The 55,300-nt window shown below is 71.7% G+C and carries 59 protein-coding genes, 1 rRNA gene and 1 riboswitch (1 of these 61 cut by a window edge); of the genes, 36 read left to right on the forward strand and 24 right to left on the reverse strand.

Going from position 1 to position 55,300, the window contains the following annotated elements:
- From rrf to ACH4VX_RS31855, 11 genes are all read left to right on the forward strand, one after another.
- Positions 1-95, forward strand: a 5S ribosomal RNA gene (rrf, locus tag ACH4VX_RS31805); the annotation flags it as partial.
- Positions 96-204: 109 nt separating this feature from the next.
- Positions 205-813 carry a CDP-alcohol phosphatidyltransferase family protein gene (locus tag ACH4VX_RS31810; protein WP_030833765.1) on the forward strand — a complete coding sequence of 203 codons (609 nt, stop codon included), beginning with the start codon at positions 205-207 and terminating at the stop codon, positions 811-813.
- A 115-nt stretch (positions 814-928) separates the two neighbouring features.
- Positions 929-3,424 (forward strand): sugar phosphate nucleotidyltransferase, encoded by a 2,496-nt coding sequence (locus tag ACH4VX_RS31815; protein WP_398372300.1) that lies wholly within the window; start codon positions 929-931, stop codon positions 3,422-3,424.
- Between the two features lie 118 nt (positions 3,425-3,542).
- Complete coding sequence (locus tag ACH4VX_RS31820; protein WP_398372301.1) at positions 3,543-4,445, forward strand: DUF881 domain-containing protein; 903 nt, start codon at positions 3,543-3,545, stop codon at positions 4,443-4,445.
- Entirely contained in the window at positions 4,442-4,774 is a 333-nt protein-coding gene (locus ACH4VX_RS31825) for a small basic family protein (RefSeq protein ID WP_003988855.1), read from the forward strand. The genes ACH4VX_RS31820 and ACH4VX_RS31825 overlap by 4 nt, the downstream gene beginning before the upstream one ends.
- A gap of 5 nt (positions 4,775-4,779) precedes the next feature.
- A complete protein-coding gene (locus tag ACH4VX_RS31830) occupies positions 4,780-5,679 on the forward strand; it encodes a DUF881 domain-containing protein (RefSeq protein ID WP_398372303.1) in 900 nt (299 codons plus the stop codon).
- A 61-nt stretch (positions 5,680-5,740) separates the two neighbouring features.
- A complete protein-coding gene (locus ACH4VX_RS31835) occupies positions 5,741-6,673 on the forward strand; it encodes an FHA domain-containing protein (protein ID WP_398372305.1) in 933 nt (310 codons plus the stop codon).
- A 38-nt stretch (positions 6,674-6,711) separates the two neighbouring features.
- The gene (locus tag ACH4VX_RS31840; RefSeq protein WP_398372307.1) at positions 6,712-7,452 is read left to right on the forward strand and encodes a MerR family transcriptional regulator; all 741 of its coding nucleotides are present in this window, start codon (positions 6,712-6,714) and stop codon (positions 7,450-7,452) included.
- An 84-nt stretch (positions 7,453-7,536) separates the two neighbouring features.
- Complete coding sequence (locus ACH4VX_RS31845) at positions 7,537-8,010, forward strand: bifunctional nuclease family protein (RefSeq protein WP_004934251.1); 474 nt, start codon at positions 7,537-7,539, stop codon at positions 8,008-8,010.
- A 194-nt stretch (positions 8,011-8,204) separates the two neighbouring features.
- Complete coding sequence (locus ACH4VX_RS31850; protein WP_398372309.1) at positions 8,205-8,888, forward strand: MerR family transcriptional regulator; 684 nt, start codon at positions 8,205-8,207, stop codon at positions 8,886-8,888.
- Between the two features lie 49 nt (positions 8,889-8,937).
- The gene (locus ACH4VX_RS31855) at positions 8,938-10,323 is read left to right on the forward strand and encodes a DNA polymerase IV (RefSeq protein WP_398372311.1); all 1,386 of its coding nucleotides are present in this window, start codon (positions 8,938-8,940) and stop codon (positions 10,321-10,323) included.
- A 10-nt stretch (positions 10,324-10,333) separates the two neighbouring features.
- On the opposite strand, the gene ACH4VX_RS31860 is transcribed toward ACH4VX_RS31855, so the two are convergent.
- Positions 10,334-10,708: a PRC-barrel domain-containing protein gene (locus tag ACH4VX_RS31860; protein WP_398372313.1), complete on the reverse strand. Its 375-nt coding sequence runs from the start codon at positions 10,706-10,708 to the stop codon at positions 10,334-10,336.
- A gap of 114 nt (positions 10,709-10,822) precedes the next feature.
- A riboswitch (glycine riboswitch) is annotated at positions 10,823-10,918 on the forward strand.
- 174 nt (positions 10,919-11,092) lie between these two features.
- On the opposite strand from ACH4VX_RS31860, the gene gcvP reads away from it, so the two are divergent.
- Positions 11,093-13,978: an aminomethyl-transferring glycine dehydrogenase gene (gcvP, locus tag ACH4VX_RS31865; protein WP_398372315.1), complete on the forward strand. Its 2,886-nt coding sequence runs from the start codon at positions 11,093-11,095 to the stop codon at positions 13,976-13,978.
- 52 nt (positions 13,979-14,030) lie between these two features.
- Here gcvP and ACH4VX_RS31870 read toward each other — a convergent pair whose 3' ends face one another.
- The 7 genes from ACH4VX_RS31870 to ACH4VX_RS31900 form a co-directional block, all read right to left on the reverse strand.
- Positions 14,031-15,116, reverse strand: coding sequence for an ABC transporter ATP-binding protein (locus ACH4VX_RS31870; protein ID WP_398372317.1), 1,086 nt, complete (start codon positions 15,114-15,116; stop codon positions 14,031-14,033).
- A 4-nt stretch (positions 15,117-15,120) separates the two neighbouring features.
- Complete coding sequence (gene modB / locus ACH4VX_RS31875; protein ID WP_398372319.1) at positions 15,121-15,948, reverse strand: molybdate ABC transporter permease subunit; 828 nt, start codon at positions 15,946-15,948, stop codon at positions 15,121-15,123.
- Entirely contained in the window at positions 15,945-16,745 is an 801-nt protein-coding gene (gene modA / locus ACH4VX_RS31880) for a molybdate ABC transporter substrate-binding protein (RefSeq protein ID WP_398372321.1), read from the reverse strand. Before modA ends, modB begins: the two co-directional genes overlap by 4 nt.
- A 165-nt stretch (positions 16,746-16,910) precedes the next feature.
- The gene (locus tag ACH4VX_RS31885) at positions 16,911-17,306 is read right to left on the reverse strand and encodes a molybdopterin-binding protein (protein ID WP_398372322.1); all 396 of its coding nucleotides are present in this window, start codon (positions 17,304-17,306) and stop codon (positions 16,911-16,913) included.
- 31 nt (positions 17,307-17,337) lie between these two features.
- The gene (locus tag ACH4VX_RS31890; RefSeq protein WP_398372324.1) at positions 17,338-18,372 is read right to left on the reverse strand and encodes a LacI family DNA-binding transcriptional regulator; all 1,035 of its coding nucleotides are present in this window, start codon (positions 18,370-18,372) and stop codon (positions 17,338-17,340) included.
- Positions 18,373-18,606: 234 nt separating this feature from the next.
- Complete coding sequence (locus ACH4VX_RS31895) at positions 18,607-18,807, reverse strand: DUF5999 family protein (protein WP_073934577.1); 201 nt, start codon at positions 18,805-18,807, stop codon at positions 18,607-18,609.
- Between the two features lie 315 nt (positions 18,808-19,122).
- Positions 19,123-19,707, reverse strand: a complete 585-nt coding sequence (locus ACH4VX_RS31900) for a hypothetical protein (RefSeq protein ID WP_398372325.1) — start codon at positions 19,705-19,707, stop codon at positions 19,123-19,125.
- Between the two features lie 557 nt (positions 19,708-20,264).
- Here ACH4VX_RS31900 and ACH4VX_RS31905 point away from each other — a divergent pair.
- The gene (locus tag ACH4VX_RS31905) at positions 20,265-21,782 is read left to right on the forward strand and encodes a glutamate-cysteine ligase family protein (protein WP_398372327.1); all 1,518 of its coding nucleotides are present in this window, start codon (positions 20,265-20,267) and stop codon (positions 21,780-21,782) included.
- A 79-nt stretch (positions 21,783-21,861) separates the two neighbouring features.
- Positions 21,862-22,662: a CPBP family intramembrane glutamic endopeptidase gene (locus ACH4VX_RS31910; RefSeq protein ID WP_398372329.1), complete on the forward strand. Its 801-nt coding sequence runs from the start codon at positions 21,862-21,864 to the stop codon at positions 22,660-22,662.
- Positions 22,663-22,716: 54 nt separating this feature from the next.
- Here ACH4VX_RS31910 and ACH4VX_RS31915 read toward each other — a convergent pair whose 3' ends face one another.
- Positions 22,717-23,526, reverse strand: a complete 810-nt coding sequence (locus ACH4VX_RS31915) for a PhzF family phenazine biosynthesis protein (protein WP_398372331.1) — start codon at positions 23,524-23,526, stop codon at positions 22,717-22,719.
- A gap of 162 nt (positions 23,527-23,688) precedes the next feature.
- Here ACH4VX_RS31915 and ACH4VX_RS31920 point away from each other — a divergent pair, with 162 nt between their 5' ends.
- The 4 genes from ACH4VX_RS31920 (at position 23,689) to ACH4VX_RS31935 (ending at position 27,264) form a co-directional block, all read left to right on the forward strand.
- Complete coding sequence (locus ACH4VX_RS31920; RefSeq protein ID WP_398372333.1) at positions 23,689-24,321, forward strand: PadR family transcriptional regulator; 633 nt, start codon at positions 23,689-23,691, stop codon at positions 24,319-24,321.
- 179 nt (positions 24,322-24,500) lie between these two features.
- Positions 24,501-25,034 (forward strand): Clp protease N-terminal domain-containing protein, encoded by a 534-nt coding sequence (locus ACH4VX_RS31925; RefSeq protein WP_398372335.1) that lies wholly within the window; start codon positions 24,501-24,503, stop codon positions 25,032-25,034.
- Positions 25,035-25,080: 46 nt separating this feature from the next.
- A complete protein-coding gene (locus tag ACH4VX_RS31930; protein ID WP_398372336.1) occupies positions 25,081-26,082 on the forward strand; it encodes an EamA family transporter in 1,002 nt (333 codons plus the stop codon).
- A 225-nt stretch (positions 26,083-26,307) separates the two neighbouring features.
- Positions 26,308-27,264, forward strand: a complete 957-nt coding sequence (locus tag ACH4VX_RS31935; protein WP_398372338.1) for a DMT family transporter — start codon at positions 26,308-26,310, stop codon at positions 27,262-27,264.
- A 36-nt stretch (positions 27,265-27,300) separates the two neighbouring features.
- Here the strand turns inward: ACH4VX_RS31935 and ACH4VX_RS31940 are convergent, their stop codons facing one another.
- A complete protein-coding gene (locus ACH4VX_RS31940; RefSeq protein WP_398372340.1) occupies positions 27,301-27,933 on the reverse strand; it encodes an FMN-binding negative transcriptional regulator in 633 nt (210 codons plus the stop codon).
- Positions 27,933-28,613 carry a pyridoxamine 5'-phosphate oxidase family protein gene (locus ACH4VX_RS31945; protein WP_398372341.1) on the reverse strand — a complete coding sequence of 227 codons (681 nt, stop codon included), beginning with the start codon at positions 28,611-28,613 and terminating at the stop codon, positions 27,933-27,935. Before ACH4VX_RS31945 ends, ACH4VX_RS31940 begins: the two co-directional genes overlap by 1 nt.
- Before the next feature lie 35 nt (positions 28,614-28,648).
- Here ACH4VX_RS31945 and ACH4VX_RS31950 point away from each other — a divergent pair, with 35 nt between their 5' ends.
- A complete protein-coding gene (locus ACH4VX_RS31950) occupies positions 28,649-29,986 on the forward strand; it encodes an aminotransferase class I/II-fold pyridoxal phosphate-dependent enzyme (protein ID WP_398372343.1) in 1,338 nt (445 codons plus the stop codon).
- A gap of 318 nt (positions 29,987-30,304) precedes the next feature.
- Here ACH4VX_RS31950 and ACH4VX_RS31955 read toward each other — a convergent pair whose 3' ends face one another.
- Complete coding sequence (locus tag ACH4VX_RS31955; protein WP_398372345.1) at positions 30,305-31,252, reverse strand: DMT family transporter; 948 nt, start codon at positions 31,250-31,252, stop codon at positions 30,305-30,307.
- Positions 31,253-31,327: 75 nt separating this feature from the next.
- Here ACH4VX_RS31955 and ACH4VX_RS31960 point away from each other — a divergent pair, with 75 nt between their 5' ends.
- Positions 31,328-32,272, forward strand: coding sequence for a LysR family transcriptional regulator (locus tag ACH4VX_RS31960; protein ID WP_398372346.1), 945 nt, complete (start codon positions 31,328-31,330; stop codon positions 32,270-32,272).
- On the opposite strand, the gene ACH4VX_RS31965 is transcribed toward ACH4VX_RS31960, so the two are convergent.
- Together ACH4VX_RS31965 and ACH4VX_RS31970 are read right to left on the reverse strand one after the other, a co-directional pair.
- Positions 32,247-32,717 carry a pyridoxamine 5'-phosphate oxidase family protein gene (locus ACH4VX_RS31965; protein WP_398372348.1) on the reverse strand — a complete coding sequence of 157 codons (471 nt, stop codon included), beginning with the start codon at positions 32,715-32,717 and terminating at the stop codon, positions 32,247-32,249. The two genes, ACH4VX_RS31960 and ACH4VX_RS31965, sit on opposite strands and share 26 nt — an antisense overlap.
- A gap of 41 nt (positions 32,718-32,758) precedes the next feature.
- Positions 32,759-33,265 (reverse strand): Rieske (2Fe-2S) protein, encoded by a 507-nt coding sequence (locus ACH4VX_RS31970; protein ID WP_398372350.1) that lies wholly within the window; start codon positions 33,263-33,265, stop codon positions 32,759-32,761.
- A gap of 195 nt (positions 33,266-33,460) precedes the next feature.
- On the opposite strand from ACH4VX_RS31970, the gene ACH4VX_RS31975 reads away from it, so the two are divergent.
- Positions 33,461-34,225, forward strand: coding sequence for a HipA family kinase (locus ACH4VX_RS31975; RefSeq protein ID WP_398372351.1), 765 nt, complete (start codon positions 33,461-33,463; stop codon positions 34,223-34,225).
- Entirely contained in the window at positions 34,222-34,605 is a 384-nt protein-coding gene (locus ACH4VX_RS31980) for a DUF3037 domain-containing protein (RefSeq protein ID WP_398372353.1), read from the forward strand. The genes ACH4VX_RS31975 and ACH4VX_RS31980 overlap by 4 nt, the downstream gene beginning before the upstream one ends.
- A gap of 106 nt (positions 34,606-34,711) precedes the next feature.
- Here the strand turns inward: ACH4VX_RS31980 and ACH4VX_RS31985 are convergent, their stop codons facing one another.
- Positions 34,712-35,293 carry an excalibur calcium-binding protein gene (locus ACH4VX_RS31985; protein WP_398372355.1) on the reverse strand — a complete coding sequence of 194 codons (582 nt, stop codon included), beginning with the start codon at positions 35,291-35,293 and terminating at the stop codon, positions 34,712-34,714.
- A 290-nt stretch (positions 35,294-35,583) separates the two neighbouring features.
- On the opposite strand from ACH4VX_RS31985, the gene fabG reads away from it, so the two are divergent.
- The 5 genes from fabG (at position 35,584) to ACH4VX_RS32010 (ending at position 40,368) form a co-directional block, all read left to right on the forward strand.
- Positions 35,584-36,345, forward strand: coding sequence for a 3-oxoacyl-ACP reductase FabG (gene fabG, locus ACH4VX_RS31990; protein ID WP_398372356.1), 762 nt, complete (start codon positions 35,584-35,586; stop codon positions 36,343-36,345).
- Between the two features lie 13 nt (positions 36,346-36,358).
- The gene (locus ACH4VX_RS31995; protein ID WP_398372358.1) at positions 36,359-37,117 is read left to right on the forward strand and encodes an SDR family oxidoreductase; all 759 of its coding nucleotides are present in this window, start codon (positions 36,359-36,361) and stop codon (positions 37,115-37,117) included.
- A 236-nt stretch (positions 37,118-37,353) separates the two neighbouring features.
- Positions 37,354-38,940 (forward strand): ABC transporter substrate-binding protein, encoded by a 1,587-nt coding sequence (locus ACH4VX_RS32000; protein ID WP_398372360.1) that lies wholly within the window; start codon positions 37,354-37,356, stop codon positions 38,938-38,940.
- A gap of 90 nt (positions 38,941-39,030) precedes the next feature.
- Positions 39,031-39,714, forward strand: a complete 684-nt coding sequence (gene ung / locus ACH4VX_RS32005; protein ID WP_398372361.1) for a uracil-DNA glycosylase — start codon at positions 39,031-39,033, stop codon at positions 39,712-39,714.
- 138 nt (positions 39,715-39,852) lie between these two features.
- A complete protein-coding gene (locus tag ACH4VX_RS32010; protein ID WP_398372363.1) occupies positions 39,853-40,368 on the forward strand; it encodes a hypothetical protein in 516 nt (171 codons plus the stop codon).
- Between the two features lie 29 nt (positions 40,369-40,397).
- Here ACH4VX_RS32010 and ACH4VX_RS32015 read toward each other — a convergent pair whose 3' ends face one another.
- The 3 genes from ACH4VX_RS32015 to ACH4VX_RS32025 all read right to left on the reverse strand — a co-directional run bounded on the left by ACH4VX_RS32015 (position 40,398) and on the right by ACH4VX_RS32025 (position 42,148).
- Entirely contained in the window at positions 40,398-40,730 is a 333-nt protein-coding gene (locus ACH4VX_RS32015) for a hypothetical protein (protein ID WP_398372365.1), read from the reverse strand.
- A 272-nt stretch (positions 40,731-41,002) separates the two neighbouring features.
- Positions 41,003-41,515, reverse strand: coding sequence for a DinB family protein (locus ACH4VX_RS32020; protein WP_398372366.1), 513 nt, complete (start codon positions 41,513-41,515; stop codon positions 41,003-41,005).
- 30 nt (positions 41,516-41,545) lie between these two features.
- Positions 41,546-42,148, reverse strand: coding sequence for a TetR/AcrR family transcriptional regulator (locus ACH4VX_RS32025; RefSeq protein ID WP_398372368.1), 603 nt, complete (start codon positions 42,146-42,148; stop codon positions 41,546-41,548).
- Between the two features lie 102 nt (positions 42,149-42,250).
- Here ACH4VX_RS32025 and ACH4VX_RS32030 point away from each other — a divergent pair, with 102 nt between their 5' ends.
- Entirely contained in the window at positions 42,251-43,441 is a 1,191-nt protein-coding gene (locus ACH4VX_RS32030) for an FAD-dependent monooxygenase (RefSeq protein WP_398372370.1), read from the forward strand.
- 13 nt (positions 43,442-43,454) lie between these two features.
- Positions 43,455-44,360, forward strand: a complete 906-nt coding sequence (locus tag ACH4VX_RS32035; protein WP_398372372.1) for a Gfo/Idh/MocA family protein — start codon at positions 43,455-43,457, stop codon at positions 44,358-44,360.
- Here ACH4VX_RS32035 and lnt read toward each other — a convergent pair.
- On the reverse strand, positions 44,284-45,849 hold the full coding sequence (lnt, locus tag ACH4VX_RS32040) for an apolipoprotein N-acyltransferase (RefSeq protein WP_398372373.1): 1,566 nt from the start codon (positions 45,847-45,849) through the stop codon (positions 44,284-44,286). The genes ACH4VX_RS32035 and lnt overlap by 77 nt on opposite strands.
- Before the next feature lie 70 nt (positions 45,850-45,919).
- Positions 45,920-46,405 carry a nuclear transport factor 2 family protein gene (locus ACH4VX_RS32045; protein WP_398372375.1) on the reverse strand — a complete coding sequence of 162 codons (486 nt, stop codon included), beginning with the start codon at positions 46,403-46,405 and terminating at the stop codon, positions 45,920-45,922.
- A 94-nt stretch (positions 46,406-46,499) separates the two neighbouring features.
- Here ACH4VX_RS32045 and ACH4VX_RS32050 point away from each other — a divergent pair, with 94 nt between their 5' ends.
- On the forward strand, positions 46,500-47,111 hold the full coding sequence (locus tag ACH4VX_RS32050; protein ID WP_398372377.1) for a DUF4291 domain-containing protein: 612 nt from the start codon (positions 46,500-46,502) through the stop codon (positions 47,109-47,111).
- A 36-nt stretch (positions 47,112-47,147) separates the two neighbouring features.
- Complete coding sequence (locus ACH4VX_RS32055; protein ID WP_398372379.1) at positions 47,148-47,888, forward strand: SDR family NAD(P)-dependent oxidoreductase; 741 nt, start codon at positions 47,148-47,150, stop codon at positions 47,886-47,888.
- Positions 47,889-47,914: 26 nt separating this feature from the next.
- On the opposite strand, the gene ACH4VX_RS32060 is transcribed toward ACH4VX_RS32055, so the two are convergent.
- The 3 genes from ACH4VX_RS32060 to ACH4VX_RS32070 form a co-directional block, all read right to left on the reverse strand.
- Complete coding sequence (locus ACH4VX_RS32060) at positions 47,915-48,094, reverse strand: hypothetical protein (protein ID WP_398372381.1); 180 nt, start codon at positions 48,092-48,094, stop codon at positions 47,915-47,917.
- 119 nt (positions 48,095-48,213) lie between these two features.
- The gene (locus ACH4VX_RS32065) at positions 48,214-49,089 is read right to left on the reverse strand and encodes an undecaprenyl-diphosphate phosphatase (protein ID WP_398372382.1); all 876 of its coding nucleotides are present in this window, start codon (positions 49,087-49,089) and stop codon (positions 48,214-48,216) included.
- 165 nt (positions 49,090-49,254) lie between these two features.
- Positions 49,255-49,725, reverse strand: coding sequence for a winged helix-turn-helix transcriptional regulator (locus ACH4VX_RS32070; protein WP_398372384.1), 471 nt, complete (start codon positions 49,723-49,725; stop codon positions 49,255-49,257).
- A gap of 115 nt (positions 49,726-49,840) precedes the next feature.
- Here ACH4VX_RS32070 and ACH4VX_RS32075 point away from each other — a divergent pair, with 115 nt between their 5' ends.
- Positions 49,841-51,010 carry a thiolase family protein gene (locus ACH4VX_RS32075; RefSeq protein WP_398372386.1) on the forward strand — a complete coding sequence of 390 codons (1,170 nt, stop codon included), beginning with the start codon at positions 49,841-49,843 and terminating at the stop codon, positions 51,008-51,010.
- A gap of 16 nt (positions 51,011-51,026) precedes the next feature.
- Here the strand turns inward: ACH4VX_RS32075 and ACH4VX_RS32080 are convergent, their stop codons facing one another.
- Positions 51,027-51,800: a TVP38/TMEM64 family protein gene (locus tag ACH4VX_RS32080; RefSeq protein WP_398372388.1), complete on the reverse strand. Its 774-nt coding sequence runs from the start codon at positions 51,798-51,800 to the stop codon at positions 51,027-51,029.
- A gap of 49 nt (positions 51,801-51,849) precedes the next feature.
- Between ACH4VX_RS32080 and ACH4VX_RS32085 the strand changes: the two genes are divergently transcribed.
- From ACH4VX_RS32085 to ACH4VX_RS32100, 4 genes are all read left to right on the forward strand, one after another.
- Positions 51,850-52,578 carry a DNA alkylation repair protein gene (locus ACH4VX_RS32085; protein ID WP_398372390.1) on the forward strand — a complete coding sequence of 243 codons (729 nt, stop codon included), beginning with the start codon at positions 51,850-51,852 and terminating at the stop codon, positions 52,576-52,578.
- A gap of 300 nt (positions 52,579-52,878) precedes the next feature.
- Positions 52,879-54,048 (forward strand): elongation factor Tu, encoded by a 1,170-nt coding sequence (tuf, locus tag ACH4VX_RS32090; RefSeq protein WP_398372391.1) that lies wholly within the window; start codon positions 52,879-52,881, stop codon positions 54,046-54,048.
- Between the two features lie 71 nt (positions 54,049-54,119).
- Complete coding sequence (locus tag ACH4VX_RS32095) at positions 54,120-54,965, forward strand: spermidine synthase (protein ID WP_398372393.1); 846 nt, start codon at positions 54,120-54,122, stop codon at positions 54,963-54,965.
- A gap of 122 nt (positions 54,966-55,087) precedes the next feature.
- Positions 55,088-55,300 carry the 5' end (the start) of a hypothetical protein gene (locus tag ACH4VX_RS32100; RefSeq protein WP_398372395.1) on the forward strand. 213 nt of this gene lie beyond the right edge of the window, so the window shows 213 of its 426 coding nt (coding positions 1-213); the start codon lies at positions 55,088-55,090; its stop codon lies beyond the right edge, outside the window.

Genomic DNA, 55,300 nt, shown 5'->3' on the forward strand with positions numbered 1-55,300 from the left:
AAACGCCCGGTTACATTCCGAACCCGGAAGCTAAGCCTTACAGCGCCGATGGTACTGCAGGGGGGACCCTGTGGGAGAGTAGGACGCCGCCGAACTTCTTTTAGAGCTCTGGCTCTCGGGCATACAGCCCGAGAGCCAGAGCTTTTTTGCGTTGAGGTAAGGTCGGGGGCATCGTCGACATATTTCCCCACAGGAGGATCCCGGGTGGAGGTCCAGGAGACGCGGGTGCAGACAGACCGCGTCCTCACCATCCCGAACATGCTCAGCATGGCGCGGCTCGTTGGCGTACCCCTGTTCCTGTGGTTGATCCTCAGGCCGGAGTTCGGGGGCCCGAAGAGCGACGGGTGGGCGCTCCTGGTGCTGGCCTTCAGCGGCGTCAGCGACTACCTGGACGGCAAGCTGGCGCGACGGTGGAACCAGATCAGCAGCCTCGGCCGGCTGCTCGACCCCGCCGCCGACCGGCTCTACATTCTCTCGACGTTGGTCGGTCTCACCTGGCGCGAGATTCTGCCGCTCTGGCTGACCGCCGTTCTGCTGGCGCGTGAGCTGGTTCTCCTGGTCATGGTGGGCATCCTCCGGCGGCACGGCTATCCGCCGCCGCAGGTGAACTTCCTGGGGAAGGCCGCCACCTTCAACCTGATGTATGCCTTCCCACTGCTCCTGCTCAGTGACGGAAGTGGCTGGATCTCGTCACTCGCTGCTATTTTCGGCTGGGCGTTCGCCGGATGGGGTACAACGCTGTATTGGTGGGCAGGAGTGCTCTACGTGGTCCAAGTCCGCCGCCTGGTTCGTGCGGACGCCGTGGCCGATTGAACTCGCTGATTGGCACGCCCATGGCGGTGCGATGGCTCGCAGTGGAAAAGTGCGGGACAATCCTGGCGGGTGAAGTCGGCTAGACCGTCGTCTCTTCGAGGAGGACGCTTCCGACATGAAGGCCGTTGTGATGGCCGGGGGTGAAGGCACTCGCCTTCGCCCCATGACCTCAAGCATGCCCAAGCCGCTCCTGCCGGTGGCCAATAGGCCGATCATGGAGCATGTTCTGCGGCTGCTCAAAAAGCATGGGCTCAACGAAACCGTTGTGACCGTCCAGTTCCTTGCGTCGCTCGTCAAGAACTACTTCGGTGATGGCGAAGAGCTCGGAATGGAACTCACCTATGCCAATGAGGAGAAGCCACTCGGTACCGCCGGGAGCGTGAAGAACGCCGAGGAGGCACTGAAGGACGATGCTTTCCTCGTCATCTCCGGTGATGCCCTCACCGACTTCGACCTCACCGAGCTGATCAATTTCCATAAGGAAAAGGGCGCCCTGGTCACCGTCTGCCTGACCCGCGTCCCCAATCCGCTGGAATTCGGCATCACCATCGTGGACGAGGAAGGCAAGGTCGAGCGCTTCCTCGAGAAGCCGACCTGGGGGCAGGTCTTCTCCGACACGGTGAACACCGGCATCTACGTCATGGAGCCCGAGGTCTTCGACTACGTCGAGCCCGATGTGCCCGTCGACTGGTCCGGTGACGTCTTCCCGCAGCTGATGAAGGAAGGCAAGCCCGTCTACGGCTATGTCGCCGAGGGCTACTGGGAGGACGTGGGCACGCACGAGAGCTATGTGAAGGCGCAGGCCGATGTCCTGGAGGGCAAGGTCGACGTCGACATCGACGGCTTCGAGATCTCCTCGGGCGTATGGGTCGCCGAGGGAGCCGAAGTGCACCCGGACGCCGTGCTGCGCGGGCCCCTCTACATCGGCGACTACGCCAAGGTCGAGGCCGGCGCCGAGATCCGCGAGCACACGGTCGTCGGGTCCAACGTCGTCGTGAAGAGCGGCGCCTTCCTGCACAAGGCCGTCGTCCACGACAACGTGTACGTCGGACCGCACAGCAACCTGCGGGGCTGTGTCGTCGGCAAGAACACCGACATCATGCGCGCGGCACGGATCGAGGACGGCGCCGTCATCGGTGACGAGTGCCTGATCGGTGAAGAATCGATCGTCCAGGGCAATGTGCGGGTCTACCCGTTCAAGACCATCGAGGCCGGCGCGTTCGTCAACACCTCGGTGATCTGGGAGTCCCGGGGACAGGCGCATCTCTTCGGGGCCCGGGGAGTGTCCGGCATCCTGAACGTCGAGATCACACCGGAACTCGCGGTGCGGCTGGCCGGCGCGTACGCGACGACGCTGAAGAAGGGCTCGACCGTCACCACGGCCCGCGACCACTCCCGTGGTGCCCGTGCGCTGAAGCGGGCGGTCATCTCCGCGCTGCAGGCCAGCGCCATCGATGTACGGGACCTGGAGAACGTGCCGCTGCCCGTGGCGCGGCAGCAGACCGCGCGGGGCAGCGCGGGCGGCATCATGATCCGGACCACGCCCGGAGTGCCGGACTCCGTCGACATCATGTTCTTCGACGGCCAGGGTGCCGACCTCTCCCAGGGCAGCCAGCGGAAGCTGGACCGGGTGTTCGCACGACAGGAGTACCGGCGTGCCTTCCCGGGTGAGATCGGGGATCTGCACTTCCCGGCCAGTGTCTTCGACTCGTACACGGGCTCACTGCTGCGGAACGTCGACATCACCGGTATCGCGGAGTCCGGACTCAAGGTCGTCGTGGACGCCTCCAACGGCAGCGCCGGCCTGGTGCTGCCGAGCCTGCTCGGCAAGCTGGGCGTCGACTCGCTGACCATCAACCCCGGTCTCGACGAGTCCAGGCCGACCGAGACGGCCGACATGCGGCGCTCGGGGCTGGTCCGGCTCGGGGAGATCGTGGCGTCCTCCGGTGCCGCCTTCGGCGTACGGTTCGACCCCGTCGGTGAGCGGCTGTCCCTGGTCGACGAGAAGGGGAGGATCATCGAGGACGACAGGTCGCTGCTCGTGATGCTCGACCTCATCGCGTCCGAGCGGCGCAGCGGCCGGGTGGCGCTCCCGGTGACCACCACCAGGATCGCCGAGCAGGTCGCGGCCTATCACGGTACGCAGGTCGAATGGACGACCACCTCGCCCGACGACCTCACGCGCGTGGGCGGTGAGGAAGGGACGATCTTCGGCGGTGACGGCAAGGGCGGCTTCATCGTCCCGGAGTTCAGCAGTGTCTACGACGGCACCGCGGCCTTCGTGCGGCTCATCGGGCTGGTGGCGCGCACCCAGCTCACGCTGAGCCAGATCGACGCGCGCATCCCGCGGGCGCATGTGCTCAAGCGGGACCTGGCGACCCCGTGGGCCGTCAAGGGCCTGGTGATGCGGAGGGTCGTGGAGGCGGCCGGAGACCGGTTCGTGGACACCACCGACGGCGTGCGTGTGGTGGAGACGGACGGCCGCTGGGTGATGGTGCTGCCCGACCCGGCCGAGGCGGTCACCCATCTGTGGGCCGAGGGCCCCGACGACGCCTCCGCGCAGGCCCTGCTCGACGAGTGGTCGTCGGTCGTGGACGGCGCGGGCCGGTGAGCGGCCGCCGCGGGCGGTAGAACGAGCGGTACGCGTGCGTGCCGGACAAGTGTCCCCAACGGGGCCTGTCCGGCACGCCGGTAGGTCCGTTCGGATGTAGTGGCCGCGGCGTGCGACGATGTGCGGCATGCCGCAGCAACCCCCCGTTCGGAGCACACCCGCGCGGCCCGCTCGCCCGGACGCCTCCATGTCGTTGATCACCAACGTCATGGACCACAGCCTCGACGAGGGATACGCCGAGGCCGCCGCGCGTCGGAAGAACGAGGGCGAGAGCGGCATGCCGAAGACGCTCAGGGCGAAGCTGGGGCTGGCCGGCGGTCTGGTGCTCGCCGCTCTGATCGTGACCGTCGGTGCCGCACAGGCCCGGGTGGCGGCTCCCGTCGTGGCCAAGGAGCGCGAGGAGCTGATCGACCGGATCGATCAGGAGACCGAGGCCGCGGACAGGCTCGAGGACAGCGTCGACGAGCTGCGTGCCGACGTGAGCGCGCGGCAGCGCGAGGCGCTCCGGGACAGTGGAGGCGACCGGTCCGCGCTGGTGGGCGTCCTGTCCGGCGCCGTCGCGGTGCACGGGCCCGGGGTGCGGCTCGTGGTGAACGACGCCAAGGAAGCGAGCGGGGGCGGCGACGGCGACCCGCGATCGACCTCCGGGTTCTCCGACACCGGGCGGGTCCGTGACCGTGACATGCAGCGTGTGGTCAACGGTCTGTGGGAGTCCGGCGCCGAGGCCGTCTCCATCAACGGGCAGCGGCTGACCGCACTGTCGGCGATCAGGGCCGCGGGAGACGCGATACTGGTCGACAACAAGCCGCTGGTGCCGCCGTACACGGTGCTCGCGGTGGGGGACGGCGGGGAGCTCGGCGACCGGTTCCAGAACAGCGCGGACGGGCTGTATCTGCACGCCCTGCAGGAGAACTATGGGATCCGGACGGCCATCTCCGTGGAGGACGACGTCCGATTGCCCGCCGCACCGAGTGTGATCGTACGTACCGCACAGCCGATAACCGAGAAGGGCACATCGTGATCGCCGTACTGGGCCTCGTCGTGGGAGTCGTGGCCGGACTGTTGGTCCGGCCCGAGGTTCCGGCGGTCGTCGAGCCTTACCTGCCGATCGCCGTCGTCGCGGCGCTCGACGCCGTGTTCGGAGGGCTGCGGGCCATGCTCGACGGCATCTTCGACGACAAGGTCTTCGTGGTGTCGTTCCTGTCGAACGTCGTCGTCGCCGCCCTGATCGTGTTCCTCGGCGACAAGCTCGGCGTGGGGGCCCAGCTGTCGACGGGCGTCGTGGTGGTCCTCGGCATCCGCATCTTCTCCAATGCCGCGGCGATCCGCCGGCATGTGTTCCGGGCGTGAGGCCGATGAGTGAGCACGAGCACAACGAGACGACGCGCCCGGCGGTGTCCCCGCCGAGGCCCGCTCCCGACGCCTCGCCCACGGCCGGCCTGCGCAGGGAGCTGCCCGCGGAGGTACCCGCCGAGGTGCCTCCGAGGGTGCCCTCACCCGCGGAGGAGGCCGCTCCGAAGCCCCCGCCCGGTCCGACCGGCCGACAGCGGCTGGTGAAGGGGCTGTGGCCGCCGCGGGTGACCCGGGCCCAACTCATCGTCGCCCTGCTTCTGTTCGGCCTCGGTTTCGGCCTGGCCGTCCAGGTGGCGTCGAACAGTGACAGCGACAGCGCGCTGCGCGGGGCACGTCAGGAAGATCTTGTACGCATCCTCGATGAACTCGACGACCGCACAGAGCGTCTTGAGGACGAGAAGCAGGGACTCGAGAAGCAGCGCGACGAGCTGGAGAACAGCTCCGACCAGGCCGAAGAGGCCCGTAAGCAGACGATCGAGAAGGAACGGCAACTGGGCGTGCTGGCGGGCACCGTGGCCGCGCAGGGGCCCGGGATCACGATGACCATCGAGGACACGAAGGGGACGGTCGAGGCGGACATGCTGCTCGACGCAGTCCAGGAGCTGCGCGCGGCCGGTGCCGAGGCGATCCAGGTGAACGGTGTGCGGGTGGTGGCGGGCACCTACCTGACGGACTCCGGGAACGGTGTCGGCGTGGACGGGAACAAGATCACCGCGCCCTATCGTTTCAAGGTCATCGGCAAGCCGCAGGACCTCGAGCCGGCGCTCAACATCCCCGGAGGCGTGGTGCAGACCCTCGAAAAGGAACAGGCCACCGTTACCGTGGAGCGGTCGACCAAGATCGTCGTGGATGCCTTGCGGGCGGTGAAGCGGCCTGACTACGCTCGGTCGTCCTCCCAGTGAACCGGGGGCGCATGGGGGGCGTCCGGCGAGGGCATGAGGTTGCGGGGGGTCGGCGCACCGAATGGGTGGTGCGTGGTGGAAACTGTCTGGCGGAGGCGGACGTTGTGAAGATGTCCGGGTCGGCCAATGTGTTCAGTCAGGGTTCGTCCTGCCCCACGGGCGGGTCTGTTTCGGTCAAGGGGAATCGCCCGTGAAGTTGTTTGCGAAGTTGTTCGGCAAGAGCGCGCGGCGAGAGGGCAGCGACAACGCGACCGCTCGCCATCGCGCACAGCCTGAGGCGGAAGGTCAGCGTCCGCTGTACCGGGACCAGGTGGGTCAGGGCGCGCCGTCCGTTGACCCCGCGCAGTCGGGCGGCATAGGTTTCGGACAACCGTCGACCTCAGGTACGGGTGGAGGGTTCTCCGACCCGTACGCGTCCCACGCCCCTGGGGGGCAGCCGCGGCAGGAGGATCCGTCCATGTCGGCCCTGGTGTGTACGAGGTGCGGTAACCGCAACGCGGAGAACAGCCGCTTCTGCTCCAACTGCGGCGCGCCGCTGAGGCCCGGGGTCACCCCGGAGCGTCCCTCGGAGACGACGTCCACGATCTCGATCTCCGGCCTGGAGGCCTACGACGCGGAGGTCACCGGCCAGACGCCGACGCCGACGCTCTCTCCCGAGGCGCAGGCGGCCGTCGACGCGCTGCCGATGGGTTCCGCCCTCCTGGTCGTGCGCCGCGGCCCGAACTCGGGCAGCCGCTTCCTGCTGGACGGCGACCTGACCACGGCCGGGCGTCACCCGCAGAGCGACATCTTCCTGGACGACGTGACGGTCTCCCGTCGGCACGTGGAGTTCCGGCGCGGCCCGGACGGCTCCTTCACGGTGGCCGACGTGGGCAGTCTGAACGGCACGTACGTCAACCGGGAGCGGATCGACCAGGTCGCCCTGTCCAACGGTGACGAGGTGCAGATCGGCAAGTACCGGCTGGTCTTCTACGCGAGCCAGCGAGGCTACTGACCTCCCCGGATCCGTCCGGGGGACCCCAGGGAAGGTTCATGGTTCAGACACCGAGCGGCGGTGCCGGCAACGGCGCCGCCGCCGCGGGCACCGGACTGATGAGCATCGGCGCGGTGCTGAGCGTGCTGCGTGAGGAGTTCCCCGAGGTCACCATCTCCAAGATCCGCTTCCTGGAGTCGGAGGGGCTGATCGAGCCGCAGCGGACTCCGTCGGGGTACCGCAAGTTCGACGCCGGGGACGTCGAGCGTCTCGGCCATGTGCTGCGCATGCAGCGCGATCACTATCTGCCGCTCAAGGTGATCCGTGAGCACCTTGACGCCATGGAGCGCGGCGAGGTTGTCCACCTGCCGGCGCTGGGCCGCCCGGGGGACGGGGACACCGGTCAGGAGCCCACCACCGAGGGGCCCACGGCGGCGCGTATCGGGCGCGGTCGGCTGCTGGCGGCCGCGGGCATCGACGAGCGGGTGCTCGCCGAGTGGGAGTCGTACGGGCTGCTGGCCCCGGTCGAGGACGGCATGTACGACGCCGAGTCGGTCACCCTCGCCGGGCTCATCACCGAGCTGGGTCGGTTCGGGATCGAGCCGCGTCATCTGAGGGCGATGAAGGCCGCAGCCGACCGTGAGGCCGGCCTGGTGGACCAGGTCGTCGCCCCGCTGAGGCGCCACCGGAACCCGCAGACCAGGGCTCACGCGCAGGCGCGTACGAAGGAGCTGGCGGGGCTCACGGTGAAGCTGCACGCGGCGCTGGTGCAGGCGGCGCTCGGGATACGGCTGCCCTGAGTCGGAGCGGCATGGGCGCCCGGATCGGCCGCCCATTCCCTGCCCGACTACCCAAACGTCCCGGGCACGGCCTAGGGTTGCTGTGTGAACGAGCTCGATGTCGTAGGTGTCCGGGTCGAGATGCCCTCCAACCAACCGATCGTGCTGTTGCGTGAAGTGGGCGGCGACCGCTACCTCCCCATCTGGATCGGACCGGGGGAGGCGACGGCCATCGCCTTCGCCCAGCAGGGCATGGCGCCCGCACGGCCGCTGACCCACGACCTGTTCAAGGACGTGCTGGAAGCCGTCGGCCAGGAGCTCACGGAAGTGCGCATCACCGATCTGCGCGAGGGCGTCTTCTACGCGGAGCTGGTGTTCGCCAGCGGTGTCGAGGTGAGTGCCCGTCCCTCCGACGCCATAGCGCTGGCCCTGCGGACGGGTACGCCGATCTACGGCAGCGACACGGTGCTCGACGACGCCGGGATCGCCATCCCGGACGAGCAGGAGGACGAGGTGGAGAAGTTCCGCGAGTTCCTCGACCAGATTTCGCCGGAGGACTTCGGAACCAGCAACCAGTGAGAGCGGTCGGTCGCCGTCGCCCCGGTCGGCCGCCGGGGCTCGCGCCGAAGGCATTCGGCTAGCCTTTCCCCACGATGAGGTACGGGAAACCACTCTTAGGGTGATTATCACTCGGCGTGCCGAGTGTGGCGATCGTTGACGCACCCTTGGTGACTGCCTACCTTCGAGGAGGCAGGTCAAGGACGGAGGTCGGCGTGAGAAGCAGCGGCGACGGTACGGCTGGGGGCGCCCCCGGACGCGGTTTCGGGGCGAGCGGGCCGTACCCTCCCCAGAGCTCCCGGCTCCGTCCGAGCGGGGGCCATCCCGCGCACGGCGGCGCGATCGACCACGCTCCGCAGCGACCGACGGCTGTGCCGAGCAGCGGAGGGGCGGCGTCCATGGCGTCCGAGCAGATCGGCTACCGGGGGCCCACGGCCTGCGCCGCCGCCGGTATCACCTACCGGCAGCTCGACTACTGGGCCCGTACGGGTCTGGTCGAGCCGAGCGTGCGGCCGGCCCATGGATCGGGTACGCAGCGGCTGTACAGCTTCCGCGACGTCGTCGTGCTGAAGATCGTCAAGCGGTTCCTGGACACGGGCGTCTCCCTGCAGAACATCCGCACCGCGGTCCAGCATCTGCGTGAGCGCGGCTTCAGCGACCTGGAGCGCATGACGCTGATGAGCGACGGGGCCACGGTCTACGAGTGCACCTCGCCCGACGAGGTCCACGCCCTGCTCCAGGGCGGCCAGGGCGTCTTCGGCATCGCCGTGGGAGTGGTGTGGCGGGACGTGGAGAGCGCGCTGTCGCAGTTGCACGGGGAGCGCATCGACACCGGGGAGACCCTGGTCGGGCACAACCCGATGGACGAGCTGGCGCGGCGGCGGAACAAGGCCGTCTGAGACCGTCCGGGAACGGCTGTTGTCAGTGGCGTAGGGCAGCATCGGAGATGTGAGAGCCGCGCCCACGATCCTGCATCTCGACATGGATGCCTTCTTCGCCTCGGTGGAGCAGGCGTCCAAGCCGAGCCTGCGCGGGAAGGCGGTCGTCGTGGGCGGGCTCGGGCCGCGGGGGGTGGTGGCCACCGCCTCGTACGAGGCACGGATCTTCGGCGTCCACTCGGCGATGCCCATGGCACAGGCCCGGCGGCGCGCGCCGAACGCCGCGTATCTGGTGCCGAGGTTCGCTCTCTACCGGTCGATCAGCGAGCAGGTGATGGGGTTGCTGGGGGCCCTGTCACCGCTGGTGGAGCCGCTGAGCCTGGACGAGGCGTTCGTGGACCTGGAGGCCGGAGGCACGGCCTGGGACGAACGGTCGGCGCGTCTGGCCGGGGCGAAGCTGCGCGCGGACATACGGGCGGTCACGGGGCTCACCGGGTCGGTGGGGCTCGCGGCCTCCAAGATGCTGGCGAAGATCGCTTCGGAGCAGGCGAAGCCGGACGGACTGGTGCTGATCGAGCCGGGCACGGAGCGGGCCCTGCTGGGACCGCTGTCGGTCCGCACCCTGCCGGGCGTCGGGCCGGCGACCGGCGATCATCTGCGGCGGGCCGGGATCCACACGGTCGACGAGCTCGCCGAGGCCGGGGAGGACGAGCTCGTACGGCTGCTGGGCAAGGCCCATGGGCGTGCGCTGTTCGCGATGGCGCTGGCCCGGGACGAGCGGCCCGTGGTGGCCGAGCGGGAGGCCAAGTCGGTGTCGGTCGAGGACACGTACGACGTGGACATCCACGACCGGGTGCGGGTCGCCACGGAGGTGCAGCGGCTCGCGGACCGGTGTGTGCGCAGGCTGCGGGCGGCGGGGCTGTCGGGGCGGACCATCGTGCTGAAGGTGCGGCGGTACGACTTCTCGACCCTCACCCGGTCCGAGACGCTGCGGGGGCCCACGGACGATCCGGCCGTGGTGCGGGAGGCGGCCGCGCGGCTGCTGGACTCGGTCGACACGACGGGCGGGGTGCGGTTGCTGGGCGTCGGGGTCAGCGGATTGGCCGACTACACGCAGGAGGACCTGTTCGCGCAGGCGGCGGGCGGGCGCGTGGACGACCTCCCGCACGAGGAGGCCGAGGCCGCTCCGGAGCCGGAGACGCCCGCCGAGCGGCGCTGGCCGGCGGGGCACGACGTACGGCACGCCGTGTACGGGCACGGATGGGCGCAGGGCAGCGGGCTGGGCCGGGTCACGGTGCGTTTCGAGACACCCCACTCGGAGCCGGGCCGGGTGAAGACCTTCCGCGTCGACGACCCGGCTCTGCAACCGGCGGAACCGCTGCCGCTGGTGTCCCGAGGACCCGGGGAGGACGAGGGCGCGGGGGCCGGCGGAGGGATGCGGGTGGAGGGCTGGTGAGCAGGGCGGATCAGGCCGGCTTGTCGTTCCCGGCGAGTCTGCCGAAGTCGCGGTCCGGGAGGGGAGGGGGAGCGGCGAGGTCCAGGCCGTAGTGGTGGTAGAGCTGGAGTTCCTGTTCGGGGGAGAGATGGCGGCCCACACCGAAGTCGGGGGCGTCCTTGATGAGGGCGCGTTCGAAGGGGACGTGGAGGGCGCCGTCGATGAGGTCGCTGGGTTCCAGGGGGACGAAGGCGTCCCTGCTGAACAGGCCGGTGCGTATCGCCGCCCACTCCGGTACGCCGGTGGCGTCGTCGAGGTAGACCTCGTCGATCGTGCCGATCCGGGTTCCGTTGCGGTCGAACGCCTTGCGGCCGATCAGGTGGCGCGGATCGATGTCGGTCTGCACAGGCCCTCCACTGGTCGCAAACTCATCCGTAAGCACTACAGAACGGCACAATCGGCTGGACGGCCACTCGAAGGTACTGGTGTGGTGCTCGCTGGTAGGCTGGCAAACGGCTGCTGACCCCGTGCGGGAGAGCCCTCCGGACACCATCGGGGGCGCCGAAGGAGCAAATCCTCCCCGGAATCTCTCAGGCACACGTACCGCACGGACGAGGTCACTCTGGAAAGCAGGGCGGGTGTCGACGGCTTCCGCTCTCACCGACGGTGAAAACCGGACGCCCTCGGGCCGTCCGGTGAAGCTCTCAGGTCGAGATGACAGAGGGGGAGGCCGTTCGGGCACCCGCGCCGTGGTGCCCCTCGAAGGTCGTCGGACCAGGAGGCCTCCTCAATGACCGCCCCTCGCACTCCGCTCTCCGAGCTCGAACAGGGAATCCCCTTCGAGCAGCGCCACATCGGCCCCGACCACGAGGCCCGGGCCAAGATGCTCGCCCAGGTCGGCTACGGCTCACTGGACGAGCTGACGGCCGCCGCGGTGCCGGATGTGATCAAGAACGCCGACGCGCTGGACCTGCCGGGTGCCCGGAGCGAGGCCGAGGTGCTGGCCGAGCTGCGTACGCTGGCCGACCGCAACGAGGTGCTCGGCTCCATGATCGGGCTCGGGTACTACGGGACCTTCACCCCGCCCGTCATCCTGCGCAACGTGATGGAGAACCCCGCCTGGTACACGGCCTACACGCCGTACCAGCCGGAGATCTCCCAGGGCCGGCTCGAGGCGCTGCTGAACTTCCAGACCGTGGTCGCCGAGCTCACCGGCCTGCCGACCTCCGGTGCCTCGCTGCTCGACGAGGGCACCGCCGCCGCCGAGGCGATGGCGCTGTCGCGGCGCATGGGCAAGAACAAGAAGGGCCTCTTCCTGGTCGACGCGGACGCCCTGCCGCAGACCGTCGCCGTGATCGAGACCCGCGCCGAGCCGACCGGCGTCGAGGTCGTCGTCGCCGACCTGAGCGAGGGCATCCCCGCCGAGCTCGCCGGGCGCGAGATCAACGGCGTACTGATCCAGTACCCGGGCGCCTCCGGTGCCGTACGCGACATCAAGCCGGTGATCGACCAGGCGCACGAGCTCGGCGCGCTCGTCACCGTCGCCGCCGATCTGCTCGCCCTCGCGCTGCTGAAGTCGCCCGGTGAGCTGGGCGCGGACATCGCGGTCGGCACCACCCAGCGCTTCGGCGTGCCGATGGGCTTCGGCGGGCCGCACGCCGGTTACATGGCCGTGCAGGAGAAGATGGCGCGCAGCCTGCCGGGACGGCTCGTCGGTGTCTCCGTCGACGCGGACGGACACAAGGCCTACCGCCTCGCCCTGCAGACCCGTGAGCAGCACATCCGCCGTGAGAAGGCCACCAGCAACATCTGCACCGCCCAGGTGCTGCTCGCCGTCATGGCCGGGATGTACGCCGTCTACCACGGCCCGGAGGGCCTGAGGGTCATCGCGCGGCGCACCCACCGGTACGCCACCGTCCTCGCCGAGGGGCTGCGGGCCGGCGGAGCCGAGATCGTGCACGGCTCCTACTTCGACACGCTGACCGTGCGCGCCGCCGGGCGGGCCGCCGAGGTCGTCGCCGCCGCCCGCGACAACGGCGTCAACCTGCGTCTCGTCGACGCGGACCACGTCTCGATAGCATGTGACGAGACCACCACCAGGGCGCAGCTGGCCGCGGTGTGGAGCGCCTTCGGCGTCGAGGGCGATGCCGAGGCCCTGGACGCGGTCGCGCGGGACGCGCTGCCGGATGCCCTGCTGCGCAACGACGAGTACCTGACCCACCCCGTCTTCCAGCAGCACCGCTCCGAGACCGCGATGCTGCGTTACCTGCGCCGGCTCTCCGACCGCGACTACGCGCTGGACCGCGGCATGATCCCGCTGGGCTCCTGCACCATGAAGCTCAACGCGACCACCGAGATGGAGCCCGTCACCTGGCCCGAGTTCGGTCAGCTGCACCCCTTCGTCCCGGCCGAGCAGGCCCGGGGCTACCTCACGCTCATCCACGAGCTGGAGGAACGTCTCGCCGAGGTCACCGGCTACGACAAGGTGTCCCTCCAGCCCAACGCCGGCTCCCAGGGCGAACTGGCGGGTCTGCTCGCCGTACGCGGCTACCACCGGGCCAATGGCGACGAGCAGCGCACCGTCTGCCTCATCCCGTCCTCGGCGCACGGCACCAACGCCGCCAGCGCGGTGATGGCCGGGATGAAGGTCGTCGTCGTCAGGACGTCCGACGACGGCGAGATCGACGTCGCGGACCTGCGGGCGAAGATCGGGCAGTACCGCGACGAGCTGGCGGTGCTGATGATCACGTACCCCTCGACGCACGGTGTGTTCGAGGAGCACGTCGCCGACATCTGCGCCGAGGTGCACGAGGCCGGCGGCCAGGTGTACGTGGACGGCGCCAACCTCAACGCGCTGGTGGGTCTGGCCAAGCCCGGCCACTTCGGCGGTGACGTCTCGCACCTGAACCTGCACAAGACCTTCTGCATCCCGCACGGCGGCGGCGGTCCCGGTGTCGGTCCGGTCGGCGTACGGGCGCACCTGGCGCCGTACCTGCCGAACCACCCGCTCCAGCCGGAGGCCGGCCCGGAGACCGGCGTCGGGCCGATCTCGGCGGCGCCGTGGGGCTCGGCGGGCATCCTGCCCATCTCGTGGGCGTACGTCCGTCTCATGGGCGGCGAGGGCCTGAAGCGGGCCACGCAGGTGGCCGTGCTCAGCGCCAACTACATCGCCAAGCGTCTGGAGCCGCACTACCCAGTGCTCTACACCGGCCCCGGCGGGCTGGTCGCGCACGAGTGCATCATCGACCTGCGCCCGCTGACCAAGGCGACCGGCGTCAGCGTGGACGACGTGGCGAAGCGCCTGATCGACTACGGCTTCCACGCGCCGACGATGTCGTTCCCGGTGGCCGGCACGCTGATGATCGAGCCCACGGAGTCCGAGGACCTCACCGAACTCGACCGGTTCTGCGAGGCGATGATCGCGATCCGCGCGGAGATCGAGAAGGTCGGCTCCGGTGAGTGGCCCGCGGACGACAACCCGCTCCGCAACGCCCCGCACACCGCCGCCGCGCTCGGAGGGGAGTGGGAGCACGCGTACACCCGCGCGGAGGCCGTCTTCCCGGCCGGGGTGAGCGCCGCCGACAAGTACTGGCCGCCGGTGCGCCGCATCGACCAGGCCTTCGGCGACCGGAACCTGGTCTGCTCGTGCCCCCCGCTGGACGCGTACGAGGACTGACACAGGGCGAAGGGCCCCGCTCGACCGGAGCGGGGCCCTTCGCCGTATATGGCTACGCCGGGTAGGCGTGGGTCTGCGTCGCCTTGACCGCCGCCCAGACCGTCGCGCCCGGATGCAGGTCGAGTTCGGCCGCGGCGACCGTGGTGAGGTCGGCGGCCAGGGCGAGCTCGCCGGTGAGTTCCACGCGGATCTGGTCCCCGTGGGTCTCGAGACCGGCGACCTCGCAGCACCAGAGGTTGCGGGCACTGGAGCCGGTCGGCCGGTCCCGGTACAGGGTGACGGCGCCGGGCGGGAACGCCACGAAGGCGGGCCCGGAGAGGTCCTCCGTGGTGCTCACGGCGGGGCCCGCGTCGAGCCGCACCGTGTGGCCGCCGGCCTGCCCGCGGTACAGGTTGAGGCCGACCAGCTGGGCGATGTACTCGGTGCGCGGGTGACGGGCGATGTCGGAGGGCGTGCCCTCCTGCACGATCCGGCCCTGCTCCACGACGACCAGACGGTCGGCGAGCACCATGGCGTCCAGCGGGTCGTGCGTGACCAGGACGGCGACTGCTTCGAACGCGGCCAGATGACGGCGGAGCTGCGCGCGCACCTCCAGCCGGGTGCGGGCGTCCAGGGCGGCCAGCGGTTCGTCCAGGAGCAGCAGCCGGGGGTGGGTGGCCAGGGCGCGGGCGAGGGCCACGCGCTGGGCCTGGCCACCGGACAGCCGCCGGGGCTTGGCGCCCGCGTGCTCGGCCAGACCCATGCGGTCGAGCCACCCGGCGGCCTGTGCGCGTGCCTCCGCCTTGCCGGCGCCCCGGCAGCGCGGTCCGAAGGCCACGTTGTCGAGCGCGGTCAGGTGCGGGAAGAGCAGGTAGTCCTGGAAGACGACGCCCACCGGGCGCGACTCCGGCGGTGTGCGGTGCAGATCCGCGCCGTCCAGACGCAGATGCCCGGCGCTGAGCGGGGCGAGGCCCGCGAGTGCGCGCAGGGCGGTGGTCTTGCCGGCCCCGTTCGGGCCCAGCAGGGCGACGACGTCGCCGGGCGCGGCGGTCAGCGCCACGTCGAGGCGGAAGGAGTCGCGGTCCACGACGAGCCGCGCGTCCAGGCCCTCGGCGGCGGTGCCGGCCGGTTCGGGCACGTGCCCGGGATTCTTCACCATGGTGTCAGACGGTCCTCATCCAGCGGTCCCGCAGCCCGGCCAGTACGGCGATGGACACCGCGAGCAGGACCAGACTGAGGGCGATGGCGGCGGCCGGGTCGTTCTGCAGGGCGAGGTAGACCGCGAGCGGCATGGTCTGGGTGCGGCCGGGGAAGTTGCCGGCGAAGGTGATCGTCGCGCCGAACTCCCCGAGGGCCCGGGCCCAGGCCAGCACGGCACCGGCGGCGATGCCGGGAGCGATCAGCGGCAGGGTGACGCGGCGGAACGCGGTGAAGCGGGAGGCGCCCAGAGTGGTGGCCGCCTCCTCGTAGCGCGGGTCGGCGGCCCGCAGCGTGCCCTCGACGCTGATGACGAGGAACGGCATCGCCACGAACGTCTCGGCGAGGACGACGCCCAGGGTGGTGAAGGGCAGGGTGGTGCCGAACCACGTGTCCAGCCACTGGCCGACGACGCCGTTGCGGCCCAGGGCGAGCAGCAGGGCGACACCGCCCACCACCGGGGGCAGCACCAGCGGGAGCGTCACCAGGGCGCGGACCAGGCCACGGCCGGGGAAGTCCGTACGGGCCAGCAGCCAGGCCAGCGGGACGCCGACGACCAGACTCAGCGCGGTCGCCGTCGTGGCGCAGAGCAGCGACAGGCGCAGCGCCTCCCACACCTCGGGGCTGGTCAGCTGCTCGGGGAGGCTCCGCCAGGGGGCGCGCAGGAGCAGGGCGAGGAGGGGCATCAGGAGGAACGCCAGGCCCAGGAGGGCGGGCGCGAGGAGGGCGAGGGGGACACCGCGGCCGGGGGCGCGAAGACGTGCCTTCCGGGGGGCTTCCCGGCTGGTGGTCATGGCTTCAGGAATCCCGCCCCGCCCAGCACCTTCTGGCCCTCGGGGGACTTCACCAGCGCCACGAACGCCTTCGCCGCCGACGGATTGGGCGCGTTCTCGAGCCGGGCGATCGGATAGTCGTTGACGGCCTCGGCGGACTCCGGGAATTCCACGCCCTCCACCTTGTCACCGGCCGTCTTCACATCCGTGCGGTACACGAGGGCGGCGTCGGCCTCCTTCAACCGGACCTTCGTCAGGGCGCTCTTGACGTCCTGCTCGTACGAGACCGGCTTCAGTTCGACCCCGCCGGCGGTGAGGGCGGTCAGCGCGGCGGCTCCGCAGGGCACCGTCCTGTCGCACAGCACGACCTTGAGACCGGACGCGGTCAGGTCCTGGAGGGAGCCGATCGCGTGTGGGTTGCCCGGCACGGTGGCGATCTCCAGCCGGTTGCGGGCGAACGTGCTCGGGCTGCCCGTCGTGTGTCCCTCGTCGGTGACGAGCTGCATCGTCCTGGTGCTGGCCGCCGCGAAGACGTCGGCCGGTGCGCCGTTGTTGATGCCGGCGGCCAGACCGTCGCTGCCGCCGAAGCTGAAGGTGACCTCGGTCCCCGGGTGTTCCTTCTCGAAGCGCTCGCCCAGCGTCGTAAAGCTCTCCTTCAGCGAGGCGGCCGCGAAGACGGTGACCGTGCCGGTGATGCCCTGCCCGCCGGACTCCGCGGACGCCGACGAGTCCGAGCCGGACGCGGAGCAGGCGCTCAGCGCCAGTACGGCGGCTGCCCCTGGGCCGGCGATCCGACGGGTCCGATGCGAACGGGTCATGTCGGAGCACTTCCTCTGTGGGCGGGTGGAAGAGCCCGCAGAGCTCTCCCGATGTGCCGATCATACTGACGCATCTGCCAGGTGTTCACCCCTTTCCTTATCGCATGAGCCAGGAAGAACATCCAGAGCGCGCGCATATGCGTTCACGCAGGCGTGCTGTCGCCGTCAGGCGCGGTCGATATGGACGTTCGTCGACTTCACGCGGGCCGTGGCCTCCACGCCGACCTCCAGCCCCAGTTCCTCGACGGCCTCCCGGGTGAGCAGCGAGACGAGGCGGTGCGGGCCGGCCTGGATCTCGACCTGGGCGGCGACGTCGCCGAGCTTGATCGCGGTGACGATGCCGGGGAAGGCGTTGCGGGCGGAGGTGTACGGGGTGCCCTCCTCGACGGCGCCGGCCCTGGCGAGTTCGACGGAGAACGCCGCCAGGTCCCGTCCGTCGATGAGCCGGCGTCCGCCGTCGTCGCGGTGGGTGGGGATACGCCCCGCGTCCGCCCAGCGGCGGGCGGTGTCCGGGCTCACGCCGAGCAGCCTCGCTGCCTGGCCGATCGTGTAGGACTCCATGCCGGTCACGATAGGTGGTGCCGGAGGTGCGTCAGCCCCGCTCGGCGGGAGCCGCCGTGCTCGCCCGGACGACGAGGTCCGTGCCCAGTTCCACGCGGGGGGAGTCCGGCTGTTCGTCGCGGGTGAGACGGAGCACCGTACGGACGGCGAGCTTGCCCATCTCGGCCAGGGGCTGGCGGACGGTGGTCAGCGGCGGCGCCGACCAACGGACTTCCGGAAGGTCGTCGAAGCCGACCACGCTCATGTCCTCCGGAACCCTGAGCCCCCGGCGGCGCAGCGCCTCGATCGCCCCCAGTGCCATCTGGTCGCTCGCCGCGAACACCGCGGTCGGCGGTTCCGGCAGGTCCAGCAGGACGTTGCAGCCCGTGAAGCCGGACTCCGGCTTGAAGTCGCCGGGTACCACCAGCGATGCGTCGAGCGTGATGTCCGAGCCTTCGAGCGCCGCCCGGTAACCGTCGAGCCGCGCACGTGAGCAGAGCAGCCGCGGCGGCCCGGCGATCATGCCGATCCTGCGGTGCCCCAGGGCCAGCAGGTGTTCGGTCGCGGCCAGGCCGCCCGACCAGTTGGCGGCGCCGATGGTCGGCACGTTCAGGGCGGGGGAGCCCGCCGGGTCCACGACCACCAGCGGGACCCCCAGGATGCGCAACTCCTCGTGCAGTGTGGATTCCAGCGCCGAGGTCACGAGGATGACGCCGCCGGACGCGCGGGCCCGCAGGTTGCGCATCCATTCCCGGGCGTCACCGGAGCGCCCGTGGATCGCCGACACCACCGTGCCCACCCCGGCGCCGTGGGCGACCTCCTCGACGCCGCGGATGATCTCCACGGCCCAGGGGCTGTCGAGGTCGTTGAAGACGAGGTCGAGCAGGGCCGCACGGGAGGGGGAGGTGGCGGGGCGCTTGCGGTAGCCGTGACGGCGCAGCAGGTCCTCGACCCGGGCGCGGGTCCCGGGGGAGACGTCGGAGCGGCCGTTGACCACGCGGGAGACGGTCGGCACGGAGACGCCGGCCTGTCGGGCGATCTCCGTGATCGTGACTCTGCCCCCGGCGTCGGCCCCGTGTGCTGCCACTTGCCCCACCTCCGTGACGAAACCCGTGAAACTTCCAGGAGTCTTCCGGAAGGCGGGCGCCCGTGGGAAGGCGTCGCGGGGCGGACTCTCGCCGGACGGGCCGCCGGTCACCCCTCCCATGTGCCGGACCACGGTGAGTGATTCACCCCGGACACGCGTCGGGGCCGGCGCGCAGGAGGTCCTGCGTCCGGCCCCTCGTGTCCCCGGGCGGGCCCCGTTCCCGCCCGGTCGGGATCAGGCGGTGGTCAGGCTGGCGCCCCGGGGACGCTGCGGGGCGATGATCCTGCCGTCGGGCAGGAGTTCACCGGTGTCCTCGAAGAACACGACACCGTTGCACAGCAGGCTCCAGCCCTGCTCTGGGTGGTGCGCCACGAGACGGGCGGATTCCCGGTCGGCGGAGTCGGCTGAGGGGCACGGTGGTTGGTGCTGGCACATGGGTGGGATCTCTCGCTCTGTGGTGACCTGTGAGTCGGCTGTCGTTTCAGTTCCGCGGCGTGAAGTTTCGTTCATGGCCGCCCCCCGTTGTGATAAGTCGGTCGGAAACCAGTGTTGCCCCATGGGCGACGATCCGCAGGGATTTCGCGGCACCGCTCCTCACAGGTTGATGACGCGTCACCCGCGCGGACGGTTCATCTCAACTGCACTGTCACTTCGGGTGGTTCGGCGTGGCCGGATGGGGCTAGTCCTCCCGGGAACAGCGCGTACCCCGCCGCGTCGGGAGTTCCGGGCGGCGGGGTACGCGGTGTCTTCTCAGGCGGGTGAGCCGAGCAGCCGGGCCGGTGCCACCCGGTGCGTCAGGACCGGGAGCAGGTCGGCGAACCGGTGCGGGCGGTGGGCCGCGATGCCGGGCGGCGCCGGGGCGAGCGGGACGAGCAGATCGGTGGCGGCCGGGTGGCCGGTGGCGCCGTCCGCGGTGGGATCGCCGTGCAGCCAGAGCGTCAGCATGTAGAGGCTCGGCACCGAGAGCAGCCGGGGCTGGTACGGCTGTGCCATGGCCTCGGCCTGGCGCAGCGCGAGCTCGGTGGAGGTGATGTAGGGGCCCTCGAAGAAGCGGGAGAACGTCCAGCCGTCGGCGGTGAGCACGGTGTCCGCGGCGGCCACCGCGCGGTCGCCGGTACGGATCAGGAAACGCCAGCCGGCCAGCCGGGTGGCGGTCCCGCCGTCGGGGGCGGTCCGCTCCAGGACGTGCACGGGAAGGGGCAACTCGGGTGAGGAGGGTCCCTGGGCGACGAGCAGGGAGGGAGTTCGGGCTTCGCGGACCGCGGTCGGCGAGGAGAGCGCGGTCAGGACGGAACGCAGTGCGGGCGCGGGAGCCGGGGGGACATGCAGCGGCATGGTGGGTCGCCTCTCATTCGAAGGCACAGTGGCGCGAGGGCGGGGCGTGGCGGACGGCGCTGTCAGCTCGCGAAGGTCAGAGAGGCAGGGGCCGGGGGCCGAGTCCGGGAGACGGGGGCGCGGAGTGCCGCACGCCACCTCTCGGCTGGATCACTCGAACCGCGGGCGCCAACCTTCTGCCTTGTGCGCGAAGTTTATACGACACGTGTTCAGACTATGTTTCGTCTAGCCGTTTTCGACCGGCGGAACAAGGGTACTTCTGGCCGGTGAAATGAGAAAATAATCCCGATTCCAGGCAGGGTGCACGCCGGTGACCTCGGAAAATGACCGCGAAGCGGTCGGCCAATTCTCATCGGCGTTTTTCACGAGTTCGCAACCGGCCCGCAAGTGGCCTTCTGTGCCATGCCTAGTGAATGTGCCACTGGTCACATCGATCAGACTAGCGGTCGACGGCGCCGTCCGGGGCGTTATCGATCGCATCGACGGGGCATCCTTGCCTGTGGACCGGGACCCCGGCGGACGATCTTCGGTCCGCCCGCGCGAGGAAGGACGCTTCGATGGGGGAAAAGGTCGTGGCAGGCCGGTTCGACCTGTCCGATCGCCAGCGCTACCGTGAGAAGCTCCGCAGCTGCCTGACGGGCTTGGAGCGACTCCTGGCGGAGAAGCGGTTCGACCGCCCCAGGAACCTCATGGGGCTGGAGATCGAATTGAATCTCGCGGGCGCCGACGGCATGCCGAGAATGTTGAATGCGCAAGTCCTCGAACGGATCGCCAGCAGGGACTTCCAGACAGAACTCGCCATGTTCAATCTGGAAGTGAACATCGCCCCCCACCGATTGGGCGGGCGGGTATTCGACCGGCTCGACGAGGAACTGCGCACTTCGCTCGCGTACGCCGACCGGAAAGCCGGCGAGGTGGACGCGGGGATCGTGATGATCGGCATCCTGCCGACGCTGGACCGGGACGACCTGGTCTCCTCGAATCTTTCCGACGTCGACCGCTACGCATTGCTCAACGAACAGATCGTGGCCGCGCGCGGTGAGGACTTCACCCTCGACATCGACGGCGTCGAGCGCCTCAGCTGCACCTCCAAGTCCATCGCTCCGGAGGCCGCCTGCACCTCGGTGCAACTGCACCTCCAGGTCACCCCGGAGCGCTTCGCCAGTGTGTGGAACGCGGCCCAGGCCGTCGCCGCCGCCCAGATCGCCGTCGGCGCCAACTCGCCGTTCCTGTTCGGCCGCGAACTGTGGCGCGAGTCCCGGCCCCCGCTGTTCCAGCAGTCCACCGACACCCGCCCGCCCGAGCTCCAGGCCCAGGGCGTGCGGCCGCGCACCTGGTTCGGGGAGCGCTGGGTGACCTCGGCGTTCGACCTGTTCGAGGAGAACCTGCGCTACTACCCGGCCCTGTTGCCCATCTGCGACGACGAGGACCCGCTCGAGGTGCTGGACCGGGGTGGCGTCCCCAGCCTCGCCGAACTCGTCCTGCACAACGGCACCGTCTACCGCTGGAACCGCCCCGTCTACGGCATCGCCGACGGCGTCCCCCACCTGCGCGTGGAGAACCGGGTGCTGCCCGCCGGTCCCACGATCACCGACGTCATCGCCAACGCGGCCTTCTACTACGGAGTCGTCCGCGCCCTCGCCGAGGACAGCCGGCCGGTGTGGACCCGGCTGCCCTTCGAGGCCGCCGCCGCCAACTTCGACGCCGCCTGCAAGCACGGCATCGACGCCCGCCTCACCTGGCCCCGGCGCGGTCGTCTCGGCGGTCTGGGCGAGGTGGACGCGGTCACCCTCGTACGGGACGAACTGCTGCCGCTCGCCGAGGCCGGACTGGACGCGTGGGGGATCGAGCCCGCCGACCGCGACCTGTACCTCGGGGTGATCGAGGAGCGGTGCCGGCGGAGGGTGAACGGTGCGACCTGGCAGGCCGCGACCTTCCACCGGGCGCTGGACCTGGGTCTGGGCCGCGACGCCGCCCTGGCCGCCACCACCCGCCGCTACCGCGAGCTGATGGAACAGGGGGATCCCGTACACACCTGGCCGGTGGGGCTGCCGGAACCTGTGCCCACGGGCTGACCCGCTCAGCGGCCCCCCGGCCGGGCGCACAGCCGCTGCCCTCATACTGATCGGACCGATCGGTGATGTGGAGGCAGGCGTGCAGGCGGAGGCGGGCCCGGGGGCCGATTCCCTTCCTGAGCGGAGGCTGTCGCGGACGACGCTGCGCAACGAGACGCTGCTGGTGCTCGCGCTGTCCCTGGGCGCGAGCGGAGTGTCCGCGCTGATCAGCTTTGTCGGCTCGGTCACCAGGCCGGGCGGCCTGAAGGACCAGGCGGCCACCCTCAACGCCTCGGCCGCGCCGGGCCGTCCCTGGCTGGACCTGGCCTGGCAGCTCTTCGGGATCGCCACGGCGCTCGTCCCCGTCGCGCTGGTCGCGCACTTCCTGCTGCGCGAGGGTGTGGGACTGCGCGTTCTCGGCTTCGACCGCACCCGGCCCTGGTTCGACCTCGGCCGCGGAGCGGCGGTCGCGGCGGTGATCGGCAGCAGCGGCATCGCGTTCTACCTGGCCGCGCGCGGGCTCGGCTTCAACCTCACCGTGGTGCCGGAGGCGCTGCCCGAGGTGTGGTGGAAGTACCCCGTGCTGATCCTCTCGGCGCTGCAGAACTCGATCGTCGAAGAGGTCATCGTCCTCGGTTACCTGCTGCGCCGGCTCAACCAGCTGGGCTGGTCCCCGGGAGCGGCGATGGCGGGCAGTTCGGTGCTGCGCGGCTCCTACCACCTCTACCAGGGCATCGGCGGCTTCATCGGGAACATGGTCATGGGCGTGGTGTTCGTGTACCTCTACCGGCGCTGGGGGCGCGTCGGGCCGCTGGTGGCCGCGCACACGCTGCTCGACATCGGGGCGTTCGTGGGGTACGCGCTGCTGGCAGGCAAGGTGGACTGGCTGCCGACGGCGTGAGGCGGCGGAGAGGGGCGTACGGTGCGGCCGTACGCCCCCTCTGTCGTGCCGGGATCAGACCAGCAGATCGCCCTCGATGACGGTCACGGCCCGTCCGCTCAGCAGGGTGCGCGCGCCGCGCACCTCGGTGCGGACGCGGCCGGAGCGCGGTGAGGCCTGCAGGCCGGTGAGGCCGGAGCGGCCGAGGCGCTCGGACCAGTAGGGGGCCAGAGCGGTGTGCGCGCTGCCGGTGACCGGGTCCTCGTCGATGCCGACGTTCGGGAAGAAGCAGCGGGAGACGAAGTCGTAGCCGAGGGCGGGGTTCTCGGCGCGGGCGGTGGCGATGATGCCGCGCTCGGAGTGGGCGGCCAGGGCCTTGAGGTCGGGCCGCAGGGCGTGGACGGTCCGCTCGTCGGCGACCTCGACGAGCAGGTCCCCGATGTTCGGGCCGGTGTCGAACGCCGTGAGCGGCCGGGTGCCCAGCGCTTCGGCGAGGCCCTCGGGAACGTCGGCCGCGGTGAGCGGGGCGGTGGGGAAGTCCAGGGTGACGGAGCCGTCCTCGCCGGGCGTGGCGACGAGGACGCCGCTGCGGGTGGCGAACCGCACCGGGCCCCGGTGCGCGCCGGTGGTGTGCAGGACGTGCGCGGTGGCCAGCGTCGCGTGGCCGCACATCGCGACCTCGGTGGCGGGGGTGAACCAGCGCAGCGCCCAGTCGGCCTCGCCGCCCGCGGGGAGCGGGTGGGCGAAGGCCGTCTCGGCGTGGTTGACCTCCAGGGCGACGTTCTGCAGCCAGGGGTCGTCCGGGAAGGCGTCCAGGAGCAGCACTCCGGCGGGGTTGCCGGCGAAGGGCCGGTCGGTGAAGGCGTCGACGATTCGAATCCGCATGCCCTGACGGTAGGAGCTGTGCGAAGCCGCAGGCCAAGGCCAATTCGCGAGTCCTGGACCGTTCGTCGCGGCTGCGTCCTGACCCAAAGGGTTGTCGGACGAACAGTCCCGATATATCGTTGAAGCATCGCGACAGATCAACGATGGAATGGAGTGGTCACAATGCGTACCCATGGTCACGAGCACGGACACGGTCACGGCGGCCCACGTGGCGGCCGTGGCGACTTCGACCGGCTGCGGGCGGCCTTCGGGCCCTTCGGTCCGGGGGGCCCCGGTGGTCCCGGCGGTCCTTTCGGCCCGGGTTTCGGGCACGGCGGCCCCTGGGGCGGGCGAGGGCGCGGCGGACCGAGGGGTAGGGCGCGGCGCGGTGACGTACGGGCCTCGATCCTGGCCCTGCTGAAGGACCGTCCGATGCACGGCTACGAGATGATCCAGGAGATCGCCGAGCGCAGCGGCGGGGCGTGGAAGCCCAGCCCCGGCTCGGTGTACCCCACCCTCCAACTGCTGGAGGACGAGGGGCTGATCGTCAGCGAGTCCGAGGGCGGCAAGAAGCTGTTCTCGCTCACCGACGCAGGCCGCTCGGCGGCCGAGGAAGGCCCCGAGGCTCCCTGGGAGGAGGCCTCGCGCGGGGTCGACTGGGAGGCGCTGAGCGAGATCCGTCAGGCCGGCTTCGGCCTGATGGAGGCCTTCGGGCAGGTCTGGAAGACGGGCAGCAAGGAGCAGCGGGAGAAGGCTCTCGCCGTCATCAACGAAGCCCGCAAGAAGCTGTACCTGATCCTCGCCGACGAGGACTGACGGAGTCGGTGAGGACCGGCGAGGGGCGTGACGCAAACCGGCGCGCGTCCCTCGGACGGAAACACCCTGATCTCCTTCGCAAGGAGGAGATTCCGGCCCGGGACGTCCACTTCCCGTGGGACGCCAAGATGCCCCTCGCCGGGGATGTCCCGGGCCCGCGGGCCTGATGGGGTGGGGATGTGCAACCCCGTATCCCACGGCAACAGGCCCAGGAGCCCCAGGAACAGGGCATCCACCGCGCGGAGAACGATGTCGGGCTCGGCGCCGAGCTGGCAGCGGTGGTGGCCGGTGCCCGGCGCAGGACGGTCCGGGACGGGGACCGCCAGATCGACACCGCCCATCTGCTGCACTCGCTCCTGGAGTCCGACGCCGAGGTGAGAGCCGTCTTCGGCGAGGGCCCCCGGATCGCCCGGCTGCTCGGCTATCTGGTCCAGCGCAGCATCGGCTACGGGCTGCGCTGGCAGGGCGCGGTCGAGGACTCCGGCGGCGTCCCCGTGGTGACCGAGGTCGCGGGCTTCTCACCGCTGGCCGCGGGCTGCATGGAGTACGCCCACGAGCGCGCCGCCCACCACGGCCGCGGCCCGGCGTGCGGTACGGACCTGCTCGCGGCGATCGTCGTGGACCCGCGGGCGCGTGCCGTCGAGGTCCTCGAACGCGCCGGAATCGACTCCCGTGAACTGTTGGCCCGGCTCGAGGTGCCGTCCGGTCGGTGAGACAGGCGTCATAAGGGGTGACGCTCCTGTCGGGTCCTGTCATCATGTGCCGGTGCCTACCTCTGCCAATACCCCGAGCGACCACCGAAAGGGCGTCGGACTCGGCCTCGCACTGCTGTCCGCGCTGGCCTTCGGGGGGTCCGGTGTGGCGGCCAAGCCGCTGATCGAGGCGGGTCTCGACCCGCTCCACGTCGTGTGGCTGCGGGTGGCGGGCGCGGCGCTCGTCATGCTCCCGCTGGCGGTGCGCCACCGGGGACTCCTGCGCAGCAGGCCCGGGCTGCTCGCCGGATTCGGCCTGTTCGCCGTGGCCGGCGTCCAGGCCTGCTACTTCGCCGCTCTCTCCCGCATCCCTGTCGGCGTCGCGCTGCTGGTCGAATATCTGGCGCCCGCGCTCGTGCTCGGCTGGGTGCGGTTCGTGCAGCGGCGGCCGGTGACCCGCGCCGCCGCGGTCGGCGTGGTCCTGGCGGTGGGCGGGCTCGCCTGTGTCGTGGAGGTGTGGGCGGGCCTCGGCTTCGACGCCCTCGGTCTGCTGCTCGCGCTCGGCGCGGCCTGCTGCCAGGTCGGCTACTTCGTCCTGTCCGACCAGGGCGGCGACGGCGAGAAGGCACCCGACCCACTCGGTGTGATCGCCTACGGGCTGCTGATCGGTGCCGCCGTCCTGACCGTCGTCGCCCGCCCCTGGTCCATGGAGTGGTCCGTGCTCACCGGCAGCGCGGAGATGGACGGCACCCCGGTCGCCGCCTTCGTACTGCTGGCCTGGATCGTCCTCGTCGCCACGGTGGTCGCGTACGTCACCGGGGTGGTGTCGGTGCGCCGGCTCTCGCCGCAGGTCGCCGGTGTCGTGGCCTGTCTGGAGGCGGTCATCGCCACCGTCCTCGCCTGGGTCCTGCTCGGCGAGCATCTGTCGGCACCGCAGATCGTGGGCGGCGCGGTGGTCCTGACGGGTGCTTTCATCGCCCAGTCCTCGGCTCCGGCGAAGGGCTCCGGGAAGCCGGTGGCGAGCGGCGGGCCCGAACGGGAGTTGTCCACGCCGGGAACGACCGCCTAGGGTGCTGATCATGCATGCGCACGCACGTGTTCTTCCGCCCCCGGCCGCCTGAGGCGGGCCCTCCGGCACATCCGCCCGGCTGGTCGCCGGGCGTGACGGTGCTGCCCGCAGACGAAGTCCGCGGATCCCGCCGGTCCGGTCCCGACCGGGCCTGATCCGGGATCCTTCCCCGAACTTCCGCGCCCACGCCGACGCGCGTGGTGCGTGCATCCGCGGAGAGAACACGTGTCTAACGCCGTCTCCGGCCTGCCCGTCGGGCGAGGCCTCCTCTATCTGATCGTCGCCGGTGCCGCCTGGGGCACCGCGGGCGCCGCCGCGTCACTGGTCTACCGGACCAGCGACATGGGTCCCGTCGCCCTGTCCTTCTGGCGCTGCGCGGCCGGCCTGGTGCTGCTGCTCGCCGTCCGGCCGCTGTCGCGGCGCGTCCGGACCGCCGCCCCCGAACCGCGCCGCCGCCGGGCGCTGCGCGCCGGAGCCACCGGCATCGGGCTCGCGGTCTTCCAGACCTCCTACTTCGCGGCCGTCTCCGCCACAGGACTCGCCGTGGCCACCGTCATCACCCTCGGGGCCGGACCCGTACTGATCGCGCTCGGCGCGCGACTGGCCATGAAGGAGCGCCTGGGGCGCGGCGGGCTGGCCGCCGTCGTGGGCGCGCTCGCCGGACTCGTCGTGCTCGTCCTCGGCGGCGGGGGCGCGACCGTGGACCCGTGGGGCGTGCTGCTCGCCCTGCTGTCCGCGGCCGGATACTCGGCGATGACACTGCTCACCCGCTGGTGGGGACGCGACGGCGGTACGGACTCCTCCGGTACGACCGTCGGGGCGTTCACCGTCACCAGCCTGGTGCTGCTGCCGTTCGCCGCGGTCGAGGGACTGGTGCCGCACACCGATGCCCCCGGCGCGCTGCTGTGCCTGCTGGCGTATGTCGCCTCCGTGCCGACGGCGCTCGCGTACGGCCTCTACTTCGCCGGTGCCGCCGTCGTACGGTCGGCCACCGTGTCCGTGATCATGCTGCTGGAGCCGGTGAGCGCGGCGGTGCTCGCGGTCGCCCTGCTCGGTGAGCGGCTGACGGCGGCCACCCTGGCAGGGACCCTGCTGATGCTGGGCTCGGTCGCGGGTCTCGCGGTGGGCGAGGCGCGGGGTGCGCGGGCCCGCAGGGAGGGGCAGGACATGGTGCCGGTGTGACGGCGAGGGGCCCTTCCGCGCGGGAGGGCCCCCGGGTCAGGCCGGCTGCCGGCGCAGGACGTGCGCGCGTGCCTCCGCGTCACGCACGCCGTCCCGGTCCGCCAGCCCGGCCGCGATGCGCTCCCGTACGGTCTCGGACCGCTTGCCCGCGTACTTGAACTTCGCCCGTACGCCCGTCACTTCGAGCCGAAGCCCGCGGATCCCGGACAGCAGCCTGCCGTACGGGGCCTCGCCCGCCGCCGCATGCGCGGAGCCGCCCTCCGGCTGGAAGTGGCCGACCTGGCGGTTGAGGAGCGCGGCCTTCTGCGCCGGATCGTCCACGACATGGGCGTGACAGCGCAGTTGGACGGACGCATAGAGGCTCGTCGGGACGCCGTGCTCGGGCGGGGTGCCGGGCTCGGCCTGCCAGGGGCCGGGGACGTAGACGTAGTCGTCGACCACGCTCAGCAGGACGACCGGGTTCGCCTCGACGGCGTGCCAGAGCGGGTTCGGCCGGGCCAGGTGCGTGACCGCCTCACCGTGCTCGGCGTCGTAGGCGAAGTGCAGGGGCTGGACGTACGGCGGTTCGCCCGGTGGGCCGTTGACCGCGAGCTGGCCGAAGTCGTGCGTGGTCAGCCACCGCTGCCACTCGGCGTCGTCGCGGGGCGCGTCCCAGGGGTGGATCAGCATCACAGGACCGTCAGGTAGCCGGGCAGTTCGGTGCCGGGGGCCAGGCCCGCGTCGGCGAGCGGGGTGTCGTAGCCCTTGCGCAGCGGGACGACACCGGCCCAGTGGGGCAGGTCCAGGTCCTCGGGCTCGTCGTTGACGCCGCCGGTGCGGAGCTTGGCGGAGACCTCGTCCAGATCGAGGCGGATCACCGCCGTGGCGGCCAGCTCCTTCTTGTCGGCCGGCCGGGAGTCGGCGGCGCGGCCCGGTACGACATGGTCGACCAGGGCGTCGAGCGCCCGGCGCTTCTCCTCGGGGTCGGTCACGTCGTACGCCACGCCGTGCACCACCACGGAGCGGTAGTTGATCGAGTGGTGGAAGGCCGAGCGGGCCAGCACCAGCCCGTCGACGTGGGTGACGGTCAGGCACACCGGAAGGCCGGGGTCGGCCCGGCCCGCCGCGCGCAGCGGGCGCGAACCCGTCGAACCGTGGACGTAGAGGACCTCGCCGACCCGGCCGTACAGCGTGGGCAGCACCACCGGCGCGCCGTCCCGGACGAAGCCGAGATGGCAGACGTAGCCCTCGTCGAGTATCGCGTGCACCAGCTCCTTGTCGTAGGCGGCACGGTCGGGGGAGCGGGTGGGGACGGTGCGCTCGGTGGGCGGGTAGGTGGCGGCGGGCCGCTGCTGCCGGGTCCCCTGCATGGCACTCTCCATTGCACTAGTGCATAATTGGCTTTGTGCTAGGAGAGTATCGGATCAGTGGGCGGCGCGCAGCGGAGATTTCCGCGAGCGTCGAGCGTGCGGTGGGCGACGGAGTGCTGCGGCCGGGTGAACCGCTGCCGCCCATGCGGGAGTTGGCGGAGCAACTCGGGGTGAATCCGAACACCGTCGCCGCCGCGTACCGGACCCTGCGCGAGCGCGGGGTCATCGAGACCGCGGGCCGGCGGGGGAGCCGGGTGCGGTCCAAGCCGGCCACCACCGCGCGTGAACTCATCCGGGTGGAGGTCCCGCCGGGCGTGCGGAACCTGTCCGAGGGCAACCCGGACCCCGCGCTGCTGCCCGCGCTGGCCGGGGCGTTCGCGGCGGCGGCCGGGGAGGGCGACCGGGAGCCGGTGCTGTACGGGCACGCGCCCGTGGAGCCCGAGCTGGTGCGGCTGGCGCGGGCCGGGCTGGACGCCGACGGTGTTCCGGACGGGCCCGTCGCCGTCACCTCGGGCGCGCTGGACGCGATGGAGCGGGTGCTCGCGGCACATCTCAGGCCCGGGGACGCGGTCGCGGTGGAGGATCCGGGGTGGGGGAGTCTGCTGGACCTGGTTCCGGCGCTGGGGCTGAGGATCGTTCCCGTAGGGGTCGACGACGAGGGCCCTTCGCCCGACGACGTACGGAAGGCACTGGCGGGCGGGGCGCGGGCCCTGATCGTCACGGACCGGGCGCAGAACCCGACCGGCGCCGCGCTGAGCGCCGCCCGGGCGCGTGCCCTGCGCCCGGTGCTCGCCGACCACCCGGAGACGCTGCTCATCGAGGACGACCACGGGCACCACATCGTCGACCTGCCGCTGCACGCCCTGGCGGGTACGACCCGCAGTTGGGCCTTCGTGCGCTCGGCGGCCAAGGCCTACGGCCCCGACCTGCGGCTCGCGGTGCTCACCGGGGACGCGGTCACCCTCGACCGGGTGCGCGGACGGCAGCGGCTCGGGCCGGGCTGGGTCAGCAGGATCGTCCAGCGCGCGGTGGTGCGGCTGTGGAGCGAGGGCGCGGTGGACCCGGCGGCCGTGGCCGCGCGGTACGGGCGACGCCGGGACGCGCTGATCGGGGCGCTGGCCCGGCGCGGGATCGCGGCGCACGGGCGCAGTGGCATGAACGTGTGGGTGCCGGTCCCCGACGAGACCGGCACCGTCGCCCGTCTGCTGCACGCCGGCTGGGCGGTGGCCCCCGGTGCCCGCTTCCGCATGAGCGCACCACCGGGCATCCGCGTCACGGTCTCGACACTCACGGAGGAGGAGATCGAGCCCCTGGCCGGGACGATCGCGGCGGCGCTCGGCCCCGCCGGGGAGCCGACGAGGACGTACGCCTGAACGGCGCGACCGACACCGGACGGTACGGGCCGCCGGCCTGGGACGGCCGTGGCCGCGCCGGCTTCTGCGGTGTCGCCGGGGCGTCCGCGAGGTACGTCCGGAGGCGGGCCGCTGCTGCGGGCGGGGCAGGGCGGCGTTCGGGTCACGAGGTCCGGCGGGACCTGTGTCGGAGCGGTGCTGCCGTGGCCGCGCCGGCTTCTGCGGCCCCACCCGGGCGTCCGCGAGGGCGTTCGGGTGGGGCCCGGTCGGTGTCCGGACGGTGCGGGCCGCCGCCGGGGCGGCGGGCGGGGTGTTCGTGCCACGGCACCGTTGCCGTGGCTACGCCGGCTTCTTCGGCCTCATCTGGGTGAGTGCCGCGCCCGCCAGGACGATTGCCGCGCCCACCGGTGTCGACCAGGCCAGGGTCTCGCCGAGGAGGACGATGCCGGCCGCGGCGGCGATCACCGGGACGAAGTAGGTGACCATCTGGCCGGTCGTCGGGCCGACCTCGGCGACCAGGCCGTACTGGATGAGTACGGCCAAACCCGTCCCCAGCATGCCCAGCGCGGCGATCGCCAGCAGCGGGCCGACGGCGAAGCGGGTCGGCATGGTGGTGAACATCGGGGTGACGACGGCCAGCTGGACCGTGGCCAGCAGCAGCTGGCCGCCGGTCAGGGAGAGGTTCGAGTGGCTGCTGCCCGCCAGGGTGCGGCGGACGTAGATCCAGCCGACGGGGTAGCTCAGCGAGGCCAGCAGGGCCAGCGTCGTACCGCGGGCGTCCAGGCCCTCGAAGCCCTGCCAGGCGCCCAGCACGGTCAGCACGCCGAGGAAGCCGAGGCCGAGTCCCGCCACCCGCACCCGGGTCGGCCGGTCCTCGGACAGCGCCACCAGCGACAGGGCCATGCCCCACAGCGGCGAGGTCGCGTTGCAGATGCCGGCCAGCGTGGACGGGATGGTCAGCTCCGCGAAGGCGAACAGCGAGAACGGCAGGGCGTTCAGCAGGAACCCGGCGACCGCGAGATGACCCCAGGTGCGCGCGCCGCGCGGCAGTCCCTCCCGCCGTACCGCCATCGCGACCGCCAGGACGGCGGTACCGAAGGCCAGCCGGCCGAGGGTGACCTGGAAGGGGGCGTAGCCCTGGGTGCCGACCTTGATGAGGAGGAAGCTGAATCCCCAGATCAGGGAGAGCATGCCGAAGCGCAGCCGCCAGTCCAGACGGGGACGGGTGCGCTCCGGGGCGGGGCCGGCCGGGGCCGGTGTGGTGGTGGTCGCGATGACGCTGCTCATGCACGCAACGATGCGGGACATCCATCTCGTAGCACAATCGAGATTTCGAACGTGGTATCTCGTAGCATCGCTTACATGTTGAACCTGGAGCGCCTGCGCACCCTCGACGCCCTCGCCCGGCACGGCTCGGTCAGCGGTGCGGCCGAGGGCCTGCACATCACGACCTCGGCCGTCTCGCAGCAGATGTCCAAGCTGGAGCGCGAGGCCGGTCAGCAACTGCTGGCCAAGAACGGGCGCGGGGTCCGGCTCACGGACGCGGGCCGGCTGCTCGCCGAGCATGCCGCGCGGATCCTCTCCCAGGTCGAGCTCGCCCAGTCCGACCTGGAGGCGCAGCGCGGGCAGGTCGCCGGCGAGCTGCGCGTCGCGGCGTTCCCGACCGCCGCGCGGGGGCTGTTTCCGGTGGCCCTGCGGGACCTGCGCGAGCGGCATCCCGCGCTGCGCGTGCGCTCCCGCGAGCAGGAGCCGGAGCGGAGCATCCGGGGAGTGGTGCGCGGGGATCTCGATCTCGCGGTGCTGCTCGACTGGCACAACAAGCCGATGCCGCTGCCCGACGGCCTGGTCAAGGCGCCCCTGCTGGACGACCCGGCCGATATGGCCGTCCCGGCCGGCCACCGGCTCGCCGGCCGCGACGAGGTGGACCTCGCCGAGTTCGCCGAGGACGAGTGGATCACCTGGGGCGAGGGCGAGTTCTGCCACGAGTGGCTGATGTTCACCCTGCGTTCCAAGGGCGTCGAGCCGATCATCGGCCACCGCGCCGCCGAGAGCCACACCCAGCTCGGCCTGGTCGCGGCGGGACTCGGCGTCTGCATCGCCCCGCTGCTCGGCCGCAACCCGTTGCCCGACGGGGTGGTGACCGTCCCGCTCCGGCAGCGCGTACGACGGCACGTCTTCGTCGTCTGGCGCGCGGACGCCGACCGCCGCCCGTCGATCCGGGCGGCGGTGCGGGCGCTGCGGGAGGCGGGGGAGCGCGTCGGGGTGAGCGGGGACGGCATGCCTACGGCAGCGTCGGCAGCTTTCTGAAGTCCCAGGACACGATCTTCTCCGGGGTCAGGCGCAGCCAGGCGTGCCGGCCGTCGTGGGGCATCTCGTCCAGGCCGAAGTTCTTGCGGGCGAACAAGGTCTCCGGAACGTCGAGTTCCGCGCGCAGCTCGCCGGTGCGCGGGATCTCGCCCACGAACTCCACCCGCCCGGACAGTTCCGCGCCGCGCAGTTCGTCGTACTCCTCTCCCGTGTCGACCACGACCGCCACTCGCGGATCCCCGCGCAGGTCGGTCCAGCGTCTGCTGCGCACCACGGAGTACAGCCACAGCGAGGTGCCGTCCCAGGCGAACCAGAGCGTGCTGACGTGCGGCGCGCCGTCGGCGGACACCGTGGCGACCCGGCAGGTGCGCTGGACGGTGAGGAAATCGTCCAGCTCACCGGGTGTCATCATGATCTTCCGGCCCCGGCGCTGCGTGGCGGTCATACGGCCCCTTCGTCTCTCATGTCGTGCCCGGCGCCGGTGGCTCAGGCGAGGGTGATCGAGTCCCCGCTCACCGTGATCTCCACGGCGGGCAGCGGCTTGGTCGCCGGGCCGCTCCTCACACTGCCGTCGGTGATGGAGAAGTTGCTGTTGTGGCAGGGGCAGTTGATGACCCCGTCGGCGATGCTCTTCACCGCGCACCCCTGGTGGGTGCAGGTCGCCGAGAACGCCTTGAACTCGCCGGCCGTCGGCTGGGTGACGACCACCTTACGGTCGGCGAAGACCTTTCCGCCGCCCTCGGGGATGTCGGCGGTCGAGGCGAGCGGGTCGGCACCGGCGCCGGCGTTCTCGCCGCCGCCCGAACCCCCGCCGCTCGTGCCGCCGCCGTCCGACGAGCCGCCGGCGGAGCCGGAGTCCACGGAGGAGCTCGACGTGTCGTCGTCGGAGCCTCCGCACGCGGTCAGCGCGACGGCGAGACCTGCCGCTCCGGCCGCCGCCACGACGGTCCGACGGGCGGGTCCTGATGCGGGCTTGAGCGATGCGCTGGTCATGCCGGTGTTCCTTCCGGGGATGCGTGATCTGTCGAGAGGTACGGTCAGCGGGCCCACGCTGTTCAGGCGATGCCGAGAGCCTGGCCTGTCCGCGGTCGGGCGGGCGTAAATCACGGCTGTCGTTTCGCTGTCGGCCTCGGGCCGTTCCGCCCGGGTCGCCTCCGACGTGCGGCGACGCGCCAGTAGCCTGGGGCGATGCTCAAGGAAGTCACCGCGACCCGTTTCATCGCGCCGCTGCGCGAGGGCGGCTCGCTGCCGGGACTGATCGAGGCCGACGACCTCAACACCTACGTGCTGAAGTTCACCGGCGCCGGACAGGGCCGCAAGACGCTGGTCGCCGAGGTCGTCTGCGGGGAACTCGCCCGCCGGCTGGGACTGAGGGTGCCCCGCCTGGTCACCGTCGAGCTAGACCCCGTGCTGGGGCTCGGTGAGCCCGAGCAGGAGGTGCAGCGGCTGCTGAAGTCCAGCGGCGGCACCAACCTCGGCATGGACTTCCTCTCCGGTGCCCTCGGCTTCGACCCGCTCGCCTTCGAGGTGAGCCCGGAGGAGGCCGGACGGATCGTCTGGTTCGACGCGCTGGTGAACAACGTCGACCGCTCCTGGCGCAACCCCAACATGCTGCGCCGGCGCGGCGAACTCTGGCTCATCGACCACGGCGCGACCATGATCTGGCATCACAACTGGCCCGGCGCGGCAGCCTCCGCCGCCCGCCCCTACGACGCCTCCGACCACGCCCTGAAGCCCTGCGCGCCGGACATCGCGTCCGCCGCGACCCGGCTCGCGCCGCAGGTCACCGAGGAACTGCTCGCCGAGGTCACCGCGGAGATCCCCGACCTCTGGCTGACCGGCGAGCCCGGCTTCGACACCCCGGACGAACTCCGGTCGGCCTACGCGCGGCCGCTGATCGCCCGCGCGGCCACCGTCCACCACCGCATCCACGGCCTCGAGGGGGACCAGTGAGCGACCGGCACGTCTTCGAGTACGCGCTGCTGCGGGTCGTACCGCGCATCGAACGCGGTGAGTGCGTCAACGCAGGGGTGCTCGTGTACTGCCGACCCAAGTCGTTCGTCGCGGCCCGCACCCATCTCGACGAGGCGCGGCTGCTGGCCCTCGACCCGAAGGCCGACGTGCCCGGCGTACGGGCCGCGCTGCGTGCCGTCGAGGGCGTCTGCGCGGGCGGGGAAGCGGCCGGGCAGGCGGCGTCGGACGACGCCGGGCGCCGCTTCCGCTGGCTGATCGCGCCCCGGTCCACCATCGTCCAGCCAGGCCCCGTGCACACCGGGCTCACCGCCGATCCGGCGGCGGAGGTGGAACGGCTGCTCGAACTGCTCGTGCGCTGACGGGGCCGTGGGCGGCTGCGGGTGGTTCGTGGTCGCTCGCGCCCACGCGGCAGAGCCGCGTACCGACACGGCCCCGCGCGACCGGCCCCCGGCCACCCGCGGCCCGTCAGGTCCGGCGGCGTCTGACCAGGTGTCCGGTCGTGAGTACGGCACCTGCCACGAAGGTGGCGCCGATGCCCAGGTCCCAGTCGCTCGGCCCGGACCCCGACGAGCCGCCCAGCCCGCCCCGCACACCGCGCGTCGGCGCGACGGGGGAGGGAGTCGTGGGTGCGGCGGGTGCACTGGTGGGGGCCGCGGGCGCGGTGATGGCGGGCGCGGACCGTGTCGTCGGCGCGGTGGTGGGGAGCACGGTCCGGGCGGGGGCGGGGGTCGTCGGTGACGCGGTCCGGGTGGGCGAAGCGGCCGTCGGCGACGGCGATCGGGCCGGTGCCGAGGTGGAGGGGGCCGGGCGGAAGGTGGACGAGGTGAGACCGCGCCGGGGCAGTGCCTCGCAGGCCACTCCGTCGTCCGGACCCGGGTCCTCGTCGAGCCGGTGCGGATCGCTCCGGTCCGTGTCGAAGAAGGTCTGCGCGTCCTCCTGGTAGGTGAAGTCGCTGCAGTCCAGGTCCTGGGCGTGAGCGATGTCGGCCGACGGCACGATCGCGGCGAGCGCGATCAGCGTGCCCATGGCACCGGTGCGACGGCGCATGGAGGCCTCCTTTCCGGCCGCGGGTGGCTCGCGTCTCGACGCTAGGGGCCGTCCGGCGTGAGGGCGCGCAGCACTGGGCCGATCGGGTGCTCCACGCGGATACCGGGCGCGTGACGGCCGCGGCGGGCGGAAGAGGCCCCCGCGCGGGGAATGGATCACACACGCGCGGTGTGCCGTTGACACCGGGTGCCAGGGCTTCTAGCGTCACGTCTGCTGAAGGTACTAAGCGGTCGCTCACTGATTCGGGTCCGACCGCAGGAGCCGCATCCCAAGCGCGAGGAGAAGCAGCAATGTCCACCACTGAGCAGCGGGTCGCGGTCGTCACCGGCGCCGCGCGCGGCATCGGCGCCGCCACCGCCGTACGACTGGCCGCCGAGGGCCGCGCGGTCGCCGTGATCGACCTCGACGAGGCCGCCTGCAAGGACACCGTCGAGAAGATCACCGCCGCCGGCGGCAAGGCGATCGCGGTCGGCTGCGACGTCTCCGACGAGGCGCAGGTCGAGGCGGCCGTCGCGCGGATCGCCGAGGAGCTCGGCGCGCCCACGATCCTCGTCAACAACGCGGGCGTGCTGCGCGACAACCTGCTGTTCAAGATGAGCGTCTCCGACTGGGACACCGTCATGAACGTGCACCTGCGCGGCGCCTTCCTGATGTCCAAGGCCTGCCAGAAGCACATGGTGGACGCGGGCTTCGGCCGCGTCGTCAACCTCTCCTCCTCCTCCGCGCTCGGCAACCGTGGCCAGGTCAACTACTCGGCGGCTAAGGCCGGCCTCCAGGGTTTCACCAAGACCCTCGCCAAGGAGCTCGGCAAGTTCGGCGTGACCGCCAACGCCGTCGCCCCCGGCTTCATCGCCACGGAGATGACCAAGGCCACCGCCGACCGCGTCGGCATGGGCTTCGAGGACTTCAAGGCCGCCGCCGCCACCCAGATCCCGGTCGCCCGCGTCGGCGAACCCGAGGACATCGCCAACGCGATCGCCTTCTTCACCGGCGAGGCGGCCGGCTTCGTCTCCGGCCAGGTGCTGTACGTCGCCGGCGGACCGCTCGACTAGGAAGACCGGGAACATGACTGCTGTGGAACTCTCGGGCAAGGTCGCCCTGATCACCGGCGCCAGCCGCGGCATCGGCTACGGCGTCGCCGAGGCGCTGGTCGCGCGCGGCGACCGGGTCTGCATCACCGGCCGGGGCGAGGACGCCCTCAAGGAGGCCGTCGGGAAACTCGGCGCCGACCGTGCCGTGTACGTCGCCGGCAAGGCGCACGACGAGGCGCATCAGGCCGTCGCCGTCGAGCGCGCGATGGAGGCCTTCGGCCGCGTCGACTACCTGGTCAACAACGCCGGCACCAACCCGGTGTTCGGGCCGATCGCCGACCTCGACCTGAACGTGGCGCGCAAGGTGTTCGAGACCAACGTGATCTCGGCGCTCGGCTTCGCACAGAAGACCTGGCACGCCTGGCAGAAGGACAACGGCGGCGCGATCGTCAACATCGCCTCCGTCGCGGGCATCGCGCCCTCGCCGTTCATCGCCGCCTACGGCGTCAGCAAGGCCGCGCTGATCAACCTCACCCAGCAACTGGCGCACGAGTTCGCGCCCAAGGTGCGGGTCAACGCCATCGCCCCGGCCGTGGTGAAGACCAAGTTCGCGCAGGCGCTGTACGAGGGCCGGGAGGCGGAGGCCGCCGCCGGCTACCCGCTGGGCCGGCTCGGCGTGCCCTCCGACATCGGCGGTGCCGCCGCGTTCCTCACCTCCGACCAGTCGGACTGGGTCACCGGCCAGACCCTGGTCGTCGACGGCGGCATCTTCCTCAACGCCGGCGTCGCCTGAACCGAACGCGCCGCGCGGGTGACGTGATCACCCGCGCGGGGCCTCTGTTCCGACGATCCGACACGGGCGTCCGTTGACGAAAACGGCGCCCGTGTCGGCGTATCGGGGTCGCGACGGTGCGTGACAACGTAGTCATCGGAAAGTCGATCTCAAGGGCCGCCCAGAGAGGGGTCAACGGGGCGAACACTGCGGTATGGTCTGCCGACTCTTGGGACGGCAGATCGAGGAGCGTGCGCGTGTTCAACCGGAACCGATGCCTGCGGCGGGTGGCGGCCATCGCGTCCATATCGTCCTTGGCGACCGGATGCGGCGTTCTGTCCTCCGGCACCTCGGACGACGAGGGACCCATCGTCGTGGGAACCACCAGCTCGCCCAGCACGCTGGATCCTGCCGCCTCCTGGGACAGCTCCTGGGAGCTGTTCCGCAACATCTACCAGACCCTGCTGAGTTACCCGGTCGGCGCGACCACCCCGCAGCCGGACGCCGCCAAGAGCTGCGAGTTCTCCGACAGCTCCAACCAGGTGTTCCGTTGCGAGCTGCGTGAGGGGCTGCAGTTCTCCGACGGCAGCGCCCTCGACGCCAAGGCCGTCAAGCACTCCATCGACCGGATCCGGAAGATCAACGTCAATGGCGGTCCGGCCGGTCTGCTGGGCAGCCTCGAACGGGTGCAGGCGCCCAGCGAGCGCGAGGTCGTCTTCTACCTCAACAAGCCCGACGCCACCTTCCCGTTCGTGCTCGCCACCCCGGCGATGTCCATCGTCGACCCCGACGCCTACCCGGCCGACGCCCTGCGCGAGGACGACGGCGTCGTCGGCTCGGGGCCCTACACCCTCCGGTCGTACGAGGAGGGCAAGGAGGCCGAACTCGACCGCAACGACCGCTACAAGGGCTTCGCCGAACGCCGGAACAACGCGGTGACCATCCGCTACTTCCAGGACTCCGGCACCATGGTCAAGGCGTTGCGGGACGACCGGATCGACCTGACCTACCGAGGTCTGGCGGCGGGCGACATCATCGATCTCCAGGGCAAGGCCTCCAAGGAGGAGGAGATCCAGCTGATCGACGGCACCGGGACGGACATCAACTACCTGGTGTTCAACCCCAAGGACCCGTGGGCCGGCAAGAAGGAGGTGCGCCAGGCCGTCGCCCAGGTCGTCGACCGCGCGGCGATCGCGCACAAGGTCTACAAGGACACCGTCGACCCGCTGTACTCCATGGTCCCCAAGGGGCTGACCGGGCACACCACCGGCTTCTTCGACGACTACGGCGAGCCCAGCGTGCCCAAGGCCCGGCGGATCCTCACCGGGGCGGGCATCACCGAGCCGGTCCCGCTCACGCTCTGGTACACCACGGACCGCTACGGCTCCGAGACCGCGCTGGAGTTCAAGGAGCTCGAGCGCCAGCTGGAGGCGTCGAAGCTGTTCGACATCACGCTCAAGAGCCGCCCCTGGAAGACGTACGTCGAGGGCTACCAGAAGGGCGAGTACCCCGCGTTCGGACGCGGCTGGTTCCCCGACTTCCCGGACGCGGACAACTTCATCGCCCCGTTCGTCGGCAAGCAGAACGCGCTCGGCACGCCCTACGAGGCGACCGAGATCACGACCGAGCTGCTGCCCAGCTCCCGCCAGGAGAGCGACCGCGGCAACGTGGTGAAGCAGTTCGAGGAGGCCCAGCGGATCCTCGCCGACGACGCGCGGCTGCTGCCGCTGTGGCAGGGCCGGCAGCACGTGGCGGCGAGCCGGGACATCTCGGGCGCGGAGCGGGCGCTGGACCCGTCCACGATCATGATGGTCTGGGAACTCTCCCGCAAGACCAGCTGGTAGAACCGGACACGACCGTCCGCCGGGCCGGTTGTCAGTGGTCGCCTGTAGGTTCTGTGGCCTGGAAGCGACCGCACACGTAAGGACATTGACGTGACCGACACCGCCATGCTGCCCGAGTCCTGGCGCGGGGTTCTGGGCGACGAACTGCAGCAGCCCTACTTCAAGGAGCTGACCCGGTTCGTCGAGGAGGAGCGGGCGAACGGTCCGGTCTACCCGCCCCGCGAGGAGGTCTTCGCGGCGCTGGACGCCACGCCGTACGACAAGGTGAAGGTCCTGGTCCTCGGCCAGGACCCCTACCACGGCGAGGGTCAGGGACACGGCCTGTGCTTCTCCGTCCGTCCGGGCGTGAAGATCCCCCCGTCCCTGCGCAACATCTACAAGGAGATGCACGCCGAGCTGGGCACGCCCGTCCCGGACAACGGCTACCTGATGCCGTGGGCCGAGCAGGGCGTGCTGCTGCTCAACGCGGTGCTCACGGTCCGCGCCGGTGAGGCCAACTCGCACAAGGGCCGCGGCTGGGAGCGGTTCACCGACGCGGTGATCCGCGCGGTGGCGAACCGCCCCGACCCGGCGGTCTTCGTGCTGTGGGGCAACTACGCGCAGAAGAAGCTGCCGCTGATCGACGAGAGCCGGCATGTGGTGGTCAAGGGAGCGCACCCCTCGCCGCTGTCCGCGAAGAAGTTCTTCGGGTCCCGGCCGTTCACGCAGATCAACGAGGCGGTGGCCGCGCAGGGCCACGAGCCGATCGACTGGACCGTCCCGAGCGCGGGCTGACGCCGCCCTGCCGGGTGCGGACCGCTTCGTCGGCCCGCACCCGGCCCGCTCGAGGTACTACGGAGCGGCCTGTCCGGTATTGCCCCGGCCTGCGATTAGCGTCAGGAGCGACAGTCGGCGAGCGGTGCGGAGGACGCGGTGGCGGAGCGACAGGAGCAGGCGGCGCCGGACGCCGTGCTCACGCGGATCGGTCAGGTCGTGATGCTGCACCACGCGGGAGACCGTGAGGAGGCCCGGCACCGGTTGCTCGGCCTGTGGGCGGAGATCGGCGAGCACGGGGACCCGCTGCACCGCTGCACCCTGGCCCACTACCTCGCCGACACACAGGACGACCCCGAGGACGAACTGGCCTGGGACCTGCGGGCGCTGACGGCGGCCGAGGAGGTCGCGGACGACCGCATCGGCGCGTGCGAGGGATCCCCCGCCGTGCGCGCGCTCTACCCGTCCCTGCAGCTGAACCTGGCCGCCGACTACGCCCGCCTCGGCCGCCCCGACGCCGCCCGCACCCATCTCCACCGGGCCCGGGGCGCGGCCCGCACCCTGGCCGACGACCGCTACGGCGAGGGCGTACGGGCCGCCATCCGGCGGCTGGAGATCCGGCTGGACGAGGACCAGGCGCCCGAGGGCCGGTGGCCGCCGGGACGGCGTTCCTAGGCCCGGCGTACGCGCTCACTCCGGCCGGTTCAGCCCCCGTACGTCTTCTCGCAGATGGTCGCCTCCGGGCTGCCCGGACGCCAGCCGCCGTACTGCCTGCCCAGCGCACACACGTCCGCTCCGCCGGAGGCGCCACGGCGCATCGACTCCGCCATGTCGGGGCGGCCCGTCGCGGGATCTCGCGGCCGGTCGTTCCCGCCGGTTCTGGGGCGAGTCGGCCGGGCCTGTCCGTGCCGGTCGTCGGGCGGTGTCCTCCGCTCCGGCGTGGCCCCGGGGGCGGCACGGTGCGACGGGACCGCGGGCGTCTTCGAGGGCCGGGACGGGCCGATCATCTCCAGGGCCTCGCGCGCCGGTGCCTGCACGACCTCCGTCTCGTTCCCCCCGACCGGACGTGGCTCAGGCCCCTGGGACGGTGCCGTCGCCGGTCCGGGTGCGAGGGGACGGTGGACCGTCACACAGCCCGAGAGGGCCGAGACAGCCACGGTCACCAGAAGCGTTGCTGTGGTCGTCGTTCGATGCACCCGCGCCACTCTGCTGGCTCCGGCCGCCCGGGGGAGGCCGGACGGGCACAGCGTGCCCCGCACGGGTGATCTCCCGCCCCGTACGGGGGTTTTCGGATGTGCCGCGGGTGACGTCAGTCGCCGGTGGCGCCGTCGACGCGCTCGCGGAGCAGATCGGCGTGGCCGTTATGACGCGCGTACTCCTCGATCATGTGGGTGTAGATCCAGCGCAGGCTGAACGGTTTGCCGGTGTGTCTGCTGCGGCCCCGGGACAGGTCGTCCAGGGCGAAGCCGGCCGCGTTGCGCCGGGCGGTGTCGATCTCGGCCTGCCAGGTTCCGTACGCCTCCTGCCAGGTGTCCGCGTCGGTGAGGTGGAACTCGCCGTCGGGGTCGGCCTCGCTGAAGTAGAGGGATCCGGCGTCCTCGCCCGCGAGGACCTGGCGGAACCAACCGCGCTCCACCTCCGCCATGTGCCGCACCAGCCCCATCAGGGACAGCTCCGAGGGCGGCACCGACGCCGTGCGCAGCTGGTCGTCGGTCAGCCCCTCGCACTTCCAGGCGAGGGTGCGGCGATGGTAGTCGAGCCACCCCTCCAGCATGGTGCGCTCGTCGGCGTTGTTGGCGGGTTCGCTGCGCTCGGTCGTCATGCCGGCATCTTCGCCCGGAGCGGTACCCCTTCACCATGGCTTTTCCGTGCCGAGCATTCCCGCCAGCAGTTCCCGCAGATCCGAGCGGACCTCCGCGAGGCTCGGTACGCGCGCGCTGAAGGAACCGGCCACGCAGGAGAACAACAGGCCGTCCGCCCAGGCGATCAGGGACAGCGAGTGGCGCTCGGGGTCCGTGGAGCCGACTCCGGTGACGAGGGCGGTCAGCTGATCGCGGAAGCGGGCGCCGGCCGCGTCGAAGTACGTCCGCAGTTCGGGCCGACGGGTGGCTTCCAGGGCCAGTTCGTAGCGGGCGAGGGTCAGGGCCCGGTTCCCCGTGAGCGCGCGGTGCGCGGCCAGGGCCAGGGCGTCCAGCAGGGAGGCGGCGCCGGCCCGCGGGTCCGGCATCTCGTGCAGCGCGAGAACCCGGGCCTCCCGCTCGGCGAGCCGTCGTACCGCGAGCTCCAGCAGCGCCTGCCGGGTGCGGGCCAGGTTCGACGTGGATCCCTGGGGGAGTCCGGCTGCCTCGTCGACCGCCCGGTGGGTCAGTCCACGCATTCCTCGCTCGGCGAGCAGGGTGAGGGCGGTGTCGGCGATGAGATCGGCGCGGGAGGCGCCTGCGGTGCGTACGGACATGGAGGTCAAACTACCCGCCGCACTACGGCTGTAGTACGGTGGAGCCGAACGCTCACTACAGATGTAGTTACCGCGGGAGCGGTTCCGGTGCGAGGAGGAGCCATGGCACGGGTCGAACGGGCGATCGTGATCGGCGGCGGAATCGGCGGCCTGACCACGGCCGTCGCCCTGCACCGGCGCGGTGTGAAGGTGACGGTGCTGGAGCGCGCCCACTCCCTGGAACCGATCGGCGCGGCCATCTCCCTGTCGCCCAACGCGCTGCGCGGGCTGGACGTCATCGGGCTCGGCGACGACATCCGCGCCCTGTCGGCCTGGCAGGGCGACGGAGGGCTGCGCGCGCCGGGCGGACGGTGGCTGTCCCGGACCGATTCCGCCGCCGCGGCCGAGCGCTTCGGCGGACCCCTCGTCCTGCTCCGCCGCACCACCCTCGTCGACCGCTTGGCGGCGCGGCTCCCGGCCGGTGCCGTCCGCACGGCCACCGCCGCCCGTCTCCTCGACCCCGGCGTCCCGGGCGACTCGGGCCGGCCCGCCCGCGTCGGCACCTCCGACGGTGAACTGGAGGCCGACCTGGTGGTGGCCGCCGACGGCATCCACTCCGCCGTACGCCGTGTGCTCTTCCCGGGCCATCCCGGGACCGTCTACTCGGGGTTCACCACCTGGCGGATGGTGATCCCGCTGCCCGGTGTGGAGTTCGCCTCGCACGAGACCTGGGGGCGGGGCCGCATCTGGGGCACGCACCCGCTCAAGGACGGCGGGGTCTACGCCTATGCCGCCGCCGTGGCGCCCGCGGAGGAACGTGCCCCGGACGAACGGGCCGAACTGCTGCGGCTCTACGGTGACTGGCACACCCCGGTGCCCGAGGTACTGGCCGCGATCCACCCCGAGGACGTACTCCGCCACGACGTCCACCACATCGCCGAGCCGCTGCCCGCCTGCCACCACGGTCGGGCGGCCCTGGTCGGCGACGCCGCGCACGCCATGCCGCCGAACCTCGGCCAGGGCGGCAACCAGGCCGTCGAGGACGCGATCACCCTCGCCCACCACGCCGACGACCTGCCTGCCTACACCGCGGCCCGGCTGCCGCGCACCACCGCGATCACCCGCCGGGCGGTGCGGACGGCCCGCCTCAACCTGATGATGACCAACCGCGTCGGCATCGCCCTGCGCGACAACGTGCTGGCGGCGGTGTCGAAGGCCGCTCCCGGGCTGCTCCTGCGCGGCTTCGACGGGATCGCCGACTGGTACCCGCCGCAGCAGCCGTATGCTTCCCGGACCACGGCAGGCAAGGGCTAGAGGGGAACACACGGTGAAGGTCGGTTGCATCGGACTCGGTGACATCGCGCAGAAGGCCTATCTTCCGGTGCTCGCCCACCAGCCCGGAGTGGATCTGCACCTGCAGACCCGCACCCCCGCGACGCTCGACCGGGTCGCCGACGGCCTCCACCTCCCGCCCGGGCGGCGCCACGCGGATCTCGACTCCCTGATCGCCCAGGATCTCGACGCGGCCTTCGTGCACGCGCCGACCGAGGTCCACCCCGGGATCGTGACCCGGCTCCTGGAGGCGGGCGTACCGACGTACGTCGACAAGCCGCTCGCCTACGAACTCGCCGACTCCGAGCGGCTGGTGGCCCTCGCCGAGGAGCGGGACACCAGCCTCGCCGTCGGCTTCAACCGCCGCTTCGCCCCCGGTTACGTCCAGTGCGCCGACCACCCGCGCGAGCTGATCCTGATGCAGAAGAACCGCGTCGGACTGCCCGAGGAACCCCGCACGATGATCCTCGACGACTTCGTCCACGTCGTCGACACCCTGCGCTTCCTGGTGCCCGGCGCGGTCGACGACGTGACCGTGCGCGCCCGCACCGAGAACGGCCTGCTGCACCACGTGGTGCTCCAGCTCTCCGGGGACGGCTTCACCGCGCTCGGTGTGATGAACCGGCTCAGCGGTTCGGCCGAGGAGATCCTGGAGGTCTCCGGACAGGACACCAAGCGTCAGGTGGTCAACCTCGCCGAGGTGATCGACCACAAGGGACAGCCCACCGTGCGGCGGCGCGGCGACTGGGTTCCGGTGTCGCGGCAGCGCGGCATCGAACAGGCGGTGCTCGCCTTCCTGGACGCGGTCCGCGCGGGCAAGGTGGTCAGTGCCCGGGACGCGTTGGCCACCCATGAGCTGTGCGAACGGGTGGTACGAGCGATCCACGAGCGTCCCGCCTGATCCGCACCGCCTCGGCGACGGCCGATACCCCGAGGACCAGCAGCGCCGCGTACAGCGGCCAGTCGCCGAAACGGACGTAGGGCGTGGTGCCGTGCGCCGGCGAGACCTCGTACACCTGCGCGGCGGCGGTGTCCGTGCCGAGTCGGGGGCCGACGGGCTCCCCGCCCGGCCCGTACACGGCGGAGACGCCCGTCAGGGTCGCGTGCACCATCGGGCGGCCGGTCTCGGCGGCGCGCAGCGCGGCGAGCGAGGCGTGCTGCGCGGGCGCCCAGCTCCACTGGAACGTCGATGTGGAGGACTGGGCGAGCAGCACGTCGGCGCCGTCCTCGGCGAGGTGCCGGCTCATGTCGGGGAACGCGGACTCGAAGCACACCATCGGGCCGATCCGCAGCCCGTTACCCGCGTCCATCACCACCTGCTCGGAGCCCTGCCGACGGTCCTCACCGGCCGCCTTGCCGACGGAGGTCGCCCAGCCCAGCAGGGAACGGGCCGGGATGTACTCGCCGAAGGGGACCAGCCGCATCTTGTCGTACCGGTCACCGGTCGGACCGTCCGGGCCGATCAGTACCGAGCTCTTGTAGATACCGGGCTTGTCCGACCGCCGGGCGTCCACGTTGACCAGGATCCCGGCGCCCGTCTCGCGGGACAGCGCGGCGAGCCGCCGCGCGAGGCCGGGCCGGTCCCCGAGGTCGAAGCCGACGCTGCTCTCACCCCAGACGATCAGGCCGACGTCCTGCCCGGCGAGCTCACGCGTGAGCTGTTCCTCGCGGTCGAAACGCCGGTCCGCGCTGTCGGGTCCGGTGACGACACCCGGCTGCACGAGCGCGATCCGGACCCGGTCGTCGGTGCCGGGCCGGGGAGCGTACACCCAGACGGCGGAAATGACGACGGCCGTGGCGACGAGCCCGGCCAGGGCGGGCGCACGGGCCTGCCGGACCGCGATCAGCACGGCCACGGCGACGTTCAGGGCCACCACCAGGAAACTGAGCAGCCATACCCCGCCGACCGACGCCAGCCGCAGCGCGGCCTCCACCTGCCACTGGCTCGCGCCGAGCACGCCCCAGGGGCCGCCGAGCCCCTGCCAGGAGCGGACGAGTTCGATCGCCAGCCACCCCGACGGCACCACGACGAGGGCGGCCGTGGCCCGTCGGCGCGACGGCACCCCGCCGAGCAGTCGCCGCACCAGCCACCCCCACGGCGCCCACAGCACGCCCAGCAGGGCGGCGATGACGAACGTGAACACGTGCAGATTCGGCAGCAGCCAGTGGTGCATGGCCAGCATGAAGCCGAACCCGCCCCACCAGCCGTCGAAGGCCGCCCGTTTCCCCGTAGGAGCGGTACGGGCCAGCAGCACCCAGGGGACCAGGGCGACGTAGGCGAACCACCACAGGGACGGGGCCGGAAAGGCCAGGACGGGCAGGGCGCCCACGACCGCGGCGACGGTCGAGCGCCGCCAGGGGAAGGAGAGCCGGTGGCCGAGCGTCTTCATAGGCGCCTTCCTACCCCGTGGTGCCTCCAGTGTGCGTCCCGACGGTGATCCGGGACAGCGCACGCCGGGGTCAGTTGATCACAGGAGCCGTCCGCCGGTCGGGCAGACGGCGCCACTTCTCCCGTACGACCACCTCGCTCAGCCGCCAGCCGTCGTCCGTGCGCAGCATCGCGAAGGCGCACCGGCCGCCGCACACGAAGTCCGGAGCGGCGGAAGCGACGCCCTGTCCGGTGCGGCCCATCGGATTCACGTAGTCGGCCTGCACCTGGGCCGTGTCGCCGGTGTCCTGCTCCCAGATCCCGAACCGCACCCGCCGGTTGACGATCAGATGCTGCCGCACGGGGAAGCTCCCGAGACTGTCCGCCAGCCATCCGGCCACCACCCGGGCACTGCCCTCGATGCCGCCGGCCGAGCGGTAGTCCGCCCGCCCGTCCGGCGTGAACAGTCCCCGGTACGCCTCCCAGTCACCGTCGTCCACGACCACCGCGTACTCGGTGACGAGCCCGTCCACGGCCAGCCGGTCCCTCACGGTCGCGAGCTCCACACGCTGCGTCATCGGCTCAGTGTTGGCCATGGGGCGTGCGCAGCCAAGAGGGCGTGCGCGGATATTCACTGGCCTCGGACGTGCCGCGCGGTCGAGGCTGGACACCGTGAACGATCAGCCGGCCGGAGTGCGCCCGAAATTCGAGGTGCGCGCCCGCCACACCGGGTCCACCATCACCGTCTACCAGGCCTACCACCCGGGAACAGGCCGTTCCGCGGCGCGCCACGGCCGCTTCCCGTCGTCGTGGAGCCGGGAGCGCATGACCTGGATCAAGCCGTCGTTCCTGTGGATGATGTACCGCTGCGGGTGGGGCGGCAAGAAGGACCAGGAGACCGTGCTGGCCGTGGAGATCAGCCGGGAGGGGTTCGTCTGGGCGCTGCGGAACGCGTGTCTGTCGCACCACGTCCCCGTTCTGCACGGTGACGCGACGGCCTGGAAGCGGGAGTTGCGGCAGGCGCCCGCGCGGGTGCAGTGGGACCCGGAGCGGGATCTGCGCCTGAACCCGCAGCCGTACCGCTCGCTCCAGCTGGGGCTCGCCGGGGAGGCGGCCGCGCGGTACGCGGACGAGTGGATCGTGGGCATCGAGGACGTGACACCGCTCGCCACGGAGATCCATGCCCTGGTGCGCGAGGGAGAGCTCGACCGTGCGGCCGGGCTGCTGCCCGAGGAGCGCCCCTACCCCCTCGACGACGATGTGCTCGCGCGTCTGCGAGCCTGAGGATCTTCGTCCCGCGCTCTTCGCCCGGAGGTACTCATGAAGCGTCTCGTCACGGTGGTCACCGGTGGCAGCCGGGGGATCGGTGCCGCGACCTGTCTGCGGCTCGCGTCGGAGGGGCACGACGTGGCGGTGAACTACGTCCGGGACTCCGCGGCTGCCGAGGACGTGGCGGAGGGGGTGCGGGCGGCCGGGGCGCGGGCCGTGACCGTGCGTGCGGACACGTCCGTCGAGGCGGATGTAGACCGCCTCTTCGAGGTGGCGGAGCGGGAGCTCGGACCGCTGACGGGGCTGGTGAACAACGCGGCGGTGACGGGGCCGCTGGGACGGCTCACCGAGGTCGGGACGGACACCCTGCGGCGGGTCGTCGACGTCAACCTCATCGGCACGCTGCTGTGTTCGCGGCGGGCGGCGCAGCTCATGACGCCCCGGGGCGAGGGCGTGATCGTGAACATCTCCTCGGGGGCCGCCACACTGGGCAGCCCCGGCGAGTTCGTGCACTACGCGGCGACGAAGGCCGCCGTCGACGCCCTGACCCTCGGCCTGTCCAAGGAGCTCGGTCCGGACGGCATCCGGGTCAACGCGGTCGCGCCGGGCGCGATCGACACGGAGATGCACGCCGCCATGGGAGCCCCGGACCGTGCCCGGGAGATGGCCGGGAACGTTCCGCTGCGGCGGGTGGGACGGGCCGAGGAGATCGCGGCGGCCGTGGCGTGGCTGATGTCGCCGGACGCCTCGTACACCACGGGGGCGGTGCTGAGAGTGGCGGGCGGGCGCTAAGCCGCACCGCGAGGGCGGGGGGAGGGTCAGGCCGCCTTGACGACCCGGCCGCGGATCGCCGCCGCCCACTCGACCACCAGCAACTCGTACTGCTCGCGCTCCTGCGCGGACAGGGACCCGCCCGCGCGCAGCCACAGCGCGCGGATCTGCTCGTTGACCTCGGCGGCGGTCCGCACGGAACCAGGGGTCACTAAATCGGGGGACATGCGGACAAGCCTAGGGCCAGGGACTGACAGTGCGCTACCGGACGGCTACGCGCACCGTATGTCTTCGGTCACGTGCCCGGGTCACGTTCCCGCTCCCCGGGCGTGTTCGCCTCCGGGGCTCAGCCCGCCGACTCCGCCGCGTGCGGGCTGAGGTGGCCCATGGCGACCAGCACGATGATGACGATGCCGAGCGCGATGCGGTACCAGACGAACGGCATGAAGCTCTTGGTCGAGATGAACTTCATGAACCAGGCGATCACCGCGTACCCGACGGCGAAGGCGATCACCGTCGCGAAGAGCGTCGGGCCCCAGGAGACGTGCCCGCCCTCCGCGGCGTCCTTCAGTTCGAACGCCCCGGAGGCCAGCACCGCGGGGACGGCGAGCAGGAAGGAGTAGCGGGCCGCGGCCTCGCGCCGGTAGCCCATGAACAGACCGCCGCTGATGGTGGCGCCGGAGCGGGAGACACCCGGGATGAGCGCCATGGCCTGGCAGATGCCGTAGATCAGACCGTCCCTGACACTCAGGTCCCCGAGTTCCTTGCGCTGCTTGGCCACACGGTGCCGGCCGCCGCTCTCGGCCCGCGCCGCGAGGCGGTCGGCGACGCCGAGCACGATGCCCATGCCGATCAGCATCGCCGCGGTGAGCCGCAGATCACGGAACGGCCCCTCGATCTGGTCCTTGAGCGTCACCCCGAGCACACCGATCGGGATCGAGCCGACGATGACGAGCCAGCCCATGCGCGCGTCCTGGTCGCGGCGCATCTCCTTGTTCGTCAGCGAGCGGGTCCAGGCCGACAGGATCCGCCCGATGTCCTTGCGGAAGTAGATCAGGACCGCGGTCTCCGTGCCGATCTGGGTGATCGCGGTGAAGGCCGCGCCGGGGTCCTCCCAGCCGGAGAAGGCCGCGGTCAGCCGCAGGTGCGCGCTGGAGGAGACGGGCAGGAACTCGGTCAGCCCCTGGACGAGTCCGAGGATGAGTGATTCGAACCAAGACATGAGGTAGCGGAGTCCAAGTGCCGATCGTGGGACGGGCGACGGCGCACCGCACCGCCGTGGGCGGTGATCGATGATCAGGCGCGCCGAGGGGGAAGCGTAGCGCCCCAAGATGACATCCCCGACACAGGGGCTTCACGGCCCCCGCCCTTGGCGGAAAGTGACGGCTCAGGCCGCCGTAGGGCCGCCCACCGTCCACCCCGGCGCCTGCGGATGGGAGGTCAGGTCCTCGTGACGCGCCTCGTCGCCGCAGGCCCGGCAGGTGACGACCGGGACGAATTCGTTGCCGCAGACGTGCTCGAGCACCATGGGCAGGTCGCCGTCCTGATGCAGATGGCGGTCGCCCCACTCCTTGAGGGTCAGCAGGACGGGCTCCAGTTCCAGACCCGCCTGGGTGGGCCGGTACTCGAAGCGCTGCGGGCGCTCGCTGTAGGGGTGCTTGGCCAGGATCCCGGCGTCGACCAGCCGCCGCAGCCGGGTGGCCAGGATGTCGCGCGGAGCGCCGATGTTGCGCACCAGCTGGTCGAAGCGGCCGTTGCCGAGGCACACCTCGCGCAGGACGAGCAGGGAGTACTTCTCGCCGACCAGTGCGAGCGCGTCGGCGATCGAACAGGGGCGCGGGTCTTTGGAGGCGGCCATACGGCCAAGTCTAGGGGAGGGTTTGCTTTTCCAACTCGCGAGGCTATCGTGAGTTCGGATTTCCTACTCACTGGTACGTCGTCCTGAACCGGTCCCGGCCAAGGAGGCCCGCACCATGCGTGACGCAGTCGTCGTCGAAGCCGTACGCACCCCCATCGGCAAGGGCAAGCCGCAGGGCGCCCTCGCCCACGTCCACCCCGTCGAACTCCTCGCCCACACCCTGCGCACCCTCGTCGAGCGCTCCGGCGTGGATCCCATGCTGATCGACGACGTCATCGGCGGCACCGTCGACCAGGTCGGCGAGCAGGCCATGAACACCACCCGCTACGCCGTCCTCTCCGCCGGCCTGCCCGAGTCCGTACCGGCCACCACCGTGGACCGCCAGTGCGGCTCCTCCCAGCAGGCCGTGCACTTCGCGGCACAGGGCGTCATCTCCGGCGCGTACGACCTCGTCGTCGCCTGCGGCGTGGAGTCCATGAGCCGGGTGCCGATGTGGTCCAACGTGCCCGCCGGCAAGGACCCCTTCGGCCCCGGAGTCGCCGAGCGCTACCCGGAGGGGCTCGTCCCGCAGGGCATCGGCGCCGAACTCATCGCCGCCAAGTGGTCGATCACCCGCGAGCGGATGGACACCTTCGCCGTCTCCTCGCACCGCAAGGCGGCCGAGGCCTGGAACGCCGGACTGTTCGACGCCGAGGTCGCACCCCTGGACGGCGTCACCCGCGACGAGTGCGTACGGCCGGACAGCACCACCGAGACCCTGGCCGGCCTCCGGCCCGCCTACCACGACCCGGTCTTCGCCGAGCGTTTCCCGCAGATCGAGTGGAACGTCACCGCGGGCAACGCCAGCCCGGTCAACGACGGCGCCTCCGCCGTGCTCATCACGTCGAGCGAGACCGCCGCCCGCCTCGGCCTGCGTCCCCTCGCCCGGCTGCACAGCTTCGCCGTCACCGGATCCGATCCGCTGCTGATGCTCACCGGTGTCGTCCCGGCCACCGAGAAGGTGCTGCGCCGCGCCTCCCTGTCGCTCGACGACATCGACCTTTTCGAGGTCAACGAGGCGTTCTCCAGTGTGGTCCTGGCCTGGCAGCAGGAGACCGGCGCCGACCTGGCCAGGGTCAACGTGCACGGCGGCGCCGTGGCCCTCGGCCATCCGCTCGGCGCCAGCGGCACCCGGCTGACGACGACCCTGGTCCACGCGATGCGTGAACGCGGCGCCCGCTATGCCCTGCAGACCATGTGCGAGGCCGGCGGGCTCGCCAACGCGATGGTGCTCGAACGCGTCTGACGCACCGCCGGCCGGCTCACCGCCCGCGCAGCCGGTGCCGCTTGCGCCACGCCACCACCGCACCGGCCAGACCCGGTACGGCGATGCAGGCCAGCGCGATCAGGAAGGCCGGGGACGTCGGCGTCGACGCGCGGGCGCCGGCCACCACGTAGGCGGCGGTGTTCGGGATCGACCCGAGCGCCGTCGCCAGCAGGAACGGCAGCAGGCCCATACGGGAGACGGCGGCACAGTAGTTGGAGGCGGCGAACGGGATGCCCGGGAACAGCCGGGCCGCCAGCATCGAGCGGAAACCGTGCCGGCTGAGCTGGTCGTCCGCGGCCTTCAGCCAGCGTCCGCGCAACAGCGGACGCAACGCCTCCTGACCGAGCGCCCGCCCCAGACAGAAGGCCAGCCCGGCGCCCAGCACCGTGCCGCCCAGCGCCGCACCCAGGCCGAGCTGGGAGCCGAACAGGGCACCCGCGGCGAGGTTCAGCAGCGGGCGCGGCACGAACGCCACCGTGCACACCCCGTAGGCCACCGCGTACGCCACGACCGCCGCGGACCCGCCGAGCCGGTCCGGCCAGCCGTCGGTCAGCAGTCGCTGCGGCTCGAGGGCCAGCATCAGCGACGCGGCGGTGAGGAGCAGGGCGACCAGCAGGGACAGCCGTGACCACGGCGACAGCAGGAATCTGACGCAGCGGGCGGCGAATCCCGTGGCGGGGGCCGGCGGGAGCGGTACCGCGAGGTCCGTGGCGGTGGCCCGGGGAGAGGCCGTGGCGGTGCCCCCAGAGCGGGTGGTGGCATCGAGCATCCGGTGACACTAACCGACAAATGTGTGTGATCGCCGTAGTGTTCGTCTCATGCGCGTCACAGAGGACGGTACGGCGGCACCGCGTGTGCCGGGCAGTGCGCTCGCCGACACGGTGCTGGAACGGCTCACCGCCGCCTACGCGCCCGCCGCCGACCCGGAACAGGCCGTGGCGATGCGCGCCTACATGAAGGACGTCGCCCCCTTCCTGGGCCTGACGACCCCGGCCCGCCGCGCCCTGTCCCGCACCGTCGTGGCGGGGCTGCCCCGCCCCGGCGAGGCCGACTGCACGGCCGTCGCCCTGCGCTGCTGGGAGCTGCCCGAGCGCGAGTACCAGTACTTCGCCGTGGACTACCTGCGCCGCCACGTACGGCACTGTTCCTCCGGCTTCCTGCCCGTCGTCCGGCACCTCGTCACCACGGTCCCCTGGTGGGACACCGTCGACCTGCTCGCCGCGCACGTCGTCGGGACGCTGGTCGCCGCCGACCGGAGCCTCGCCGCCGAGATGGACGAGTGGATCGGCGACGACGACATGTGGCTCGCCCGCACCGCCCTGCTCCACCAGCTGCGCCACAAGGAGCGCACCGACACCGCGCGGCTCTTCGCCTACTGCCTGCGCCGGTCCGACCACCCGGACTTCTTCATCCGCAAGGCCATCGGCTGGTGCCTGCGCGAGTACGCCAAGACCGACCCCGACGCCGTACGGGCCTTCCTGGCGCGCGAGCGGGGACGGTTCGCGCCGCTGTCGGTGCGGGAGGCGCTGAAGAACACCGGCGCGTAGCGGCCCCGGTCCGGCGCGGAAAACCATTCGACGCGGGGCGGGTCGTCGGCAAGGATCGACGCCATGTTCCGGTACGCCTTCCACCTCGCAGCATCCGCGGTCGCGGACGCCCCGAAGGCTGCCGTTCCCACATTCCTCGCCGCAGTCGACGGCGCCCGAAGCTGACCCTCCCCGGATCGTCCGGCGGACCCCCCAGGGGGAGGGTCGGCCAGGTTCCTGGGGTCCCCGTCCCGGCCGCGCGCCGATCCGCCGCGCCCGGGGCCACCACGCGTCACCATCGAGAGGCTTCGAGGTACCGCCATGTCCAAGACGGCGTACGTCCGCACCAAACCGCATCTGAACATCGGCACGATGGGCCATGTCGACCATGGCAAGACCACCCTGACCGCCGCCATCACCAAGGTCCTCGCCGAGCGCGGCTCCGGCAGTTTCGTCCCGTTCGACCGCATCGACCGGGCGCCGGAGGAGGCCGCGCGCGGCATCACCATCAACATCGCGCACGTCGAGTACGAGACCGACACCCGGCACTACGCCCACGTCGACATGCCCGGCCACGCCGACTACGTCAAGAACATGGTCACCGGTGCCGCGCAGCTCGACGGGGCGATCCTCGTCGTCTCCGCGCTCGACGGGATCATGCCGCAGACCGCCGAGCACGTCCTGCTCGCCCGTCAGGTGGGCGTCGACCACATCGTCGTCGCCCTCAACAAGGCCGACGCGGGGGACGAGGAGCTCACCGACCTGGTCGAGCTGGAGGTCCGCGACCTGCTCTCCGCGCACGGTTACGGCGGCGAGTCCGCGCCCGTCGTACGGGTCTCCGGACTGAAGGCGCTGGAGGGCGACCCGCGCTGGACGGCGTCGATCGACGCGCTGCTCGACGCGGTGGACACGTATGTGCCCATGCCCGAGCGGTACCTGGACGCGCCGTTCCTGCTGCCGGTGGAGAACGTGCTCACCATCACCGGCCGGGGCACCGTCGTGACCGGCGCCGTGGAGCGCGGCACGGTCCGCGTCGGTGACCGGGTCGAGGTGCTCGGCGCCGAGGTGGAGACCGTGGTGACCGGCCTGGAGACCTTCGGCAAGCCCATGGAGGAGGCGCAGGCCGGGGACAACGTGGCGCTGCTGCTGCGCGGGGTGCCGCGCGACGCGGTGCGGCGCGGGCACGTGGTGGCCGCGCCGGGCAGCGTGGTGCCGAGCCGGCGCTTCACCGCGCAGGTGTACGTGCTGTCGGCCCGCGAGGGCGGCCGTACGACACCGGTGTCGACCGGGTACCGGCCGCAGTTCTACATCCGCACGGCGGATGTCGTGGGCGACGTCGACCTCGGTGAGGTGGCGGTGGCGCGGCCCGGGGACAGGGTCACCATGACCGTGGAGCTGGGGCGCGAGGTGCCGCTGGAGGCCGGGCTCGGGTTCGCCGTCCGTGAGGGTGGCCGCACGGTCGGCGCGGGAACGGTGACGGCGGTCGGCTGAGCGGCGGGCGGCTGCCCGCTTCCGTGAAGGGGGCGGGCGGCCGCCCGTGCGGACGACGGCACAATGGGACGGTGAGCGAGCCCATCCCCGTGACCCGCGTCGTCGATCACGGCACCGCCAAGCTGATGCCCGACGTGGACCGGGAGCGGGCCTGGCTGCTGACCGTCGACGGGGCGCCGCAGTCGTACGTAGACCTGGACGAGCCGGCGCATCTGGAGTTCGAGTACGTCCGACGGCTCGGGCACGTCCTCGACACGGTGGCGGAACCGGGGCGCCCGCTGGACGCCCTGCACCTCGGCGGCGGGGCGCTCACCCTGCCCCGCTACCTGGCCGCCACCCGTCCCGGCTCCCGGCAGCAGGTCGTGGAGTTCGACCGGGGGCTGCTGGAGCTGGTCGCCGAGCATCTGCCGCTCCCCGGGGACGCCGATGTCACACTGCACGCGGCGGACGCCCGGGCCTGGCTGGAGGCGGCCCCCGACGACAGCGCGGACGTCCTGGTCGCCGACGTCTTCGGCGGCTCACGGGTCCCGGCGCACCTGACTTCCGTCGCCTACGCGCAGGAGGCCGCGCGCGTCCTGCGGCCCGGCGGGGTGTATCTCGCCAACCTCGCGGACGCGGCCCCGTTCGCTTTCCTCCGCTCCCAACTCGCCACCTTGGGGACGCGGTTCGAGGAGCTGGTACTCATCGCCGAGCCGGGGGTGCTGCGCGGACGCCGCTTCGGCAACGCGGTCCTGGCCGCCGCCCACCGGCCACTGGACATCACCGGCCTGTCCCGCGCCACAGCCGCCGACGCCTTCCCGGCCCGGGTGGAACACGGGGCCGCGCTACGGGACCTCGTCCGCGGCGCGCTCCCGGTACGGGACGAGGACGCCGTACCGTCACCCGTGCCCCCCTCCGGGGCGTTCGGCATCGGCTGACCCGGCTTCCCGGACGGTCCGTGCCGTGCACCACGACGGAATCGTTCATTTCCCTTCCGAGGGGCCACGGACGCTGACATCCTTGGGCTGCTTGCAGCACGAAATGCAAGGGTGGGGGCGCAATGGCAGAGGTGCGGCGCGGTTCGCTGGGACAATTGATCAGAGCGCTGAGCCTGGCGGCGCTCCTCACCGTTTACCTCGGAAGTCTGTGGGCGACTTTCCGGCAACTGGACGCGAAACCGGCCTTCGACGGAGCGCTCGGCGTGCCCCATCGGGCCCATGCGGCGCTGGTCATGGGGCTCATGGTGTGCGGCGGACTGGGAGTCACCGCTGCC

The sequence above is a fragment of the Streptomyces sp. NPDC020731 genome (assembly GCF_044334705.1).
Lineage (GTDB): Bacteria > Actinomycetota > Actinomycetes > Streptomycetales > Streptomycetaceae > Streptomyces.

Coding starts and splice junctions, on each gene's coding strand:
- modA (WP_398372321.1), bottom strand. CDS start 16,745: ATGACCCGTTCGCATCGGACCCGTCGGATCGCCGGCCCAGGGGCAGCC.
- ACH4VX_RS31895 (WP_073934577.1), bottom strand. CDS start 18,807: ATGTGCCAGCACCAACCACCGTGCCCCTCAGCCGACTCCGCCGACCGG.
- ACH4VX_RS31965 (WP_398372348.1), bottom strand. CDS start 32,717: ATGACCGCCACGCAGCGCCGGGGCCGGAAGATCATGATGACACCCGGT.
- ACH4VX_RS31985 (WP_398372355.1), bottom strand. CDS start 35,293: ATGCGCCGTCGCACCGGTGCCATGGGCACGCTGATCGCGCTCGCCGCG.
- ACH4VX_RS31820 (WP_398372301.1), top strand. CDS start 3,543: ATGTGCGGCATGCCGCAGCAACCCCCCGTTCGGAGCACACCCGCGCGG.
- ACH4VX_RS31970 (WP_398372350.1), bottom strand. CDS start 33,265: ATGACCAGCGCATCGCTCAAGCCCGCATCAGGACCCGCCCGTCGGACC.
- ACH4VX_RS31840 (WP_398372307.1), top strand. CDS start 6,712: ATGGTTCAGACACCGAGCGGCGGTGCCGGCAACGGCGCCGCCGCCGCG.
- ACH4VX_RS32070 (WP_398372384.1), bottom strand. CDS start 49,725: ATGGCCGCCTCCAAAGACCCGCGCCCCTGTTCGATCGCCGACGCGCTC.
- ACH4VX_RS32065 (WP_398372382.1), bottom strand. CDS start 49,089: ATGTCTTGGTTCGAATCACTCATCCTCGGACTCGTCCAGGGGCTGACC.
- ACH4VX_RS31920 (WP_398372333.1), top strand. CDS start 23,689: ATGCGTACCCATGGTCACGAGCACGGACACGGTCACGGCGGCCCACGT.
- ACH4VX_RS31975 (WP_398372351.1), top strand. CDS start 33,461: ATGCTCAAGGAAGTCACCGCGACCCGTTTCATCGCGCCGCTGCGCGAG.
- ACH4VX_RS32025 (WP_398372368.1), bottom strand. CDS start 42,148: ATGTCCGTACGCACCGCAGGCGCCTCCCGCGCCGATCTCATCGCCGAC.
- ACH4VX_RS31945 (WP_398372341.1), bottom strand. CDS start 28,613: ATGCAGGGGACCCGGCAGCAGCGGCCCGCCGCCACCTACCCGCCCACC.
- ACH4VX_RS32060 (WP_398372381.1), bottom strand. CDS start 48,094: ATGTCCCCCGATTTAGTGACCCCTGGTTCCGTGCGGACCGCCGCCGAG.
- ACH4VX_RS32080 (WP_398372388.1), bottom strand. CDS start 51,800: ATGCTCGATGCCACCACCCGCTCTGGGGGCACCGCCACGGCCTCTCCC.
- tuf (WP_398372391.1), top strand. CDS start 52,879: ATGTCCAAGACGGCGTACGTCCGCACCAAACCGCATCTGAACATCGGC.
- gcvP (WP_398372315.1), top strand. CDS start 11,093: ATGACCGCCCCTCGCACTCCGCTCTCCGAGCTCGAACAGGGAATCCCC.
- ACH4VX_RS31960 (WP_398372346.1), top strand. CDS start 31,328: ATGTTGAACCTGGAGCGCCTGCGCACCCTCGACGCCCTCGCCCGGCAC.
- ACH4VX_RS31915 (WP_398372331.1), bottom strand. CDS start 23,526: ATGCGGATTCGAATCGTCGACGCCTTCACCGACCGGCCCTTCGCCGGC.
- ACH4VX_RS32030 (WP_398372370.1), top strand. CDS start 42,251: ATGGCACGGGTCGAACGGGCGATCGTGATCGGCGGCGGAATCGGCGGC.
- fabG (WP_398372356.1), top strand. CDS start 35,584: ATGTCCACCACTGAGCAGCGGGTCGCGGTCGTCACCGGCGCCGCGCGC.
- ACH4VX_RS32020 (WP_398372366.1), bottom strand. CDS start 41,515: ATGACGACCGAGCGCAGCGAACCCGCCAACAACGCCGACGAGCGCACC.
- ACH4VX_RS31870 (WP_398372317.1), bottom strand. CDS start 15,116: ATGGTGAAGAATCCCGGGCACGTGCCCGAACCGGCCGGCACCGCCGCC.
- ACH4VX_RS31885 (WP_398372322.1), bottom strand. CDS start 17,306: ATGGAGTCCTACACGATCGGCCAGGCAGCGAGGCTGCTCGGCGTGAGC.
- ACH4VX_RS31815 (WP_398372300.1), top strand. CDS start 929: ATGAAGGCCGTTGTGATGGCCGGGGGTGAAGGCACTCGCCTTCGCCCC.
- ACH4VX_RS31905 (WP_398372327.1), top strand. CDS start 20,265: ATGGGGGAAAAGGTCGTGGCAGGCCGGTTCGACCTGTCCGATCGCCAG.
- ACH4VX_RS31955 (WP_398372345.1), bottom strand. CDS start 31,252: ATGAGCAGCGTCATCGCGACCACCACCACACCGGCCCCGGCCGGCCCC.
- ACH4VX_RS32055 (WP_398372379.1), top strand. CDS start 47,148: ATGAAGCGTCTCGTCACGGTGGTCACCGGTGGCAGCCGGGGGATCGGT.
- ACH4VX_RS31830 (WP_398372303.1), top strand. CDS start 4,780: ATGAGTGAGCACGAGCACAACGAGACGACGCGCCCGGCGGTGTCCCCG.
- ACH4VX_RS32045 (WP_398372375.1), bottom strand. CDS start 46,405: ATGACGCAGCGTGTGGAGCTCGCGACCGTGAGGGACCGGCTGGCCGTG.
- lnt (WP_398372373.1), bottom strand. CDS start 45,849: ATGAAGACGCTCGGCCACCGGCTCTCCTTCCCCTGGCGGCGCTCGACC.
- ACH4VX_RS32075 (WP_398372386.1), top strand. CDS start 49,841: ATGCGTGACGCAGTCGTCGTCGAAGCCGTACGCACCCCCATCGGCAAG.
- ACH4VX_RS31940 (WP_398372340.1), bottom strand. CDS start 27,933: ATGCTGATCCACCCCTGGGACGCGCCCCGCGACGACGCCGAGTGGCAG.
- ACH4VX_RS31995 (WP_398372358.1), top strand. CDS start 36,359: ATGACTGCTGTGGAACTCTCGGGCAAGGTCGCCCTGATCACCGGCGCC.
- ACH4VX_RS32085 (WP_398372390.1), top strand. CDS start 51,850: ATGCGCGTCACAGAGGACGGTACGGCGGCACCGCGTGTGCCGGGCAGT.
- ACH4VX_RS31835 (WP_398372305.1), top strand. CDS start 5,741: ATGGGTGGTGCGTGGTGGAAACTGTCTGGCGGAGGCGGACGTTGTGAA.
- modB (WP_398372319.1), bottom strand. CDS start 15,948: ATGACCACCAGCCGGGAAGCCCCCCGGAAGGCACGTCTTCGCGCCCCC.
- ACH4VX_RS31900 (WP_398372325.1), bottom strand. CDS start 19,707: ATGCCGCTGCATGTCCCCCCGGCTCCCGCGCCCGCACTGCGTTCCGTC.